This is a genomic window from Marinilabiliales bacterium (assembly GCA_007695015.1).
GTDB lineage: Bacteria > Bacteroidota > Bacteroidia > Bacteroidales > PUMT01 > PXAP01.
In genome coordinates this window covers 1-47,780 of record REEN01000112.1, presented here as the reverse complement: position 1 = coordinate 47,780, position 47,780 = coordinate 1, and the positions used below count along the sequence as shown (strand labels likewise).

The following is a 47,780-nucleotide window of genomic DNA, read 5'->3' as shown; positions in this document are numbered from 1 at the left end:
GACTGGATGACAGACCTGACAGCATGGAATGTCTACTCTTTCGAAGCTTCATACGAGGCTGATAATGTACTGGAAGACTGGATGACAGATCTGGCAACATGGAATGTTTACTCTTTCGAAGCTGCATACGAAGCTGATAATGTTCTGGAGGACTGGATGACAGATCTGGAAAGCTGGACCATAAACAGTTTCAATGACTGCAAGGAAGATCTGAAGCTATTCATGTCAGTAAAGAAAATCTGCTGAAAATAACAGCCGGGAGAGAGCCCGGCACCGGTAATCCGGCCTGGCAGGGATCCGGAAAGTAGGTGCTGAACTAATATCTATTATTTCTATATTTGCACTTTTTGGAACAGAAACAAAGATCCCTGCCAGTTTATGAGAATTGAAACGATAGTTGCCGGCGCTGTAAGCCGGTTCTTCAAAGAAAACGGTCTGCCGAAACCGGACCCGTCACTGGTCCAGATACAGAAAACCCGTAAGGAGTTCAGGGGAGACATCACTCTTGTGGTGTTTCCCCTTATTCGTTTAATGAAGAAATCCCCTGCCGAGGCCGGGGAGGAGCTTGGTAATTACCTTAGACAATTGCCACAGATACAGGATTTCAATGTGATCAAAGGGTTTCTGAACCTCGTGGTTGAGTATTCTTACTGGACAGGCTTTGTTTCAGAGGCAGCAGCTGATGAAAAATACGGGATCTCTGAGAAGACAGGTGAAAGTGAAACAGTCCTGGTGGAGTTCTCTTCTCCCAACACCAACAAGCCGCTGCATCTCGGACACATAAGGAACAACCTCCTGGGCTGCAGTATATCGCTTATACTTGAGGCCACCGGTAAGAATGTGAAAAAGGTTAACCTTGTCAATGACAGGGGAATTCATATCTGCAAAACCATGCTGGCATGGGTGAAGTGGGGTGAAAACCGGACTCCCGCTGAAGCTGGTAAAAAGGGCGACCATTTTGTGGGCGACATGTATGTTCTTTTTGAGACTGAATACCGCAAAGAGGTTGATGAGCTTGTTGCAGGTGGCATGAGCAGGGACCGTGCGATGATAGAGGCTCCGTTGATGGCCGAGGCAAGAGAAATGCTCAGGAAATGGGAAGCCGGTGATCCTGGGGTCTGCGGTCTCTGGGAAAAAATGAACGGCTGGGTTTATGAAGGTTTTGATGTGACCTACAAAAGGCTGGGAGTATCGTTCGATAAGATCTATTATGAATCAGACACCTATCATACTGGTAAGAAAATTGTGGAAGAGGGGCTTGATAAAGGAAAACTGAACAGAAGAGAGGATGGTTCCGTATGGGCCGATCTGAGGGAGCGCGGACTTGATGAGAAGCTTCTGCTCAGATCTGATGGCACATCTGTATATATGACCCAGGATCTTGGCACTGCTGTGATAAGGCAGAAGGAATTCAATGCCGGAACAATGTATTATGTCGTGGGCAATGAGCAGGACTACCATTTCAAGGTTCTTTCGCTTATACTTGATGAACTTGGCTATGAATGGGCCGGGTCGCTGCATCATATATCATACGGGATGGTCGAACTGCCATCCGGAAAAATGAAATCAAGGGAAGGCAAGGTGGTTGATGCCGATAACCTGATTGACCAGATGATCGAGACCGCCGGCAGGCTGTCTGCCGAACTGGGCAAGCTTGAAGGCCTGTCAGAAGATGAGAAGGAGGAGATCGTGAGGAAGATCGGGATGGGGGCCCTGAAGTATTTCATCCTCAAGGTGGACCCGAAGAAAAACATGATCTTCAACCCTGAGGAGTCTATCGATTTCAATGGTAACACAGGGCCGTTTATACAGTACACGCATGCGAGGATATGTTCGTTGCTGAAAAAGGCAGAGGAGCAGGGTATTAAACCGGCTCCGGGTAATGATTTGAATATAACGCTGACAGATAAGGAGGTGCGGGTGATCACACTGCTGCATGAGTTTCCTGGTATTCTGTCAGAGGCCGGTAGAAACTGCAGTCCCGCCCTGATAGCAAATCTGGTATATGACCTTGCCAAAGAATATAACCAGTTCTATCACGATCACCCGGTAATAAGGGAGGCTGACCCGGGGGTGAGAAAATTCAGACTCATGGTCTCCCTGCTCGCCGGAAACGTTATCAAAACGGGAATGGGCCTGCTGGGGATCGACGTGCCTGATAAGATGTAATCACCAGGTCAGGCGCAGGGGAATGGCGTTATATTCCCCGGAAGGGAAATCATAGTAATGATGCAGCCCCCTGGCGCCTGAATTGGAAGGCACAATAATAGCCGGAGGATCAAAGTTGGTGTTGGCTGTTCTATTGATTAATTTTGCATGACTAAAGGATAAATTTTTTAATAAAATGTTTGAAAACCTAACCGATAAACTTGAACGCTCATTCAAACTGCTAAAGGGCGAGGGCTACATCTCTGAGATCAATGTTGCCGAGACGCTGAAGGAGGTCAGGAGGGCGCTGCTTGATGCCGACGTTAACTACAAAATTGCCAAGAACTTTACCGATACGGTCAAGGAAAAGGCAATGGGTCAGAACGTGCTGACATCCTTAAAGCCCGGTGAGATGCTCGTTAAGATTGTGCATGACGAGCTTGCTGCTCTCATGGGCGGTAAGATGGAAGATCTGAATATCAAGGCCAACCCGGCAGTTGTTCTTGTTGCGGGCCTTCAGGGATCGGGAAAAACTACCTTTTCAGGAAAACTTGCCCGGTTCCTGAAGACGAAAAAGGGGAAGAACCCGCTCCTCGTTGCGGGTGACGTATACCGGCCTGCTGCAATTGAGCAGCTTAAGATCATCGGCGAACAGGCTGAGGTTCCTGTATATACTGAAGAAGGGAACATGCAGCCGGTTAAAATAGTAAGGGCGGCAATTAAGCATGCCCGTATGCAGGGCCACAATCTTGTAATAATAGATACCGCCGGGCGTCTTGCTGTTGATGAGCAGATGATGAACGAGATAGCCGATATAAAGAAGGCTGTTGATCCGCACGAAATTCTCTTTGTGGTTGATTCTATGACGGGACAGGATGCAGTGAACACTGCCAAAGCATTCAATGACCGGCTTGATTTCGACGGAGTGGTGCTGACCAAGCTTGATGGTGATACAAGAGGTGGTGCGGCCCTTTCGATAAGATCGGTTGTTGACAAGCCGATCAAGTTTATCGGTACGGGCGAGAAACTTGATGCCATTGATGTTTTCCATCCCGAGAGGATGGCTGACAGGATCCTGGGAATGGGCGATATTGTTACCCTGGTGGAGAGGGCGCAGGAGCAGTTTGACGAGGAGGAATCGCGTAAGCTGCATAAAAAGATTGCTAAAAACCAGTTCAACTTCGACGATTTTATAGCCCAGATACAGCAGATCAAGAAGATGGGAAACCTGAAGGAGCTGGCATCGATGATTCCCGGTGTGGGCAAGGCAATGAAGAATCTTGATATTGACGATGACGCCTTCAAGGGGATTGAGGCCATAATCAGGTCGATGACCCCCGAGGAGAGGAATGATCCGGTTATAATCAACGGAAGCCGCAGAAAAAGAATAGCTGACGGCAGCGGGACCACAATCCAGGAAGTGAACCGCCTGATCAAACAATTTGATGAAACCCGGAAGATGATGAAAATGATGACAAGCGGCAAGAAAGCCGGCAGGATGATGAAGGGGATGCCGGCAATGGGACGGTAGATCTGCAGGAATTGCAACCTGCTCATTTAAAAAACTATGTATCATGATATTACTTGACGGCAAGAAAGTTGGGGGGCAGATAAAGAAAGAGATTGCTGCAGAGGTTCAAAAGATCAGGAAATCGGGAGGGAAGATCCCGCATCTTGCTGCTGTTATTGTAGGAAACGACGGGGCCAGCGAAACTTATGTGGCGCATAAGGCCAGGGCGTGCGATGAAGTTGGTTTCAGAAGTACTGTCATAAGGCTTGAAGAACAGACAACGGAAGACATGCTCCTTGAAAAAATAGATGAGATAAACAGCAATACCGATATAGATGGAATGATTGTGCAGCTTCCGCTACCCGGTCATATTCCTGAGCAGAGGGTTATTGAAAGGATCAGTGCTGAAAAGGATGTTGACGGGTTCCATCCGGTTAATGTTGGTAAAATGTTTATTGGCCGTCCCGCATTTCTATCCGCTACACCATACGGCATACTGGAGCTTCTGAAAAGATATGAGATAGTGACATCAGGGAAACACTGTGTTATAATAGGCAGGAGCAATATAGTTGGCAAGCCCCTGGCTGCTCTGATGTCTCATAAAGGCTATCCGGGCGATGCAACGGTTACTATCTGCCACAGCAGAACCAGGAACCTTGAGGATATCTGCCGCCAGGCTGACATTCTTGTGGCAGCGCTCGGCAGGCCCCAATTCGTAACAGGTAACATGGTAAAGGAGGGAGCCGTTGTTATTGATGTAGGTATTTCAAGGGTGAAATCGGATAAAACCAAATCAGGCTGGAAACTGATTGGTGATGTAATGTTCGATGAGGTAGCTCCAAAATGCAGCCATATTACACCGGTACCAGGTGGAGTGGGACCGATGACAATAGTTGCACTGCTTACAAATACATTAAAAGCTGCCGTGGCAAATACCGGCAGCTAGGGAATGCATTTTCTTTTTATTTGACCTTAGGGTGATAATATCCCTTTATTCAAGGCTGAATTCCTTTCCACCTGACAACACCCCGTCAATATAAACCTCCATGAGGAATGTCCCTGAATCAAGCCTGTCCTCATGCACGATGGTGTAGTTAAGGGGCACCGATTGCCTGTTGTACTCGATGGTACTGAATTTGGTATACTGGCTCGTGTTGCCTGATCCGGAGATCATGAAAGTTTCCTGTGTGCCGTTAACCACATTGCCTGCCGGATCGGTCAGTATAAGATGTATCTCTTTCTGTCCGGGCTCTACAAGGATGTTTCCGTTTATCTCAAAACTGACGATTGTACGGTTTACCCTTCTTGCAAGCTCCATGGTTACCGGTCTTCCCAGCCACCTGTCCCTCAGGTTGAATACACACACATTATAGGCCTTCAGGTAGGTTGCCTCCTCAACCCTTGCCAGGAGTGCCTGGTGCCTGGTCTCCATTTCAGCAAGCTTTTCATTCAACTGCTGAAGATCTTCCATAAGCTGCTGCCTCTCCTCTTCAAGCCTGCTGAATTCTTCCCTGAGGGATTCAAGTTCGGCCACCTGCTGGCGCAACTGGTCTATTTCTGCTACCTGGTTTCGCAGCCTTGCTATACGGGAATCCCGTGTGTTGATCTCAGCCTCGAGAGCGGCCGCACTCTCTCTTACTACATTGATCTGATTGTTGAGGTCATTGATATCTGCCTTCAGCTGGGCATTGGCCTGTTCGACTGCCTCTTTTTCGGTTGTCATCGCCGTAAGCTGCCTGTCCAGCTCCTCATTCTGGTTGTTCATGGTGCTGTTGCGAACAAAAAGGAATACGTTGCCCAGTATTGAGAGCAGCAGGATCACTGCAATAACGATGCTCGTACTTTGCTGAGATTTGAGCTGGCGCTCAAGGCGTTTCTCCCTGTAATTTTCCATTGTGATATAATTTAATGATTGTTCCCGGCTCTTTTCAGATGCAAATTAATATAAATTAAAAGATAAAGCAAATATAGTCAGTTTTTTGACTCCATGTTCATTAGTTGTTAAAAAAAAATATTCCGGGGTTACAGGTTGTTTATGTTTTGAAAGTACATTTGATAATAAGACAATATTAAATTGCTACTTTTGCACTGCACAGAAATTAATTAAACATATCCTGTAATGAGTGATGACAGGGAGCATTATTACAGCGACAGCAGTATAAAGGAATTGGTCTCCAGGTATGAGGGAATGATATCGGGCAGGGAACGCTGCTACTTTGATGTTGATGAATTTGAGGAGATTATCGAGCATTATTTGAATGCCGGAAGACACAACAGGGCATTCAGTGCCGTGCAGCACTCACTCAGGCAGCATCCGTCATCGACTCCGCTTCAGCTTAAAAAGGCCATGGTTCTGAATGAGAAGTCGAGGCCCCATGAGGCACTGAACATATTAAAAGCACTGGAAAGAATTGAACTGAATAATCCTGAGGTTTTTTTTACCAAAGGTGTTTCGTTAAATCTTGCCGGTATGAAAGAGGAGTCTATCAGCCAGTTTGACAGGGCAATTGCGCTGACGGATGATGGCAAGGCAGGGCTTATTTATAATATATCCGTAGTTTTTGAACAGAAAAATGACTTTGAATCTGCACTCTCCTTTCTTCTGAGGGCGTATGAGCTGGAGCCTGACAACCTTTCAATTATTTACGATATCGCCTATTGCTTTGAAAGGACAGGCAGCCCTGCCACTGCCGCAGAGTACTATAACAAGTACCTTGATATGGATCCCTTCTCCGAAAATGTATGGTATAACCTTGGGGTGCTTTATAATGGCATTGATGAATATGACAAGGCCATTGAAGCTTATGATTTTGCAATTGCACTGGATGATGAATTTGCCTCGGCCTGGTTCAACAAGGCCAACACGCTTGCAAACAGCGGAAGGCACAGGGCAGCAATCGAAGTATACCTCAGACTCCTTCACATTGAGAACGACAACGAACAGGTCACCTGTTATATAGGGGAGTGTTATGAAAAACTTGAACAGTGGGATAATGCCCTGGATTATTATCATAAAACGATCGGGATCAACAATGGTTACCCGGATGCATGGTTCGGGATAGGCATGGTGATGTTTGCTACCGGGGATTTCGATGCAAGCCTGACCGGAATCAAAAAAGCCATAGAGCTATTTCCTGACAACTCCGAATACTGGTTTGCTTCTGGTAATGTGCATTTAAAGATGGGAAACAGGAAAGATGCAGTTGCCGCTTACCGGAAGGCTGTTGAAATTGACTCCGGCGATCTTGAATCATGGCTTCATCTATCGGAGGTTTTCAGGGAGATGAATGATTATGACGGTGCTGTTGAAATACTCAGGGAGGCAGTCATCCTCAATCCTGATTCGCCAGATATCAGCTACAGGCTGGCCGCATTATACCTGATGTTACGAAATAACAGCCTGGCCGGGCACTTCCTCCGTATCGCCCTTTCTCTGAATTATGAAATGCATAAGGACTTTTATGAATGGTATCCTCCGGCAGTCCGGCACAAGACAGTGATCAGGGTCATGGGGGAGTCTAAAGGGAACTCCGGCGAACAATTAGATAAATAGTTTATATGAACTATAACATACCCCATATACCCAGCAGGTTGTCAAAGCCAAGAGAGTACGGTATTACCATGATGATGGATAAGGGGCTGAGTGTTTTTCAGGCTTCTGAATTTGTTAAAACATCGGGTGAGTTTACCGATTTTGTGAAGCTTGGTTTTGGCACTGCACTCATTACCAGAAACCTTGAGGAGAAGCTGGATGTTTACCGCCAGGGAGGAATAAGGCCCTATTTCGGCGGCACCTTGTTCGAAATATTTTACATGCGGGGGATGTTTGATGAATTCAGGAAGTTTGTCAGCCGTTACAGGCTCGACCTGGTCGAGGTGTCAGATGGTACGGTGACTATTGAACATGATAAAAAGCTCGAATGTATCAGGATTCTGGCAAATGACTTCCAGGTGCTTTCTGAGGTGGGATCAAAAATATCAGGAGTGGTTATCCCGGTTGAAAGCTGGGTCTCAATGATGCAGACCGAGATCATGGCGGGCTCATGGAAGGTAATTGCCGAAGCCCGTGAAAGCGGTACTGTTGGTATATACAATGCCGATGGCTCTGCTAATACCGGACTTATAAATGATATAACCGGCAATATTGATCCGGCAAATGTAATCTGGGAAGCTCCGGTTAAGAATCAGCAGGTATATTTTATTAAGATGCTGGGCGCCAATGTTAACCTTGGTAATATTGCTCCAGACGAGGTATTTGCCATGGAGGCCCTGAGGCTTGGCCTCAGGGGCGATACCCTCACTGACTTCACAGGAGGAACTCCCGGAAGGTAAAATCAGTCGTTCATGATAAACAGCTTAAAGGAATACCTCATTCTGACCATGAAAGGTTTTGCGATGGGGGCTGCAAATGTTATTCCGGGTGTATCGGGGGGTACCATTGCACTTATAACGGGAGTGTTTGAAAGGCTTATTCATTCTGTCAGGTCAATAGATCATATTGCAATCGGACTTCTGCTGAAGGGTAAATTCATATCGTTTGCAGACAGGATAAACTTCTGGTTTCTTGTTGCAGTCTTTTCAGGCGCAGTACTCAGCGTTTTTACCCTGGCAAGGATTCTGGGCTATCTGTTTGCCAACTTCCCTGTTTACGTCTGGTCCTATTTTTTCGGATTGATCCTGGCATCTGTATATTTTGTGGGCAAAAGAACTGAAAAGTGGACGGTTTCCGTATTCGTGCTTTTTGTGGCGGGGACTTCAACGGCTGTCTGGATATCAGGTATGAGTCCGGCTGAAGGAAGTGAGAATATCTTCTATCTCATCTTATGCGGTATGGTAGCTGTGTGTTCCATGATCCTGCCCGGCTTGTCAGGTTCATTTATCCTGATACTTATGGGGAATTATGAACTTGTTGCTATAGAGGCTGTTAATGAACTAAGAGCAGATATCCTGCTGCCTGTACTGGCGGGAATTGTGACAGGACTTCTTGCATTTTCGCATTTCCTGTCCTGGATTTTCGGGAAATTCAGGGATCAGACCCTCGGGGCGCTTACGGGCTTTATTGCCGGATCACTCTTTATTTTATGGCCATGGAAAAATCCCATATACAGGACCGATGATATGGGGAACCTTGTGACGCGGACTGACGGGACTCCTGTGATTGAAAACTATAGCAGGTATATTCCGGAATCTGTCTCTGCAGAAGTATTGACTTCATTGTTATTGATCTTAGCAGGCCTTCTGACAATATGGATCATTGAAAGGATCGCTGAGAAAAGACTGTAGAGGGTGATTTGCAGGAAATATATAAAACCTTAGTGTTATGTTATTAAGTTTGTTAGGGTTTATTATATTGATTTTTAGTTTAAATATTGCTGTCACTTCCGGGAATAGTATCGGGGTGGATTGCCGGCCTCTGTCTGATGAGTACTATGCCGGGCATAATGAGCATGCAGGAGCTGATGATGCAGATATTCTTGATTATTACATAAGGCACGGCCTGGAAAACAATCTTGCCCTGCAGCAAAAAAGGGAGAACTATAAATTGAGCCTCGAGCTTCTGAATGAAGCAAGGGGACTTTTCTATCCTGCGCTGAGCTTCAATATGCGGTATACCCTGGCCAGGGGTGGACGGGTTATAGAGCTCCCGGTTGGAGACCTCCTGAATCCGGTTTATTCAACATTGAATATGCTTACCGGTACAGCGGATTTTCCGGACATCGATAACGAATATTTCTATTTTTACAGACCAAGAGAACAGGAGACCAAATTCAGGGTCGTTCAGCCGCTGGTTAATCCTGAAATATGGTATAACCGAAGGATCAGGGAGCATGAAACGGAAATCGGGCATATTGATGTCGAAATATACAGAAGAGCTCTTGTTGCCGAGATCAAAAAAGCCTATTTCAATTACCTGAAATCGGGCAAAGTTGAGAGGATAATTGAAGAAACCATTGAACTTCTTAATGAGAACCTGCGCGTTACCGGTCTGCTCGCTGCAAACGACATGGTGACTGATGATTACTTATACAGATCGCAGGCAGAGATATCTGCAGCCCTGCAGCAACGTGCCGATGCAGCAGGTAAGCGGAAAACTGCTGCTGCATGGTTCAATTTCCTTTTAAATCGTTCTGCTGACACCCCTATAGAGATGAGTGCGCTATATTACAGGGACTTAGTTATAAAACCTCAGGCAGAAAGGATGTCAGGTGCAGAAGACCGTGAGGAACTTGCACGAACGGGGCGGATGATAGATCTGGCCTCTGATTATGAAAGGCTTGTGCAATCGAACAGGTATCCGAGATTAACAGCTGTCGTCGAGTATGGCCTGCTGGGTACTACCTATTCATTTGGCAGGGATGATGATTTCATGCTGGCATCAATTGTTCTCAGCTGGCCTCTTTTTGAAGGATTCCAGAACCGTGCTTCAATCCAGCAGGCAAAGATACGGAGTAATATAGCCGGGTTGATCCACAGGGAGACAGAAGAGAAGCTAAACCTCCAGGTTATAAACGCATGGTATGATCTCGAGGCATCGGCGAAGGCTGTTGATGCTGCCGAAGCACGACTGAAATCTGCCACTTCAGCATTCCGGATAACTGAAAAAAGATATGCAGCCGGCGAGGCGCAGCTGATTGAGTATATTGATGCACGCACAGGTATGACAAATGCAGAAATAAACCTGGCTATCTGCAGGTACGAATTCTTCTCCGGTTACGCTGAATATGAAAGGGTCGCTGCCCTGTATGTTTTTGAATGAGGTCCTTACAAAGTTATGCCTTCCATTGATTTTTCCAGTTCTCTTGCGCTTTCAAGGAATTCACTGACGGTCATCTCTTTAAAATAGAGCATTCCATGTGTTGACCTGATGCGCGGACTCGGGCTCTGGTAAAACCAGTTCTTGCCCAGCAGCAGCTGTATTGTCTTCAGCTGGTCAACCCAGGTGTTTTTTGTCAGTTCACTGAACTTGCCATCGTGCTGATAGCTTGGAAATGATGCGTCAACCTGGCTGAGATAGCAGTTGGTGAATGAATCTTCCAGAACCGCCATTGCATTCAGCGATACAGGAACAATTACATTAGCCTCTGCCGGGTGGAATTTGTACCAGACATTCCTGTATCCCCATATTCTCAGGGCAGACAGGTCAGTTTCCTTTTCCCACAATCTTACGGCATCAGCAATCGCCTGGAGTACTTTATAGTGGGTGTCGGGGCCGCTTCCCTCGGGATCAAATGCCAGGCTGATAACCGAGGGATTGATCTTTTTGAGCTTTTCAAGAATCGGTTTAACATCCCTGTCTCTTTCTGGCTGGGCGGTAAACACATCTCCTGTATAGAAACCAAGCCTGAGATGATGAACATTTTTAACCTGTACTCCGAAATGGGCCCAAACCAGTTCTTCTTCAAACTCCCTGATCATGCCCTTAAGCGTCTGTATGTCAGGGTGATTCTTTTCTCCATCATAACTTCTGCGGAGGATTGAGAGGATGTCATCTATGCAATTACGCAACTCCTCTCTGTCCTTTAGCTTGTATATTACAACAAGCGACCTTACAATCCTGTGAGCCAGTCCCCTTCTCCTTTCAAATGGTTCACCCGAAGCTACCTTGTTCAGGAAGTGATATACATCCTTGTCCCATTTCAGGCCATACCCCATCTCGAAAAAGTCAGGATACTCAATCATCTGGATAAGGCCTTCGTTAAGGAATTGTTTGGTGTCTTCGAGGGCATCGCGAAGGAAACTGTTTGTAACAGCGGTAAATCCTGAGGTTAGTACTGAGAAATATGCTGTATTGTTTTCGTTTCTGAGAAGCCTGTGTATGTGGGGCAATATGCCGAGCATTATGTCATCATGGTGAGGTCCGGTATGATAATAAACCTGGTTGTTCTCGTTATCCATGCCTCTGCTTATCTTGTCGTTTATAGATCCGATAACGGTTTTGACAGTATTGTTGTTAAGGCCGGGGATCTGGCTGCAATACTTGTCTTTTTTAAGATCATCAACCGTTAAATGATGGCCGTAGCGTCCAAGCTTTTTGCACAGATCTATTACAGCTCTTTCGGTTTTCTCATGGGTCCAGCCGCCTGTCCTGTAAAAGAGCTCAACCTTATCTTCCAGCATAGAAGCTGCGCCAGTGGTAAGGTAGAAGCGGGAATTCCTGAGATCGTGAAGGGCTGTCGAGGGGTATATATTCGATTTATCCTTTTCAAGAGCATCCTTAACCACCGGGGCCTTGGCCTCTCCGGCAGCAAAGATGATTGCTACGGCATCGGGATTTTGCGTAATGGTTCGGAGTCCGACAGTTATTACCAGCCTGTTCCTTGACACCTCGATACCACCAAGGTCACCGGCGGCAACTGCCTGGGTCTCAAAATTAGTAGCTGTAAGCCTTGTGGTTGAATGGTGGTCGGAACCACGTGTGTTGAATGCTATATGTCCGTCCGGACCAATCCCTCCCAGGAAAAAGCCAATACCTCCTTTATCCTTTATAGCCTTTTCGTACCTGGTACACCAGTCATCAATAGCAAACACAGCCTTTTGCTGCATGGCTTCAAAGGCGGTCCTGGCCTCCTTGTATCTCAATGAAAGGTCCACAATATTATCGGGAAAGATCTCAGTGAAATGCTTGCCTCCGGGAAGCGGGATAGTGTCTGAGTTTATCAGGAGCGCCCTATCAGGGTTCAGTCCAAATCCCTTGATATAGTATTCATTAACATAATGGTAGAAGCTATTGTGCTGAGTTGATCTTATTGGATAGAACTCATCTATCTGTACAAAATGCAGTTTATCGAACCCAGGTTTTTTCTTTGCGGTAAGACCGTGCGATTTCCTTAGCTCTTTTATCTGGCTCTCCTCCCAGTTATCAATAATCCTTTTTGTCCACTTTATGAAATACTCCGGTGTTTTACCAGTGGGGAGGCTTATAACACCCTCCGGGTTTTCAGATATCCATTCGATGAAGCGCAGAGCCGTGAACAAACCAAGTTTAGGGAAATTATCAACAGTAATGTAAGGAATCTTTGTGGTGATATTCCTGATTCCGGCCTGCTTGGAAAATGTCTGTTCGACTGATGAGAGCTCATATTTTTGCATAACAGTACAAATTAAAACGTTAGAGAAGTTTTATGCGGATGAAATTACACATTTTTAGTCAGAATTATAAAAATTACAGGCACTTAATAAAATATTTTTTTAATAAGTCTTATTTCAGGGTAGTCGATAAGTCTGCGGGAATAATTAATTTTATATATTTAATAGCCGGATGTTTTGAATTAACTCTCACCCTTGTTGTGATTATGAAAATTAAACCATTGAAGATTAGTTTATTCGCGGTTGCCATGCTTTGTGCATGTGTCCCTAAGGACGACCATGATGCTGAAGAACTTACTGCAAATGTTACGATTTCTGTAGCCAGGGAGGTATTATATAACAAAAGAGTTAATTCCAGCGGTCGGCTGACTCCAATCTCCGAGGTGAAGTTAAGCTTTAAAACAGGAGGTATAATAAATTTAATTTCAGTAAGAGAAGGGCAGGTTGTAAATAGGGGTGATATTATGGCCTCATTGAATATGTCGGAGATAAGCTCTCATATGAGGCAGGCTGAGCTTGGCTATGAAAAAGCTCTACGCGATTTTGAGAGAGTGAAGAATCTGTATGAAGAAAATGCAGCAACCCTTGAAAATTATCAGAATGCCCGGACAGCTCTTGAAATTGCCGAGTCTGCAAAAGTTATTGCACAGTTCAATCTTGAACACTCGATAATAAAAGCTCCTTCAGACGGTAAGATCATGAAAGTTATGGCCGAAGAGGATGAGATCATTGCGCCGGGACATCCGGTTCTTCTTTTTGCATCATCGCAAGACCAATGGCTTTTAAGAGTTCCGGTAACTGACAGGGATATAGTGGATATTGACGAAGGTGATAATGCAGAGGTCACTTTTGATGCTTACCCGGGCGATATATTTCATGCACATATTTATGAAATTGCCGGGATGGCGAATCCTCATACCGGTACTTTCGAAGTAAGCCTGGCCGTCTCATCCGATGATAAAAGGCTGCTGACCGGCTTTATTGGCAAAGCCTCTTTAATTACCTCCCGTACATATGAATACACAGAAATTCCTGCGGAAGCCCTTCTTGAGGCCAGCGGCAGGGAAGGTACTGTATTCAGGTTTACACGCAATACTGCTGTAAGGGAAAGAGTCACGATAGAAGTTATAGCCGGGAATAAACTGCTTGTTAACGGCGGTGTTAGTCCGGGTGACACAATAATCAGGGAAGGAGCCGCCTTTGTATCCGACGGACAGCGGGTAGTCATATACGAATAAGAGGGAATTGCATAAATTTAATCAATTGTTAAGGTAAATGCGAATAACGCGTTTTTTCATAGATAATTATCAGCTTACAATTATCATTTTTGTCCTGATGCTGGCAGGTGGTGCCTATTCTTTTTTTACGATGCCGCGGATGGAAAATCCGGCAGTTTACATCTCCGGGGGTATGGCGGTCTTTATATACCCGGGTGCCGGCCCGGCCGACCTGGAAAACCTCATTGCTTTGCCGGTAGAAGAAGCTTTGAACGAATTAGATGATATCAGGAAGATAAATACTACTCTCCGGGACGGATTGGCCACAATAAGTGTTGAGTTTGAGCACGGCACAGATGCCCGTGAGAAGTACAATGAAATGGTTTCTGCCATAAATGCGATTGAGGGTGAGCTCCCCGATGATCTCCACCATTTTGAAGTGCTGGAATATACCAGCACGGATGTTGCAATAATGCAGCTTGCACTTATTTCTGAAACCGCTGAATTTTCTGAACTTGACAGGCTGGCTGTGGGACTGAAACGGCGAATTGAAACTATTCCGGGGATTAAGAGGGTCGAAATACATGCTGTTCCGTCGCTGCAGCTGAGAGTGTCAATTCATACTGAAAAGATGGCTGCAATGAATATTTCGATAGGCCAGGTTGTCGGTGCCATTCAGAGTAATAATGCCAATATTCCCGGGGGTACGGTTTCCCTGGGAGATCGTTCATTCGGGGTGAGAACTAGTGGTTCATACAGCGATCCGGAAGAGTTGAAACGTACGGTGGTTGGCTCTTATATGGGACAGCTCGTTTATCTTGAAAATATCGCAGATGTCGATTTCGAATATGAAGACAACAACTATCTTGCACGATACAAGGGGAGCAGGGCAATATTTCTTTCGGTACAGCAGAAGGAGAATATCAATATTTTCAGGATAACCGACGAGATAGACAGGCAGATTCTTGAATACGGCAGCAGGCTGGGACATAATGCCCAACTGATGAAGGTATTTGATCAGTCTGATACTGTAGAGAGGAGAATAAACGGATTTCTCATAAATTTATACCAGGGGATTTTACTGGTAGGCGTGCTGGTGTTTTTTGCCATAGGGATCAAGTCATCCCTCATAGTCATTCTTGCAATACCACTCTCGATAGTAATCGGGCTTGGAATAGTCGATCTGGCAGGTTTTACTCTCGAGCAGGTTTCCATTGCGGCCCTGGTTGTTGCACTAGGATTACTTGTTGATAATTCAATAGTTATGGTCGAGAACCTGAACCGTTACCTTAAGAACGGGTATGGAGCCAGGGATGCCGCTATTGCTGCCGTGGCTGAGATCGGGTGGCCGGTAGCCTCTGCTACCCTTACAACCATTCTGGCATTTATTCCGCTGATTATGCTTTCCGACAAGGCCGGTGATTTTATCAGGAGCCTGCCTGTAACTATTATAGCAACGCTTAGTGTCTCGCTGTTTATAACTCTTACTCTTTCACCGTTTCTGGCCAGCAGGATCTTCAAATCAGGTATATCCGGACAGAAGCAGACCTCATGGAGGCTATTTGAGCGGCTTATCAACCGTGTTGTCAGGGGACCATACCGGAAAACACTCCAATTTGTGCTGAAATGGGAGATCATGACCCTGCTTGTGGTTTTGTTAATACTCGGAGCTTCGGCATGGGCCTTCAGGTATGTTGGCATCAGTTTCTTTCCAAAAGCTGAAACCCCGCAGTTTATGATACGGGTTGAAATGCCGGAGGGAAGCAGCCTGGAGCGGACTGACCGGGCTGTGAAATGGGTTGAAGCCATACTTGATACAATGCCAGATATAAAACTGTATGCAAGCAATATAGGAAAAGGTAATCCACGAATCTACTACAACCATTTCCCACGGCAGCACGCAAGGAACTTTGCAGAGATCTACGCAGAGTTATACGAATATGATCCCAGGGAGTTTCCCCGGATGGTTGACTGGCTTAGAGATGTATTCGGGAGATATCCCGGAGCTGAAATAACCCTGCATGAATTTGAGCAGGGAGTGCCCATGCAGGCACCTGTTGTTATTTATATTACCGGGGAGCGGGTAGATGTGTTACGGAGTATTTCGAGGGAAGTGGAAAAGATGGTTGCATCAAAGAGAGGCGCGGTCAATGTGGAGAATCAACTTGATAAATCGCAGACGGACCTGAGGTTTATAATAAACAGGGAGAAAGCCGGGATTTTGGGAGTTCCGGTACACGACATTGACAGGGCAATCAGGATGGCAGTCAACGGTATTGAAGTGTCCAGGTTCAGGGACAAGGACGGAAAAGAGTATGAAATTGTTATGAGGCTGCCTGAGGGTGAAATGGTGCAAGTCGGCGATATCGAAAAGGTATTTGTCACCTCTCTAAATGGTAACCAGATACCGGTCCGGCAGCTTGCAGCGGTCGAGTTTTTAACTGAACCCAGCCTGATTTCAAGGTTCAACATGCTCAGGAATGCAACGGTAATTGCCGATGTACGTTCCGGCTACAACCTTGACGATATAATGGTGCCATTGCTGGATGAACTCGATAATTATTCTTTTCCGGAAGGATACGGTTACTATATAGCCGGAGAGCTGGAGAGCAGGGATGAAACTTTTGGTGGTATGGGCAGAGCTGTTCTGATTACAGTAATTTCAATTTTCGGTGTCCTTGTTTTCCAGTTCAGGTCATTTTATCAGCCCCTTATAATATTTTCGGCAATCCCGCTTGCAGTCATAGGGTCGGTCTGGATGCTCCTGCTTACAGGGTATACCTTCAGCTTTACCGCATTTATCGGGTTGATAAGCCTGATAGGCATCGTCATTAACAATTCAATTTTACTTGTTGATTTCACCAACAGGCTGAGGGAGGAGGGACTTGATATGGATACGGCTCTTATTGAAGCCGGAAAAACCAGGTTCCTGCCAATTATTCTGACATCTGTGACCACTGTCGGAGGCCTGTTGCCACTTACACTGATAGGAGGAACGTTATGGGCACCTATGGGGTGGACAATAATAGGTGGGCTGCTGGCTTCAACATTTCTGACGCTCCTGGTGGTTCCTGTGCTTTACAAATTATTCAGCCGGGATATTACTGAGATTGCCGGAAACATAAAAATCCCTGATCTGATTACCTGAATCATTCAGTTGAACTAACTTGTTTTATTTACGGCAATTTTCCGGGTATTTACAATGTTTTTTAGTAAATATTTGCAATCACAATTGTAATACTAGTATATTATATAGCACATAATGCCAGTGAATTAAAGTAATTATTTGAAAAATTGGTTCAATAAAAAACTAATAAACGATTACAAAAGTAAATAATAGAGCATTAATTCAATCACAAATAATTAAATACCAGCATATTAAAGTTTATATATAAAGTAATAAATTAAGTTATTTATATGAATGCCAAAAATAACTATTAATCAGCATATTACTAAACACCAACAAAAACACAACTAACTTATAGCATTGTTATATAGCATATTGAAGTATTATGACTTTAATATGGAACACTTAATATTAAATTACAAGTGTGAAGTTGTAAAGGTTATGAATGTAACTTTAATTATAATTACATTTGTATAAAAGTATACTGGAGTTCATCTAAATCTGTATGACATGAAGGACAGGTTATTAAAGTTCATGAACAGTGAGCAGCTTTCCTCTGCCAGGTTTGCTGAGGTCATTGGCGTCCAGCCCTCAAGTATATCACATATATTGAGTGGGAGGAACAAGCCTGGTTTTGATTTCATCCAGAAAATATTGAGTAATTACCCTTCTCTTAATGCTGAATGGCTTATTCTTGGGAGAGGACAGATGCATAAACAGTCCCTTGTTCAAGGTGAACTGTTCTCGGATATTAACCAGGAAACCACTAAAGCTGATAATGAAGATAAGTTAAAGGATATTGACAATGAGCTGCTTGAAGATAATAAAGCAAAAAATAATTACATCGAAGTTACAGATGTAACCTCATCTCAAGAAACCACAGATTACAAAAGTGAATTAGGTTCAGAAACGAACTTTACCGGTGCGAATGGAAAGAAACGAATAGAGAAGATCGTGGTACTCTACAGTGATAATACATTCAATTCATATTCACCTGAACAATCAAAATAATTATCTTTGGTGCAAAAATGCTATACCGGCTCCTTTTAAGACCTTTTCTCTTTCTATTCTACCCTGAGACGGTGCACAGCATTGCTGTGGGCCTGCTTAAGCTAGCTTTGATGCTTCCGGGTATTACGCCCCTGTTCCGGAAATTGTATTTTATCCAACGAAAGAGCCTTGAGCGTACAGTTTTCGGGATAAGGTTCAGAAATCCTGTAGGAATTGCTGCCGGTTTTGACAAAAACGCGCAATACTGTAACGAACTTGCTATGCTCGGTTTTTCATTTGTCGAGATAGGAACGGTTACCCCGCTTGCCCAGCCTGGAAATCCCAGGCCCCGTTCATTCAGGCTTCCTGAGGATCAGGCCCTCATTAACCGGATGGGGATTAATAACGAAGGAGCTGTAAGGATTGCGGAAAATTTACGCAAAACTTGTCCGGATGTAGTTATTGGAGGAAACATCGGGAAAAATACAAGTACTCCAAATGACAAGGCAATAGATGATTACATTGAGTGTTTTAAAGTATTGTATGAAGTTGTTGACTACTTTGTCGTTAATGTTAGTTGTCCCAATATAGGCGACATAAGAAAACTTCAGGATGCGGATACTCTCTTTCATATTCTAAGCTCTCTCAAGGAGATCTCAAAAAAAATGGATGTCATTAAGCCGATACTGCTCAAGATTTCGCCAGATCTGAATGATTCACAGCTTGATGAACTCGTTGATATTGCATTCAGGACCGGTATTGACGGATTCGTTGCTACCAATACAACAATAAGGCGGGATAACCTGCATACCGACCATGAAACTGTTGCAGCTATGGGACAGGGTGGTTTGAGCGGGAAGCCATTGCGGGACAGGTCAACTGAGATTATCAGGTATATTGTTAGAAAATCTGAAGCCAGGATACCGGTTATCGGTGTCGGTGGGATAATGGATGAGAAAGATGCGCTCGAAAAGCTTGATGCCGGTGCAAGCCTTATTCAGGTTTATACAGGTTTTATTTACGGAGGACCGGGTATTGCTAAAAGAATAAATAGAGCAATAGCCTCATGCGCAGATTAATAACACCAGGAAACAAACAGTTTTTGATAAATCAAAATAACTTTTTTAATTTGTGATACATAAAAAACATAGAAAATGAAGATACTGGAAGGAAAAAATGCCCTGGTTACAGGAGCAAGCCGTGGTATTGGCCGGGCAATCGCCATTAATCTTGCATCACACGGCGCTGGTATTGCATTTACCGATCTGGCATATGATGAACAGGCAAAATCACTTGAGGATGAACTGAGGGCCCTGGGGGTTAAAGCACAGGGATATGCCTCAAATGCAGCTGTTTATGATGAGACCGAAAAAACTGTTGAAGAGATTGCCAAAGAGTTTGGCACCATTGATATTCTGGTTAACAATGCCGGTATCACGCGCGACACGTTGCTTATGCGAATGACTGAAGAGCAGTGGGATACAGTAATAACAGTCAATCTTAAATCGGTTTTTAACTATACAAAGGCAGTGCAGAAATATATGCTGAAGCAACGTTCCGGGTCAATAATCAATATGAGCTCAGTCGTTGGTGTAAGTGGTAATGCCGGCCAGGCAAATTATTCAGCCTCAAAGGCGGGGATAATTGGTTTCACGAAATCTGTTGCCAGGGAGATGGGGTCAAGAAATGTAAGGTGCAATGCAATTGCACCGGGTTTTATAATGACCGATATGACCGCCAAACTTCCCGATGATGTAAGGGAGCAGTGGATAGCAGGTATTCCCCTCAAAAGGGGAGGAACTCCGGAAGATGTAGCCAATGTCACACTGTTTCTTGCCTCTGATCTCTCTTCATATGTGAGCGGACAGGTTATAAGCGTTTGCGGGGGAATGAAGACCTGAGCGATAAGAGCCAGCCCGTAATGACCGTTACGGATGCACCTATAAGCGTATACCAGGTCCATGCCACAGAGGTAGACAGAATAATATATACCATGATAGCTATGCCCGCAATAAAAGCGGGTATGGCATCATTTATGCCAGTCCTTTTAAATAGTACCCCCAGGAAAAATGTTCCCAGCAGCCCGCCGTAGGTAAAAGAAGCAATGGAGAGTGCAAGCTCAACGACAATTTCTGAGCTCTGCATGAAAAATATTGCCGATCCTACAAGCAGAATGCACCAGATGAGCGTTATTACCCTTGAAATGGCCATCTCGTTGGTTTTGCCCAGTTTTTTGTAATACGGAACAACATAGTCAAACATCGTGGCAGATCCAAGAGCTGTAATTGAGCTGGACAGTGTTGACATGGCAGCAGCAAAGAGCGCAGCAATAATCAGTCCGCTCAGTCCGGCAGGCATCTCTTCTATGATGAACATGGGAAAAACTTCATCAGAAACAATCTCAGCTCCACCGTAAAAGACAAACAGAAGGCTTCCAAGAAAAAGAAAGAGTGCAAACTGCAGAATGATTATACCTCCTGTCCAGACCAGCGCTTTGCGGCTTGCAGGCAATGATCCGGCAGCAAGCAGGCGCTGCACGATCAGCTGATCTATGCCATGCGAGGCCATTGAGAGGAATGCTCCACCCAGAATGCTTCCTATAAATGTATAGGGAGTTGAAAAGAAGCCCCTGATTCCCCCTTCAAAAGAGAAGTTGAAAACTTCAAATTTTCCTGCTTCTGCGGCCATGGCGATCCCCTCCTTAAGTCCACCGGTATCACCTCCGACAATAATAATGGCTGCAGTTGCTCCGGCGAAATAGATAAACAGCTGCACCACATCCATCCATACAACCGCCCTGAGTCCCCCGACATATGTATAGCTTAGTGAGACAATTGCGATTAGCAGAATAGATCCAATGTAGATCCATTCATCCGTTACATTGGCTGCAAGAAATGTCCCCTGGAGTATCAGCGCCAGCGGTATGGCTGTTGCGAACAACCTGACACCGTCGGCGGCAAGCCGGGTTAGCATAAAAACACCGGATGCGAGGTTTTTCATTGGCGTCCCGAAGCGGTTGGCCAGGAAAGTATATGCAGTGCCCAGTTCACCTTTGAAATAGGATGGCAGGATTATCCATGCAACGATCACCCTTCCTATGAAGTATCCAATTGTAAGTTGCAGGAAGTTCATGTTTGTTAGGTATGCCAGTCCGGGAATACTTATGAAAGTAAGGGTGCTGGTTTCGGTTGCTACAATGGCGAAGCAGACAGCCCACCAGGGAATCTTCCTGCCACCCAGGAAATAGTCCCCGGAAGAGACCTGCTTTCCGGCAATTCTGATACCAAACCATGTAATACCTGCAATATATGCAATGAGTATGATGGTGTCCAGCCACGTAAAATGCATAGGATTATGATTTTTTATTGATCATTGTCAGTAATTCTGCCTGCAATTATGGTTTTTTTGATTTCAAGAGAAGGAGTTACCAGCAGAATGTCAGCATCCTTACCCGGTTCCAGGGATCCTTTCCTGTTATCAACCCCTGCTATTCTGGCCGGGTTGATCGTTACTGTGTCGATGGCCTCATTCAGGGAGCAGCCCGTGAATTTCATGAAGTTGGAGGTTATTTCTTTGAGGCTCATGGTCGAGCCGATAAATGTACCGTCAGTGTACCTCGCCAGTCCACCTTCAGATATATACTCCTTGTTATTGTACATGTATTTTCCGTCAGGCAGCCCCGTGCTTCTTATACCGTCGGTTATACATACAAGTCCCCTTGATGTTTTGAGCCTGTATGCCATATTAATGAGGCTGGGGTGTACATGGTATGAATCTCCTATCAGTTCGGCAGTAATGCTGCTGTTTTCAAATATCGCTGCAAGCGGGCCCGGATTCCTGTGGTGAAGCGGTCTCATCGTGTTGAAAAGGTGGGTCACGTGGCTGATACCCATACCGAATCCCTTAACCGTCTCATCATATCCTGCATCAGAATGGCCGAATGAAACTTTTATTCCGCTATATATCAGGGTTTTGATAATTTCATCAATTCCTTCCAATTCCGGGGCCACGCACATGACCTTCATTGCATCGCCTGCAAGTTCAAGGATCTCATCCAGAATGGCGGGAGAGGGGGCGGTAATGCATCCGGGAAGAATACCACCTCTCTTTTCCATGCTGATAAATGGCCCTTCAATATATATGCCCAGAAGCTCAGCTCCTCCAAGATCAGAACCGGTACAATCAGCGGCTCTTTTAAGGTGCCGGTTACCTTCTCCCGGGGTGACAACCATCGTGGTGAGGAATGAGGTGGTGCCTGTTTTAGCAAGTGTCCGGGATATGGTTTCAAGGCTTTCTCTTGTTCCATCAAGGCTGTCTGAACCACCGGCGCCATGAATATGAATATCGATCATGCCCGGCATGGCAATGGATCCTCCGGCATCCAGGGAGCTGCAATCACAAGAAATCGTTCCTGCCGGATGGACAGATTGAATTAAGCCATCAGAGATCAGTATATCAATTGGCTTTCCGGCATTATTATTGTTGCAGGAAATAGCATTGCAGACCAGAAGTCGTTGCCCCATGTTTTAAAATTATGATTACTGTACCCGGAAAATCCGAAAAATAAACAATCTTTACATAATTACCGATATTGTAAAATAAGATTATGGTAGCATTTAAAGCACATCTTAATTTATGTTTACCAGGCTAGTCATTTTGCTTGCTGCGGTATCGGCATTTTCGTGCGTATCGGTTTCGAAAATTGAAATACAGGTTCTGGAGCCTGCATCTGATCCGCTTCCACCTGAAATAAACAGGGTGCTCCTGCTTAACAGAACAATCGCTGATACTGTTTTACCACCCTTACAGACAGTAAGACCCGAACCGGTTATTTCGGACCAGTTCCTGTCAGATTTACTCAACCAAACAACCACCGAGCTGATCTTTGCACTGGCCGATATACTCAATGAATCGCCTGGAACTGAATACATGGACAGTACAATGATACTTGAAACGGGCATGAGTGAAAGATATCAGATTCCATTGCCGCTTGATCCTTTGTTTGTTAGTGAATTATGTGGTCCCCTTGCTGCTGATGCATTGATATCCCTCGAATATTTAAGGGTTGTATACAGCGACTCGATCAGTGAAGAACGCTGGAACTCCATGGGTGGATGGAACCGGTATTACTGGGCTTTGATCGATGTTGACATTACTGCAGGCTGGCGTATCTATGAAGGAGGAGGGGGGGGCGTTATTGATGAGTATGTTTTTACTGATACCCTTGTATTGGATTTCACGGACTGGGATATAAATGAGGTGCTGTACAAAATGCCGGATATTGCAGAGGTTTTCATGGAGACAGCCTATCTAACGGCACTGGACTTTGCCAGAAGAATTTCCCCTCACTGGATGACTGGTGACAGGATGGTTTATTTTCGGGGGAACAGGAATATGCGCAAAGCTTACCGTCATTTCATATCCAATGAATTGGAAATTGCTGAGGCGATATACCTCGAACAACTTGACAGGATGAATAGAAATTTGGTGGCCGCTGCCATGCATAACCTGGCCCTGGTAAATGAAATGAGAGGAGATAGCAGACAGGCTCTGGTCTGGGCAAGAAGATCATACCAGGTTGCACGTAAACAGTTAACTGCAGAATATGTTGTTATTCTGGAAGAGAGGGCTGAGATAGCAGAACAGTTGGACAGGCAGCTTGGTGTTGAGTGAAAAAAACTATTTTTGTACTTTTTTAAAATATGGAGTATGCTTTTTGAACTGCTTGTGATTTTTGTTATTGCTTCGTTTATTGCAGAAGCGCTTTTTGAATACCTGAACTCAACCAGGAGGACCCCGCGGCTTCCGGATGAACTTAAAGAGATTTATGACGAGGATCGATACGCAAAGTCTATTGAATATGAGAAGGTTAAGCAGCGTTATTCTCTTCTTCGTTCTTTTGTGGGCATGACAATTATTCTGGCGATGCTTTTTTTGGGCGGTTTTGCACTGGTTGACCGGATATCGTGGACTCTGTCAGATACCCCGGTTGTAACTGCGCTTGTTTTTTTCGGAATAATCATGCTGGCATCAGATATAATAAGTTTACCATTTGACTGGTATGGCACATTTGTGATAGAGGAGAGATTCGGGTTTAACAGATCAACACCCAAATTATTTATAACCGACAGGATCAAGGGATGGCTTCTTGGTTTGCTTATCGGAGGCGGACTTCTGGCCCTGGTAACCTGGTTCTATTATCTTACCACTGAATGGTTCTGGGTATGGGCGCTCATCCTGATAACCCTGTTCATGATCTTTATGAACCTGTTTTATTCAACACTTATTGTTCCTCTTTTTAATAAACAGACGCCCCTTGAACCTGGTGAGCTTAAGGAAGAGATCTCTGCTATGAGCAATAACACCGGCTTCAGGCTTGATGATGTGTTTGTAATAGACGGTTCAAGGAGAAGTACAAAAGCCAATGCTTATTTTGCCGGACTTGGCAGAAAAAAAAGGATAGTTTTGTTTGACACACTGATCAGTGATCTAAAAGTTAAAGAGATAGTTGCGGTACTTGCACATGAGATCGGCCATTACAAAAAGAGACACATATTTGCGGGTATGGCGGTTTCTGCGGTTACCACTGCTGTAACTCTCTATATACTCTCAGTTATGCTTGCATCTCCCCGGTTATCAGTTGCCCTTGGAGCAGTTGAACCATCTTTCCACATGGGCCTGGTCGCGTTTGGAATATTGTATTCACCGGTATCAGCTGCGTTCAGTGTTGCTGGCAACTGGCTTTCGCGGCGCAATGAGTATGAAGCGGACAGGTTTGCTGCCAGGTACTCCTCGGCAAGGAATCTTGCAGACGCACTGAAAAAACTAACTGTCAAGAACCTAAGCAATCTGCGCCCCCACCCTCTGTATGTCTATGTTTATTATTCCCATCCTCCATTGCTGGAAAGACTTAAGGCTCTTGAAGAGTTTAGAGAATAAAGCTTTTCGGAAAACAACATTTTAAACTATCTTGTGTTACAATATGCAGAGTTCATTTATTAAATTTACAGCTAAAATAGTTTGCCGGATTTACTAAAACACTAATTATGAAAAAACTCATTATTACAGGTCTGCTGACCTTTATACTAATGGCAGGTGCAGAAGCACAATTTCGCATGGGACTCAGGGGCGGCATAAATACAGCCTACTTTAATGCAACAGAGTTAGTTACTGATGATTATTCATTTACAACTCTTAACGATGCCAGTGTTGGTTTTCACGGCGGAATTATGATGCAGCTCAATTTTTTTGGGATGTTCATTCAGCCCGAAATACTGTTCTCGAGTATTGGCAGTGAGGTAAGGGTAACCGAGCTTGGCCAGAACACCGCCGGAATTATTAAGGAACAGACCTACAATAAACTAGACATACCAGTTCTTGTAGGCCGCCGGTTCGGGCCGGCCAGGGTAGGGATTGGGCCTGTTGGGACCATAATGCTCAGTACTGCATCAGAGCTGAATGAATTCGGACTGGAGGAGAACTTCAATTCAGCTACCTTCGGATACCAGGCCGGAGTTGGTGTTGATCTTTTTGACAGGCTGGCCCTGGATCTCAAATACGAGGGGAACCTGAGCAAGCTCGGTAGCGGCGTTACTGTCGGGGGACAGGAAAGGGAATTTGATTCGCGGGCCCGCCAGTTCATTGTCAGTGTGGGCATATTCTTTTAATCATTAAAAAAACCGGATAGCTCAGCTACCGGTTTTGCCTGCATGTTTAAAGTAAGCATTTATTTTACAAATTCTTGCTAAAGCCCTTTTTGAAACTGGTGAGAAAATCGTAAATCATCCCAGATTTTGAAAGGGAGCGGAAAAATGCGTATGTAAAAAGCCTGTTGCGGACATAAAAACCAAAATCCCTGAGTGAATTCGTAAAACCCGCAAAAAGTCTGACACTGCTGTTTTTCATTCTCTCCTCACACAACAGGATTTCATATCTGAGCCTGTTCCTGGCCAACCTTATGTCCTGTAAAGATGTATATCTGGCCTCTTTATTCTTTTTCTTTTTCGGCATCTGTATCGGGTTCTTCATTGTACATTATTTTGGACAGGGTTTTGATAACAGGTCCTGTCACAAAAAAATTCCTGCTGATTACAAAAACGAGTCCGATTACCAGGTAGAAACCTGCTGTAATGAGGAACCCGGCAATCATATCGCCTGTTTTCTGTCCGTACCAGTATGCAAATGCCAGTGATATGAAAAGTAGGCAAAATGCAACTATCAGTACAACAATTACCGAGCTGAGGAAATGAGCCCCTGCCAGAGACGCTTTTTCCAGCAGGGACAGTTTCCACAGTTCTATTCTTGTATTCACGTATGAACGTGCAACCGAGATAATCTCGGCAATATTTCCCTTGAAAGAATTATCTGCCATTATCCTTTTATTTAGCGGCCTTTTCTTTCACATTCTGTATTTCCTGTTTGGTCTTTTTCTCAAGATCGGCAATCTTGCCTTTTGTTTCATCAACAAAGCCGGCAACATACTTGTTCAGTTCATCTATCTTAAGTGACAGACCCTCTTTCATCTCGTCACCAACTTTTTGTGCCTGTGTCTTGATCTTTTTTCTTGTGGTTGTTCCTTTGTCAGGAGCAAACAACACTCCAATAGCCGCACCTGCGGCTGCTCCTGCAATAAATCCCAGAATTGCGCTTACTGATGATTTGCTCATAATTATTTTATTTTAAAGTTTAACAAATTTTATTTAGTTTCAGACACATCACAATACAGGTGCCTGAAAAAACCCGGTTTCGATGTAATATATGAAAAAAAAATCAAATAACCAAATATTGAGGACATTATAATCCAGGGGCATGTAACCGGGTCACTCCGTCATTTAATAAAATACCAGTAATTTTGTGCTGCAAAGGTTTATTGTATGACTGGCAGGAAATTTCAGGACAAGACCCTGTTGCTTAGTCCGGGAAAATATTACAAGCTCGAAATAATCAAAACCATCGAATTCCTCCCTGGAGGATCATGGTATGTGGGAAGGGACTGCAACGGACTCAGGCATTTAATCCCGGTCTCCATATATGGTAATTACGGGATAGAACCCGGTAGTGTAATTTCTTGCAGGCTTGACCGGATCAACTGCCAGGGCAGGTTCTTCTTTGAGCCCAGGCATCCTTATTACTCCGAGGGAGAAACTTACAGTTTTGACCTGCTTGGGCTACAGAATTGCGAAGAGGGCAGCAAAACATGTTATGCTATGGTCAGGGACATATTCGGGCAGGAGCTGAAAACACGGCCTTTCAACTATCCAGGGACAATTTCAGGTGCGGTGAAGAGCCTTACATGCAGGGTTATACGAATAAAGAAAGCTGTTCCTTATCTGGAAGTTTCCGGAATTGATATTTCCTGATACCACCCGATGGTAATTCATGTTAGGTATTCCAATTCAGATGGAACTGCTATGCTTTAGCTAAACTATTTGTTTGCTATACATACGGGGGATCCTGCAATAATTGAAATTAACACTTTTTAAGACAGCATTATTAAAATTAATTTGTGGTCTTTAAACAATTTACCACTACTCCTGTTTCTTAAATTAAATAGTTTATGATCAATTCAGTAAAATATGCGGAAATTAATATTGCTTATTTCAGTAAATCTTTTCATTTCGGCCGCTATTGCACAGGTTCCGGCAATGAATTTTGATGACCTTAAACCAAGGCTTACTACCCGAAGTGATTCTGTTTATGTGGTTAATTTCTGGGCTACCTGGTGTGTTCCCTGTGTAAAGGAACTGCCTGAATTCGAAAAGATCAATGAGGTCTATTCTGACCGTAAGGTGAAGGTCATTCTTGTCAGCCTCGACAATCCAAGGCACATGGAATCAAGATTGTTACCATTCATTAGAGAGCATAACCTTAGATCGGAGATTATTCTGCTGGATGATCCGCGGAGCAACAGGTGGATACCTATGGTCGACGAAACCTGGAGTGGCGCGATACCTGCAACTATTATATTCAACAGGGAGACCAGATCTTTCTATGAGAAGGTTTTTACATATGAGGAGCTTGAAAATATAATCGAGGCAAAGCTCAACTGAACATGAGCAATTAATTCTATACAAATTAACAGGATTATCAGGAAAAAAAGATAATAGATGCTTAGTTCCTATTTTATAAACTAAAACTGGTTGTTATGAAAAAGATCGTGTTGTTATTTACGTTTTCAATTGTGGCATTAGCCATGGTCACTGCACAGGGTTACAGTGTAGGAGACAAGGCTGCCGATTTCAGGCTTAAGAATGTTGACGGAAATTATGTAAGCATGAGCGACTACCCCGATGCCAAAGGCTTTGTGGTGGTTTTTACATGCAATCACTGCCCGTATGCGGTTGCCTATGAGGACAGGTTGATCGAGCTGGACAAGAAGTACAGTCCGAAAGGCTTCCCGGTTATTGCTATAAATCCGAACGATCCTGCAGCAGAGCCTCGTGATTCCTATGAGCTCATGCAGGTTAGAGCCAGGGAAAAAGGGTTTACGTTTCCATACCTTTTTGATGATGGCCAGAAGGTTTATCCGGTTTACGGTGCAACAAGAACACCGCATATTTTTCTGCTGAACAGGGAGGGTAATGATCTTGTTGTTGCATATATCGGAGCGATCGACGACAACTACAGGGATGCTAATGCCGTAGAAGAGAGGTACCTGGCAAATGCGATTGACGCTCTCCTTGAGGGTCGCAGTCCTGACCCGGACTTTACCCGTGCAATCGGTTGCACTATAAAGGTTGCAAACTGATAAACAGATAAATGTGCTATAAACAACCGCTGCGGGAATACTACCGTTAGCGGTTTTGTTTTGTCATGTATTATCCCTGGTTTATTTAAGTCTATTGTAAGTTTATCAAACAATACCTCAAAATATTAGAGTACTGTCCGGGTTTTTCTACTTTTGCATCTTAAAATAGTCCGGCAAAATCATATCAGTTTAAATCGCTGAAATAGTCCGGCAGGATCATATCAGTTTAAATCGCTGAAAAACCTGAACCGGTAAATACAAAGTTTTTATGATGCATAATAAGAAGTAAGGATAATTGTTAATAAGTTTTTTATAATTATTCTAAATTAATGTGGACTTTTTGGCTTTTGCCTCATTAACTTTGTATTATATTAGTGTATAGTCGTTGCTTATGAGAAGATTATTTACGAGGGGAATCTTTTTAAAGATAATTCTGTTTACCTGTTTTTATTTATGGGATGTAGCCATGAGTTCATCGGGCGGAAGTACTACCGACAGGGTGCTTCGTTCAGAGCAGATACAGCCTATTTCATACAGTATTAATAATCAGTTATCAGACCTTGATGACTTCAGGGATGTGGAATACAACCTTGCTTTTCTGCTCGGAAAGTTTGATATGAAAGGGGCTTCAGTTGCAGTGGCTAAGGACGGCAGACTTGTATATGCCAGGGGGATTGGCTATGCCAACACCGAATCCAATGAACTTGTTGAACCAAGGCACATGTTCAGGGTGGCCAGTATTTCGAAGCTAATAACCGCTACTGCGATAATGTATATGGCCGAATCAGGAATGCTTTCCCTAAAGGATAATGTATTCGGGCATGATGGTATCCTGAACGATTCCATCTACCTCGATTATACCGACAACCGTGTGGAGAGAATTACGGTCCTGCAACTGCTAAATCATTCTGCCGGGTGGAACAGGCGTTTCGGCGATCATATGTTCATGCCGCATACTGTTGCAAGAAGCCTCGGTACTGATCCCCCTGTTGAGGTGCCGGATATAATCCGCTTCGCCCTGGGCAAAAGGCTGCATTACACACCGGGGACCCGGACCAGCTATTCAAACCTGGGGTATGCAATCCTGGGCGAGGTTATATCCAAAGTCTCGGGAATGGGGTATGAGGAATATGTCAGGCAGGCTGTTCTTTATCCTCTTGGCATACAGGATATGCGTATTGGCGGCAATCTCGAGGAGGAGCGTTTTGAAAATGAGGTAAGGTATTATGAGCAGGATAATGCAATAAGGGTTAACTCATTTTTCAGTGTAGACTCTATTGTACCTAAATCATATGGTGGCAATGATATAAGAACACTGGGTGCAGCAGGGGGGTGGATAGCATCTCCTGCCGAACTGCTCAGGCTTGTGGTTGCAATAGACGGGAATCCTCGTGTTCCCGATATCCTTTCGGCCGAGAGTATTAAGCTGATGACAGACTCAGGGTTGTCAGGAGGTCATACGATCGGATGGACAGGAACAGACGCGAGGGGCAACTGGTGGCGTACAGGAACCTTTGCCGGGACATCTGCCCTTGTGATGCGACAGAACAACGGGCTTACCTGGGCAGTATTTTTCAATTCAAGCACTTACAGGGGGACTACACTGGCACGGGAAATAACCCGTGAGGTTCAGACAGCACTTAACAGGATAAAAGAGTGGCCGGATCACGACCTGTTCTACCATCTTGAGACCATGCCTTTCCTTTACCCTGACATTGCCGAACTCAGGTAATTGTCACAATGGGATGTTCCCGTGCTTCCGGCGCGGACCTGATTCGCTCTTGTTCTGGCATATCTCCATGGCAGTGATAAGCTTTTTCCTTGTTTCCCGCGGATAGATCACCTCGTCAATATATCCGAGTTCTGCAGCCTTGTAAGGATTAGCAAAGGCCTCCCTGTAACCGGCGACTGCCGTTGCTTTTTCTTCATCTGAGATCTTGTGCCTGAATATAATGTTTACCGCCCCCTCAGGTCCCATTACCGCAATCTCGGCGGTAGGATAAGCAAGGTTGATATCTGCTCCTATATGTTTGCTTGCCATTACACAATATGCACCACCGTATGCCTTTCTGGTTATAAGTGTTATTTTGGGCACAGTAGCCTCGGAGTATGCATAAAGCAGCTTTGCCCCGTGTTTAATTATACCTCCGAACTCCTGCGTTGTACCGGGCAGGAATCCAGGCACATCCATCAAAGTAATTATTGGTATGTTGAATGCATCGCAGAACCTTACAAACCTGGCGGCCTTTACCGATGAGTTTATATCGAGAACGCCCGCCAGGAAAGCAGGCTGGTTTGCCACTATACCAACTGTTTTACCTGCCAGTCTGGCAAACCCGGTTATCATGTTCTTTGCGTAATGAGGCATTATCTCGAAAAAATTGTTGTCATCAACTACCGAGCTGATGATCTCCATCATATCATAAGGCTTGTTTGGGTCAGGGGGCACCAGTGTCTGCAGGTTCTCGTCCTCACGGTCTGTATCATCGGTAAATGGCCTGAAAGGCGGATCTTCCATATTGTTTGAGGGGAGGAAGCCTGTCAGTTCCCGGATCATCATCATGGCATTTTCATCATTCTCTCCAATCAGGTGAGCAACTCCGCTCTTCGAGTTATGTGTCATTGCCCCTCCCAGTTCTTCCTTGGTCACCTCTTCATGAGTCACAGCCTTTATAACATCAGGCCCGGTAACGAACATATAGCTGTTCTCCCTGGTCATAATGATAAAATCGGTAAGGGCCGGAGAGTATACTGCGCCGCCGGCACATGGTCCCAGTATTGCTGATATCTGAGGTATGACCCCTGATGCACGGACGTTACGGTGAAAGATATCTGCATAACCGGCGAGGCTCTGGACCCCTTCCTGTATCCTTGCGCCACCGGAATCATTAAGACCGATCAGGGGTGCACCCATTTTCATGGCCATATCCATTATCTTCACCATCTTGTCGGCGTTTGCACGGCTCAGTGTGCCGCCGAATACTGTAAAGTCCTGGGCAAATACGCACACAAGACGGCCGTCTATTTTGCCGTACCCGGAAACAACACCATCGCCGGCGATCTTGTTTTTGTCCATTTCAAAGTCCGTGCAACGATGTTTGACCATTTTGTCGATTTCGACAAAACTGCCCTTGTCAAGAAGCAGGTCAATACGTTCCCTGGCTGTGAGCTTGCCGCAAAGATGCTGCTTGTCTATTCTTTCTTTGCCGCCGCCAATGCAGGCTTCACTGTTTCTTTTGTCCAGCTCCCTGAACTTGTCTTCAAGTTTTGACATAACTATTCAAGTATTATAAGAGGCATGTTGGCCTCGATTACATCTCCTTCTTTTACAAGTATCTCTTTGATAACCCCGGTTTTTCCCGTTTTGTATTCACTTTCCATCTTCATGGCGGCGACAACAATTACGACTTCGCCGGCCGTTACACTATCGCCTGCATTCACAGGGATCCTGACTATCTTACCCGGCATGGGGCAGGAGACGATATTTTCTTCGCTTTCTCCAAGGGCATTTAGCCTGCTTCTCATATAGCGTGTTTCGGCGTCAAGCACCTCAATACTGTATGGATGGCATAAATATCTTGCCGAATACCTGTTTTTAATCTCAGTGGCAACCACTTCAACATCATAGGATTTGCCGTCAAGAAGGATGGAGTAAATATTATTTTCCACTTTTACCAGGTTCAGATGGTACTTTTTTTCGCCAAGACTTATATGAAGGTCATTGCCATCCTTCTTAATTATTTTGACCGGTACGGTTCTGTCGCCGCTCTTCAATTCTATTGCTGACATAAAAGTTCTGGTTAATTTTTAATATCCTGTTAACGCCTTGCCATGTTCTTACTCCTGTTCTGAATTTTCCAGTTTGATACAGGCTGGGTGGGTGTCCCGTTTGTCCTGATCTTTGCCTTTTCAAGATATTCCATATAAGCCACAATCATTGCCAGGTCTTCAAATACCGGAAGGCTTTCCGGACATTCGAACAGCTCGTCGTAATGTTTTTCAATAAAATGGGTATCGTATTCACCCCTGATAAATTCAGGTATTTCCATTATCCGTTTGAGGAAATCTATAGATGTCCGGATACCCATGATGTAGTATTCATCGAGTGATCTAGACATACGGGTGATTGCTTCATCTCTTGTTTTACCCCATGTAATCAGCTTGGAGATCATCGGGTCGTAATAAATGGGTATTTCATAACCTTCATAAACATAGCCGTCAGTCCTTACCCCAAAACCCATCGGCTCAGTTATCTTCCTTATCAGTCCGGGACTCGGCATAAAGTTATTTTCGGGATCCTCGGCATATATACGGCACTCGATGGCATGGCCATCCTGGAAAATATCATCCTGGCTGTATGCAAGTTTTTCACCTGATGCAATCCTTATCTGCTCCTTGACCAGGTCGACGCCTGTCACCCGCTCGGTGATCGGATGCTCAACCTGAAGCCTTGTATTCATTTCAAGGAAATAATAATTAAGGTTTTCATCAACAAGGAACTCAATAGTGCCGGCCCCTTCATAACTGACTGAATGTGCAGCGGCAATAGCTTTTTCTCCCATCTCACGCCTCAGTTCTGGTGTCATGATGGGAGAGGGGGTCTCTTCGACAATTTTCTGGTGCCTTCGCTGTATTGAACACTCGCGTTCACACAGATGGATCACGTTCCCGTGACTATCGGCCAGAACCTGGAATTCAATATGGTGTGGCGAGGTAATGTACTTTTCTATATAAACGGAATCATCTCCAAAAGATGCCATTGATTCGGAACGGGCAGCGCCAAGGGCGCCGAGGAAATCTTTTTCCTCATATACCAGCCTCATCCCTTTGCCTCCTCCTCCGGCACTCGCCTTGATCATTAAGGGGAACCCTATCCCGGCTATCATATCAAGTGCCTCCTTATCACTACTTACCCTTCCTTTCGTTCCTGGCACAACCGGAACCCCGGCTTGTGTCATTATGCTCCGGGCTGATATTTTGTCGCCCATAAGCCTTATGCTTTCAGCCTGGGGGCCGATAAATATAATGCCCTCGTTACGGACCATTTCGGCAAAACCGGCATTTTCAGACAAAAAGCCGTAACCGGGGTGAATGGCATCGGCTCCCGCACGTTTTGCAGCTTCAATTATTTTCTCTTTTACCAGGTAGCTTTCTGCTGACGGAGATGGCCCTATATGCACTGCTTCATCAGCATATCTGACATGTAATGCCTTCCTGTCGGCATCAGAAAACACAGCAACGGTTTTTATTCCCATTTCCCTGCAGGAGCGGATAATCCGGACTGCAATCTCGCCCCTGTTGGCAATCAAAATTTTCCGTATCATGAAGTTTTATTATGTTTTAAAACATGTAAACATATAAAAAAAATAATCATCCAAAGAAAACTCTCACCTGTTTAGAAACTATTTACACCCAACCCAATGGATTTAAGGAGATATTCTAAAGATGTAATTTCGCCATTCGGGTTTTAAATACTGAATAGTATTCCTATATTTGGCGAATTCATTAATGGATTTCCCTGCTTCTATTATGGAACTGATTTATGCGCACCAGGTTGGTTTTGATCAGTTGAAGAGCACACGGTTTGATTATCTCCTTTCAGCCTCAGGATATGAAAACAGGTGCACCTACCTTATAGATAACCTTGATATAAATGCAGGGAAAAAGATTGTACTTGCTTACGACGATAACAAAGACCTGCTTTACCGGAAAAAGAACGACAAAAGGTTTGCAGATGAAGGATTTGAATTCATTGAGGAATCCAGCGGCGACACCGCCAGTCTGACCCGGCTTTTGTCAGCTATATGCAGCCGCACCGGTAACAGATGCAAAGTGAAAATACTTGTTGATTATTCGTGCATGAGCAAGTTATGGTATGCCGCCATTATAAAATATTTCATTTCCAACGAGCTGCCGGTGGATAACGTGGATCTCTACTTTTCATACACATCAGCAGTTTTTTCAGAACCCCTGAAAGCAGATCCTAAAGCATTGCTATCTGCACCGAGGGGACTAATGAAGGCAAACAGGAATACCGGGAAGCCTGTTGCTTTGATAGTGGGCCTTGGTTATGAGAAATACCTGACGAAAAGTGTAATTGAGAAGATCAGGTATGATGAGCTGTACCTCTTTTATTCTGATCCTGCTTTTGACAGCAGGTATGCCGACAGGGTCATGAAAAACAACAGGAAGCTCATCAGAATGGTTCCCCCTGAGCAGTTGTTCAAATACCCTGTGGAGGATTTCCGGCAGACAGATGCCCTGCTTACCCAGACCACCCTGGAGTTAAGGCTTAAGTACCATGTTGCAATCCTGCCGGTAGGCCCGAAACCCTTTACCCTGTCATCGCTGACCCTGGCTGCCAGATATCCCGATATAGAGGTCTGGACAATCGAATCCGGCTATTCACCGGCCAGCTATAACCGCAACCCTTCCGGGGAACCTATGGTCTGCAAACTTCTGCTCAGCAGCGATGAGGATACTCACCTTTGATGGCAGTCCGCTACCGCTTCCATGGAAACTTTTGCAGCAGCGAAACATTGCAGAAAGCGTTTTTTTCCCCGAAAGGGAGTTGAAAAAGTGAAGGATAAAAGCTGCGAAACATATGCCTGCCCGAAACAATATATTGATTTCCGCCGTAAACACCGGAAAGAATAAACCGGTATGCAGAATAATATTTCAGGCCTGACTTGCGAGCGTTGCAGTAAGGCCGCAGCACGTGAGATTGTATGTGCTGACTGTATAAGCGAATTGCTTGAAATGCACGATCACAGAATCAGCTGGAAAATGGCGCTGGATATTGAAAGGGAGGAGAAAGAGGGAGAGTCACTTTCTATTCAAATTCAATAAGATTGAATTTTTTATTAAGGATTGATTCATAGTACTGGCCGCGCTCAAGCAGGTCGTCATCGCCGCTTTCGTAGTGCCAGTTGATTATTAGTTTTTTCCCCTCCAGATTGTCTGTCAGTATCCTTAGCACGTCAAGGATGAACCGCTGGGAGCTTGAATTGAAATATTCAAGCTTAATGTCAAATACAGTTGTTTCTTCAGGTTTCAGTACGTAGTTATTCATCCAGTCAATGACAGGCTCGAAAAATTTTGCAGGATTCTCATGAATGGACCTGCCGTGTATTTTGAATTTTCCGGCAGGTGATAAGCTGATTAATGGTGTCCGGTTGGTACTTTCAATAAGAAGGGGCTCCATTGCTGTCCTGATAGATTGAAATATAAGTAAAAATAAAACAATTAATCCAACATCGCAACCCGGGAGCAAAAAATCGTGTTTACAGGTTATCAGCCTCGGACTTTTCAGTTCCGGTCAATCGTCAATATCATCGAAGTCTTCAGGATCTTCAGAAAGTGATGCATCGCTGGCATCAATTTCAACATTATCGTCGTCGTCCTGCTCTTTATCATCAGTATCAGGTACGGTATCTATCTTTACCTTCACCTTGACAAGGTAGCTTGCATTTTCAGTATCCACTGTTATTGCGTGGAAAAAATCATCACTTCCCTTTGGGACCTTTATTACATAGTCACCATACCCGTTTGGGTATTTCTTCCGGATAGCTTCCATGACCCCTTCCGGAAGGTTATCGATGCTGACTATCAAGCGCTTCTTATCCATAAATCAAATTTCCGGATCATAAACATTATTCTCGCTCACCAGAACTCCCCCCTTTAAGGCATTAATTGCTGACGGCGGCTCCATTATTAGGCAAAATAAGTAAAAAAATCATCTCAAAATTTTAATGACCTGAAAATTTTTGGTATTTTTTTTAGGGATTGCAGGTTTACTGCTGCTGAAAATAAAATGTGATCATCCCGCTTTGTACGGGAGGAGCATCAGGATCCTGGTTGAAGCGGCTTGCCAGCGAGGCTTCAACAGCAGTCTCATGTATGCAGATCTCATTGAAACCTGAAGGATTTCCGTCAATGGTAGCCCTGACTACTCGACCCTGTCTGTCGACCGAAATGTTCACATTTACAACCCCGCCATCAGGACATCTGTAAACAGGTACCGGTATCCTGATATGATTGCGTCCGGTTAGCTCATAAGTAATTGTTGTAGGACCGCTGTAAGGTTCATAATCCTCTTCTTCAAGGTTTATTATTTCAGTGACAGGCTCAAATTCAATATCAGGCTGGTCGGGTACCGGCATTTGTCCGTTAGCCGCATTGTTCAGAATTTCATCAACTCTGCTGTCAAGCTCCGACATCTGTTCAGGTGACATATCCCTGAACTGGTCGGGTACCGGTCTTTCTTCGGAAATATTTACGGCTATATTCCTGGGCGACTGCATATTACTGGCATCATCCTGCAATCTTCCCTCATTTGCCATCAGCGATTCAGTAAGTGCCCGGAATTCCTCTTCGGTAATATCAGGTGCGAATTCGATAAGAAGGCTGATCTCATTACGGTTGTCCACACTTGTCAGCTTTGCTGCCATCACAATGACCGCCAGCAGCAGGTGGAATATCACCGTACCAAGAATTCCGTTAATGTTTTCTTTTATTATCCTGAGCATCTTTTCTGAATGCCATTTGTCCCAAAATAGCAGCAAAGATAAAACGCATGGGTGAGAACTAAAATTTTACTGAAGGAGATTCGTACGTTTTGTCTTAAAAATCGGGTCCATTTTATAGCTTTACAGCGAAAAATCATTCTTATGCAATCAGAGATCATTATCACACAGATCATAATGCTCGGCATTGTTGTGATCATAGGTGCAGCAGCAGCTAAAACAGGCATTATTACCGAAAATCTTAAGGAAGGCATCGCCTCTCTCGTATTTAATATAACACTGCCGCTGTTGATACTCAGCTCGTTTACCGCGCTTGATATAACCTGGGATCTGCTGAGAAACGGGATAATGGTTATAATTCTTGCCTATTTGGCTATATTCTTTATGCTTATGACGGGCAGGTTCTCTGCCCGGCTGCAAAAGATGAGACCTGAGACCTCATCCATACATGTAATGCACACTGCCTTCGGTAACATTGTATTCCTCGGGTTTCCCCTGATGGATGCACTATTTCCGGGAGGACAGGGCCTTTTTTATGCCACCCTGTTCTACCTGGTATCAAATTCGGTGATGTGGACCGCCGGTGTCAATATTCTAAGCAATAAGCATAAACCGGATACGACAAGTACGGTAAAGAACCTGCTGAATCCTAACACTCTGGCATTTGTGATTGGAATAGCGCTTATGATGGGAAGAGTTAACCTGCCGGCTGTGATTGATGTTCCACTACGCGGACTGGGTCAGACAACACACTACCTGTCAATGCTCTACATAGGGGGAATGCTTGCACAAACCAACATTCGCGGCGTGTTTGCAATGAAGCGCGTCTATCTCCTGTCACTTAACAAGATGATTGTTTCCCCTGCCATACTTATTATATTGTTCAGCCTGCTTTTAAGAGTTTTTTCTCTGGAAATGGACACGGTGGCATTCTCTGTTGTAGTCCTGCAGGCAGGCACCCCCTGTATGGCAATAATTGTTGTTCTTGCAAGAAGGTTCAATGCCGATGATATTCATGCAACAGAGAATGTATTTGTTACAACACTTTTCAGTATCTTAACGCTTCCATTTCTTTACTGGATGGTGCAAGCAATTGCATTTTAGACTTTGACAGGACAGTTTGCAGATATTGTTATATGGATCCGGTAATAAATATATACCTTGGTTTACTACTGGCGTTCACCGCAGGAGCCACATCCCTGCCGGGTAACAATGATCTGCTGGCCACCGGGGGAATTGATCCTGTAATAACAGGAAAAGCACATGACAGCAGGAGCGACACCCTTCTAATGTTTCTTGAATGCCGGGATAGTATAGATGGCTGGGCTATTAACGAAATACGAGAGGTTGCTCCGGGCGATCTGAATGCCCACTATCCCGGAATAGTCCCGCTATTTGAAGAATACGGCCTGGCCGGGATGTATGTTGTCACGCTTGCCGATGACACCGGCAGGCTGATAATGATAGAGGTCTGCCGGATGGGAGATGCCGGAGGTGCATATGGTCTTTATTCGGTCACCAGGGATCCTGGCAGCGAATTCACAGCAGCCGGTGACGAATCGGCATTGTCGGGCAAAACCCTCCATATCTGGCGTGATATTTACTACATAAAACTTCTTTCCGAAGAGGCAGATAAGGATGAACTGATGAAAGTCGGATACCGGCTTGACAGCTCAATTGAAAGCAGCGGCGACAGGCCCCGAATAATTGAACTGATCCCCGACGAAGAATTCGTTTCAGACAGGACAGGATACTTCAGGGGCGGATACTCCCTGAGTTACTTTCAGCCCTTCGGACCAGATGACATTACCGGTTTCGGCGAGGGAGCTGTGGGGGACTTCGGATCATACAGGCTTATGATATTTGATTACAGCTCTTATGATAAGGCGGTTAAGGGATTGTCGGAGGCTTGCGGATCGCTGCTGAACAGCAAAAGGTACACTGCCGGCGATGACCAGTGTCCGGATATCATTTTTGAAGATAAGGATGGCCAAAGGATGATAATCCAGGCATACGGGAGATACCTGTTGTTATATACCGGCATGGATATAACAATACAACCTGAGCTTTTTGAGCAGATTGAGGATATTATTTACAGAGATATCTCAAATGGAAGGTAAGCGTTTTATTTATACTTTTGAAGTCTAGTATGCGAGGCAATAAAATAATATCCCCAGCTATGAATATCAGATCGGGCCTGGTACCGGGAGCTATATTTGTTTTATTTTTATTGGTTTCATATAACTCTTTTGCACAGTTAGATATATGGCCTTATCTGAAGGAATTAAGTCATGACATGAATGATGACGGCCCTGAATTTATAAGGCAGGCTGACCAGCAGAGGCAGTATGCCGAAAACCTGATATCTGTTTCAGCTGAAGCAGGAAGGAGGGAAGGTATAGAAGACGGATTCGGCGAATTGTTCAAGGCGTCTGAAATCCTGTTCGATCTGCTTGACACCCATATGGAAGTTGCCAAAGGGGGTGTTCCTTATCCGCTTCCCTCTGAAATGGGAAGAGCTTCTGAAATGGAGCGGAAGTCCGCCAGCTACATCGAAAAAGCCGGGCAGCTGAAGAAGGAGGCGGCGGATATCCGTGATGGTAATAAAGCCGTATCTGTTCTCTATATGGCCTGGGATCTGAAAATGATTGCCATACTTCACAAAGTCAGGGCACTGTATATCTACCAGGACTTTCCCATGATCTATGAATACCCCTGGAGTTATGATTATACTGTTCTTGAGGACTCCCCGAGAGAGGCAAAGGGAACAATAGAGGCTGGCCACCAGGAGGAACCCGGAAACAATGCAGAAGGCCAGGATATTGAGAATACTCCATTTGAGGAAGCATTTGATACGGGCATTCATTACATAATACAGATTGCCGCTCATACCGGGGAGATAGGCGAACGTCAGCTCAATGCAATATACCAGGGTGAAGAAAGGGTTAGTGTAATGTTTGAGGACGGGTGGTACAAGTATTTTATAGGTCCTTACGAAACTTATGAGGAGGCTGACAGCGCCATGAAAACCTCAGGACTCAGAAATGTATTCATTGCAGCTTATTACGAGGGACAAAGGATAAGCGTGGGAGAAGCAAGAAGGAGGGAGGCCGGAGGGAACTGATATGTGTTACCATTACTCCATAGCCAGAACAGCTACAGAAATAGCAGCCAGGTACGGGATTGAGCCTGCTCCTGTCCCCATCAATCCGGAGCCTGTATATTATCATGTAAACGGATTTAATCATAATCCCCTGCCGGTTGTCTATAAGGATGTTGATGGCGGTCATTTAAAGCTGGAGTTTATGAGATGGGGACTGGTACCCGGGTGGGTGAAAGGGGAGGATCAGGCAATGAAGATGAGGAGCGCCACCCTTAATGCAAGGGCAGAGACGGTTGCCGACAAGCCCAGCTTCAGGGCGGCTTTCCGCTACAGACCATGCCTGGTACCTGCGACCGGTTATTTTGAATGGATGCATCACAAGGGTAAAAAATACCCGTTTTTTATCCATTTGCCGGGCAGAGAGCTGTTTTCATTTGCCGGAGTATGGGAAGAGTGGATCAATGAGCAGTCCGGCGAAATATTGCGCTCCTATTCAATTATAACCTGTGATGCAAATCCACTTGCAGCCAGGATACACAATACCAAAAAACGGATGCCGGCAATTCTTAGTGAGAATTCTGCCGGAGTGTGGCTGGAAACAGATGAAAACAGAGATTCGCGGCTGGCACTGCTTAAACCATATGAAGATTCTGAGATGGATGCATACAGCATAAGCAGGCTTATAACCTCGAGGAACAAGGATTCTAATTCACCTGAAGTAACTGAACCATACAGGTATCCGGAGCTTAACTAAATCAAGGCTTCAACTTATTGGTACGCCAGGGTGCAAGCGGATGCTGATATGACCTTAAAGGTTTAACTGGGCGCATATAACGCCTGCCGGTATCAACATATTGGTGCGCCAGAGCGCAGGTAACGCCTGCCGGTATCAGTTTATCGGTGCACCAGGGCGCAGATAGCATCTGCCGGTATCACTGTTCAAATGATGCCTCAAGCCACGAAAATGAGGGTACAAGTCCTATATTATCGGCAAATGCGGTACCCGGCCCTGTTTTCTGAATTACGATAGTAACCTCCTTGACATCAGGCCCCGTAGTAAATTCCAGCACACTGTGTTCCCAGAGATTCCCAGAAACAGAACCATAAAGATCTTCGCCTCCGTAGCCCCTTACACCGATCCTGATCTCAGCAGCATCACCTGTCTTCAGCCACCCGGCAAGTATATAGGTTGTGTTTGGCTCCAGGCCTTCGACAACCTGCATTATCCCGTCTGTATCTGTGCCGGATAGCTTCACGCCATTGCCGTTATAGGTGTCGCGGGTATCAGGGTCGGTCATTATGGTGCCGGGGCCTGATAACGACAGGATCTGCGCGTTTTTGGCATCAGTACGTTCCCAACCGATAAGCGGATCTCCACCGGGCGGATCAATATAGCTGCTCAACTCAAAACCGGCATTATAGATCCGGTTTTTCAGGGGTGTATCGGAGAGCCTGTAGACAGGAGAGGGCGGTTTTGCAAAATCGTGCCCTGCCTTCCAGGGTGGCAGTCCGTTTTCAAATGCACCTATATCGGGAGCGGTACCGGAATATATCCCTGTAATTCCCGGGATGAAGATCCCCTCATTAATACCCGGACGTGAATCGGAAACAGCGGCTTCGAGGGGTGATCCCGTGTCAATCCCGGCCTCTGTCAGGTTTGCAGCAAGCCTGTAATCAGGATGGGGCTCGATCTCACCGGTCATCAGGTTATTGATCACGATATTGCCGTACATGCCATCAGTTTCCCAGCGCCCCCAGTTTCGCAGGGTTCCGAATGCAGTGTTATTGGCCATTATATTGAACCCGGAGGGCCTGTTGAAATTGAGGGTGCCCAGCTCTACACCCCAGACTACATTATGATGGCATACGTAATTGGTGGTGAAATTGTCTAGATAGAGTCCGAATTGTATACCCTCCGAAAGGTTGTCATGAAAGATGTTGTGCCTGATCTCGGTACCGCCGCCATCATTGCCGACAGTATAGTACATTCCAAGGTCATGTGCGATTAGCCCTACATGATAAACATGATTGTACTTAATCAGGTGGGCGAGGCCGGCGGACTGTATCCCGTCCCTCCCTGCATCATGTATTGTACTGTGGCTTAGCATATTTTTGTAGCCCGTTATCCTCACAGGGGTGCCGTAACAACCGAAATAGCTGATATTGTGAATATGGCAGTTTATCACCGAATTTCCTGTACCCCCCAGGTGAATTCCATGCTCGACTGAAAAGGCTATCTCGCTGTCGCGGATGGTATTGCCTGAACCCGATACATATATACCCGATCTCTCTCCCAGGTAATAGCTTGTTTCGCCACCCCTTGAATGGGATATATAGCGCGCCCTTACATCCCTTACCATGCAGTTGCGGGCATTTTCCATATTTATCGTTGCTGCATGTATGTCAATGCCTGTAATATGTATATGGGACTTACCGCTAAGGTCGAACGCCGTCATCAGCCTCTTTGCTGTGACCCGGTGCCTGTTCGGATCAACACCGGAAGGAGGGATGATGTACAACATCTGCTCATCTTCATTATAGAACCATTCTCCGGGCTGGTCAAGGAATGCAAAATTGTTTACAAGGTAAAACTCATCTTTGTGTTCACCGAGCCAGGATCCACGGGGCTCGGGATTGGCAGGGTTCATATGCCCCTCTGAGAAGTCGGGAACACTGAGCAGCACCTTTTTCTTTTCAGCATCATAGCCATGCACCGGCCTGGTCCAGCTCGTCCATTTGCTGCGGGCCATCACCCATATCACGGTACCCGTCCAGTCGTCAATATCTTCGAATGCCGCGGGAAAACCATCAAAGATTATCCCGTCATCTTCAGCACCTGTCATATATGCTCCTGCAGGGTCCATGATATCTGACCCTGCCGGTTTTGAAGGCCACCTGGCCTCATGCATCATCTCCCCGTCGAAAAAGAGCTGGTTGTTCTTTCCCAGCGACCATTCCATCGGTGCTTTCCAGATGTTACCACTGTGCCTGATCCATTCCGTTACCGGGGAAGCGCCCGTAACAGTCACCCGTTCGCCGGGCGCAGCCATGAATTTTACCGGGGCAGTTTCAGTCCCTGACCTCCCCGGCACAACAGTTTCATGGTATATACCTTCTCCAATGATGCACCTGTCGCCTGGTTTCATTATATCTGCTGCATACTGGATCGTTTCGAACGGCTCTTCTTTTGCGCCCGAATTGCAGTCGCAGCCTGAAGGAGAAACATAATACACCTTTCCTGCTGCCTGCATATTTTCCGTAGCGGCAATGGCAGGGCAGGAGAGGATCAGAAAAATAATCAGACAGCAAGTGCGTGAAATTATTGGCATTAACAAAGAATACTGAAAGTATTTATTCATGGTTGTGGGTTTTTGACCGGTGCTACCTGGCCCGGTCGTTGGTTTTCAAAGGCCTGATATTATCGTAATCATCAAAAACAAAAAAATTCGAATACAAAATGCTCATTATGAGTATCATCGTGCAGCCCGCAAATACGGCTAGCATAATCATAATCTGGTACTTGATCGCAGTAGCCGGTGATGCGCCCCCCAGTATCTGTCCCGTCATCATCCCCGGAAGGGAGATTAACCCCATAACCGACATTGTTGCGAGCAACGGGTTCAGCCCTTTTATGAGTGCCTCCTGAATGTAGGGGCGGATTGCCTTTTTACGGCTTCCGTTGTTCGTCAGTATGAAATAATAGAGTTCCCTTCGCTTTGAGAGACCGTCAAAATAGGCAGATAACCCCACAATATTATGATTTATTGAATTCCCGAGCACCATTCCTGAAATCGGGATGAAGTACCTTGCATCAAAAAAATATTCAAGCCTGATTACCAGTCCGATAAAAAACCCGTCAATAATTGCCATGGCTACCAGTCCGGCCAGCACCAGCGGCACAAGGAAGACCCTCCATCTGAGCTTGACCCTGTAAACAGTTGTGCCTGCACCTACCAGCACCATTGCAAAGACCCACAGGGAGTTGATCCAGGGATTGTTCATCTCGAAGATCCATTCAAGGTAAACGGCCACCAGTGCAAGCTGGATTATCATTCTTGCTGTGCTTATGAACAGGTCAGCCACAAGCCTGATACGGTAATAGAGGAATACAAGCAACGGCACAGCCAGTATCACAAATCCAAGCAGCAGGTCAAATATTCCGATGTCAGCCATATAGCTTGTTTATTTGAATTTGGTGGTACAATCTCATTTTCTGCTCATTGTCATAATGCGATTACTTTTGCGGCCGACTGCATCCACATATGATTGTGGGAAGCAGAAACGACAGTTGTATTTTCCAGGTTTCCGACCACCCGGACAAGCCTCCCGACAGATTCATCATCGAGCGACGATGTCGGCTCGTCAAGGAGAACTATATCCCTTTCAAGCGACAGGCATATCGCTATTACGATACGCTGTTTCTGTCCCCCGCTCATTTCGTCAAAATCGCGGTACAGCATGTTGGCAGGCATGCCCAGTTTCTCAATGAACCCGCCTGTCAGCAAGGCATTGTTCTCCCTTCCCATTAACTTCAGCAGCTCTTTTCCGTTGCCGACCGGGAGGTTTATGTTCTGGGGGACGTATGACATCTTCTGTCTTATCTGCCTGATATTGACCGCGTCCAGCTTTTTACCTGCAATCCTTATGGTGCCGCTGGCAGGCAGCACATATCCCTGCAGCATCATGAGCAGGGTGGACTTGCCTGTGCCGGAAGGGCCGGAGAAACATACATTATCACCCTGATCAATATTGAATGACAACTTGCTGAAAACAGGTGTGCCGTTGAAAGAAAGGGAAATATCGAGAGCCTTGATCATCACTATGAAATTTCGAACCGGTTTAAAGCCGGGATGCAGTCAAAAATAGCAAAAGAATAAATGCAAATTGGCAAAAATCTTCAGGACAGTAACCCCAATATTGTATTTATTTTCACCATCCCATATAAGCAGTCCCACAAGGGCCGGCCGGCGGGCAAGGGGAGGGGTAAAGCAGAATTTATCAGGTTATGCCGAACACTCTTTTTGTGAAGCGAAGCGAGCAAAATGGGTGTATACCTAATAATGCCACGATCAACAATACACAAATCAACCAATTTATTTTATCTTTGAGTTAAGATATCTTAATACCTTCAATGGACGACAAAGTAAATTACTGGAAGGATCTTTCGGATTATGATCTTGAAACAGCAGAAGCAATGTTGAAAAGTAAAAGATTTTTATATGTGGGATTCATGTGTCATCAGACCATTGAGAAGATTTTTAAAGCTTATTATTCCAGATTGACATCTGAAGTAGCTCCGTTTTCTCACAGTTTATCCTATATAGCCAGAAAGGGTGAGTTTTACGATATTTTTTCAGAAGATCAGCAAGATTTTATAGACCAATTAGAACCCCTGAATATAGAAGCGAGGTACCCATCACACAAGGAAAGACTACTGAAGAGCCTTACTTACGAAAAATGTACTGAGCTAATTGAAAAGACCCAACAATTGCAGCAATGGATAAAATCGAAGCTATAGATAAGGTGAAAAAGTACAAACTTTTACTTGAAGACCATTTTCAGCTTGATAATGTGTACCTTTTTGGTTCTTATGCCAACAACACGAACAGGGAAGATAGTGATATTGATGTTGCCATTGTTATGAGCAATATTCCGGAAGATTTCTTCGCCGTTAATCCACTTTTGTGGAAAATTCGAAGACAAGTTGACGATAGAATTGAACCTATCCTTATTGATAAGGATAACGAAAAATCAGGCTTCCTTGAAGAAATTAAACGAAGTGGAATCGAGATTTAGGCAAGTCCAGATATTTTTAACACCCCAATTATTATTATAATCCGGATAGTTGTTATACTTCTTAACTGGCTCGGCGAAAATGGACCTCATCCGATTTACCCCGGCCCCCTTTGACAGATTAGCCGGTTAACACATTGATCGTATGGCCAGTGGGCAAGGAGAGGGGAAAGCAGAATTGATCAGGTTATATTAACGGGCGGGAAAAAAGTTTTACTACTTTGACAAATACTGCATTGCCGAACACTCTTTTTGTGAAGCGAAGCAAGCAAAATGTGTGTGAACTAAGTGTTAAGGGCATAAACTTTTCAAATAATAAGTTTTTTATTTCGTTAAAATAATAAAGAAAGATTTGTATTTTTATGAGTATAAAGGATCACAGCAGATTTCAATCAGTTTACTTTCAACCATAAAATAATGTGTAATGGAATATATAGCAGAACGTATTACCATTGATGACAATATTTGTAATGGTCGCCCCACAATCAGAGGCACGAGAATTACCGTTCAAACTATACTCGAGTTTTTGTCAGCAGGAGATTCTGCCGAGGATATTCTTGCTCAATATCCGTCTCTTGAACCTGGTGATATTAATGCCTGTATCAAATTTGCAGCTGATTTAATGAAAAGTAATTTTTCTATTAAGCTTGTAACATAATGGTTCGTTTTTTAATAGATGAGAACCTGCCTTATTACTTTAACCTTTGGAATAGCAAAGAATTCATCCATGTTATTGATCTGGTAAACATTAAAACTGACAGTGATATCTGGGAGTACGCTAAAAAGAATAATTTGATTATTGTCACCAAAGACAGCGATTTCTCAAATAAAATATTGTATAAATCACCTCCACCTAAAGTCATTCATATAAGATTCGGAAATCTAAGAATTCAGGAGTTCTATAAGGTATTAGATAAAATGTGGACTGACATTGAGGAAAATATTAAAACTCACAAATTAGTTAACGTGTATAAAGACAGAATCGAATCTGTTAGCTGAATATTTCTTTTACTATCAAATCTGGCACTTTTTAATAAGACATTAAAGACAATATTTTAAAGTCATTGCACTAACACATTTCGAAGCATTGAAGGAAAGAGGAATTATTGAAAGAGTTTGTGGTACAAGAGGCCATTGGAAGATAATAATAGACACCTGACCATGCTGTTACCGGACTTCGTCGCGATAACTGATTCTATGTTAACCATGCCTTTCAGGCCTGGCCGTAATTTCCCTTTGTTTGTCCTATAATGGATTGCATTATGTTAATATAGCTTTGGTATAAATTCTGCGTTCTCCTCAGAGGGTATGGCCGGGATGGCCTGGGCAGTATAAACCGGTATTGCCATATAGTTTTTTTACGGATAACTACCGGCACGTAGCTCCTCCATGTGTAAATGGGGAGAAATATCCCCCGTTCAAACTTTTCATGTGTAACAGTAAAGGCCAAATGCCATGCTGTGGGGTCTGTCATAGACGTAAAAAATCTCTACCTTCCCAAAAGGCATCAGTGATGATAAAAACAAAAAAGCC

46 protein-coding genes are annotated in these 47,780 nt (G+C 44.7%); 30 read left to right on the top strand and 16 right to left on the bottom strand.

Annotation, left to right across the window (positions count from 1 at the left end):
* Window positions 1-6 precede the first annotated feature (6 nt).
* From EA408_13525 to EA408_13510, 4 genes are all read left to right on the top strand, one after another.
* Window positions 7-246, top strand: coding sequence for a hypothetical protein (locus EA408_13525; protein ID TVR68542.1), 240 nt, complete (start codon window positions 7-9; stop codon window positions 244-246).
* 132 nt (window positions 247-378) lie between these two features.
* Window positions 379-2,169, top strand: coding sequence for an arginine--tRNA ligase (locus EA408_13520; GenBank protein ID TVR68541.1), 1,791 nt, complete (start codon window positions 379-381; stop codon window positions 2,167-2,169).
* A gap of 175 nt (window positions 2,170-2,344) precedes the next feature.
* On the top strand, window positions 2,345-3,679 hold the full coding sequence (locus EA408_13515) for a signal recognition particle protein (GenBank protein ID TVR68540.1): 1,335 nt from the start codon (window positions 2,345-2,347) through the stop codon (window positions 3,677-3,679).
* 43 nt (window positions 3,680-3,722) lie between these two features.
* A complete protein-coding gene (locus EA408_13510; GenBank protein ID TVR68539.1) occupies window positions 3,723-4,604 on the top strand; it encodes a bifunctional 5,10-methylene-tetrahydrofolate dehydrogenase/5,10-methylene-tetrahydrofolate cyclohydrolase in 882 nt (293 codons plus the stop codon).
* A 45-nt stretch (window positions 4,605-4,649) separates the two neighbouring features.
* Here EA408_13510 and EA408_13505 read toward each other — a convergent pair whose 3' ends face one another.
* On the bottom strand, window positions 4,650-5,552 hold the full coding sequence (locus tag EA408_13505) for a hypothetical protein (GenBank protein TVR68538.1): 903 nt from the start codon (window positions 5,550-5,552) through the stop codon (window positions 4,650-4,652).
* 225 nt (window positions 5,553-5,777) lie between these two features.
* Between EA408_13505 and EA408_13500 the strand changes: the two genes are divergently transcribed.
* The 4 genes from EA408_13500 to EA408_13485 are packed head-to-tail and all read left to right on the top strand — an operon-like array spanning window position 5,778 to window position 10,415.
* On the top strand, window positions 5,778-7,211 hold the full coding sequence (locus EA408_13500) for a tetratricopeptide repeat protein (GenBank protein ID TVR68537.1): 1,434 nt from the start codon (window positions 5,778-5,780) through the stop codon (window positions 7,209-7,211).
* A 5-nt stretch (window positions 7,212-7,216) separates the two neighbouring features.
* On the top strand, window positions 7,217-7,990 hold the full coding sequence (locus EA408_13495) for a phosphosulfolactate synthase (GenBank protein ID TVR68536.1): 774 nt from the start codon (window positions 7,217-7,219) through the stop codon (window positions 7,988-7,990).
* Window positions 7,991-8,002: 12 nt separating this feature from the next.
* Window positions 8,003-8,941, top strand: coding sequence for a DUF368 domain-containing protein (locus EA408_13490; GenBank protein TVR68535.1), 939 nt, complete (start codon window positions 8,003-8,005; stop codon window positions 8,939-8,941).
* Window positions 8,942-8,978: 37 nt separating this feature from the next.
* Window positions 8,979-10,415 (top strand): TolC family protein, encoded by a 1,437-nt coding sequence (locus EA408_13485; protein TVR68534.1) that lies wholly within the window; start codon window positions 8,979-8,981, stop codon window positions 10,413-10,415.
* 5 nt (window positions 10,416-10,420) lie between these two features.
* Here EA408_13485 and EA408_13480 read toward each other — a convergent pair whose 3' ends face one another.
* A complete protein-coding gene (locus tag EA408_13480) occupies window positions 10,421-12,748 on the bottom strand; it encodes a glucosamine-6-phosphate isomerase (GenBank protein ID TVR68533.1) in 2,328 nt (775 codons plus the stop codon).
* Window positions 12,749-12,780: 32 nt separating this feature from the next.
* Between EA408_13480 and EA408_13475 the strand changes: the two genes are divergently transcribed.
* The 5 genes from EA408_13475 to fabG all read left to right on the top strand — a co-directional run bounded on the left by EA408_13475 (window position 12,781) and on the right by fabG (window position 19,980).
* Window positions 12,781-13,983 (top strand): efflux RND transporter periplasmic adaptor subunit, encoded by a 1,203-nt coding sequence (locus EA408_13475; GenBank protein TVR68532.1) that lies wholly within the window; start codon window positions 12,781-12,783, stop codon window positions 13,981-13,983.
* Window positions 13,984-14,020: 37 nt separating this feature from the next.
* A complete protein-coding gene (locus tag EA408_13470; GenBank protein ID TVR68531.1) occupies window positions 14,021-17,110 on the top strand; it encodes an efflux RND transporter permease subunit in 3,090 nt (1,029 codons plus the stop codon).
* A gap of 489 nt (window positions 17,111-17,599) precedes the next feature.
* Window positions 17,600-18,100 (top strand): XRE family transcriptional regulator, encoded by a 501-nt coding sequence (locus EA408_13465; GenBank protein TVR68530.1) that lies wholly within the window; start codon window positions 17,600-17,602, stop codon window positions 18,098-18,100.
* Between the two features lie 17 nt (window positions 18,101-18,117).
* Window positions 18,118-19,158 (top strand): quinone-dependent dihydroorotate dehydrogenase, encoded by a 1,041-nt coding sequence (locus tag EA408_13460; protein TVR68529.1) that lies wholly within the window; start codon window positions 18,118-18,120, stop codon window positions 19,156-19,158.
* 75 nt (window positions 19,159-19,233) lie between these two features.
* Window positions 19,234-19,980 (top strand): 3-oxoacyl-[acyl-carrier-protein] reductase, encoded by a 747-nt coding sequence (gene fabG, locus EA408_13455; GenBank protein ID TVR68528.1) that lies wholly within the window; start codon window positions 19,234-19,236, stop codon window positions 19,978-19,980.
* Here the strand turns inward: fabG and EA408_13450 are convergent.
* Window positions 19,949-21,427: a sodium:solute symporter gene (locus EA408_13450; protein ID TVR68527.1), complete on the bottom strand. Its 1,479-nt coding sequence runs from the start codon at window positions 21,425-21,427 to the stop codon at window positions 19,949-19,951. The two genes, fabG and EA408_13450, sit on opposite strands and share 32 nt — an antisense overlap.
* A 14-nt stretch (window positions 21,428-21,441) precedes the next feature.
* Window positions 21,442-22,602 (bottom strand): N-acetylglucosamine-6-phosphate deacetylase, encoded by a 1,161-nt coding sequence (gene nagA / locus EA408_13445; protein TVR68526.1) that lies wholly within the window; start codon window positions 22,600-22,602, stop codon window positions 21,442-21,444.
* A gap of 133 nt (window positions 22,603-22,735) precedes the next feature.
* Here nagA and EA408_13440 point away from each other — a divergent pair, with 133 nt between their 5' ends.
* The 3 genes from EA408_13440 (at window position 22,736) to EA408_13430 (ending at window position 25,746) form a co-directional block, all read left to right on the top strand.
* Entirely contained in the window at window positions 22,736-23,752 is a 1,017-nt protein-coding gene (locus EA408_13440) for a tetratricopeptide repeat protein (protein TVR68525.1), read from the top strand.
* 36 nt (window positions 23,753-23,788) lie between these two features.
* Complete coding sequence (locus EA408_13435) at window positions 23,789-25,018, top strand: M48 family peptidase (protein TVR68543.1); 1,230 nt, start codon at window positions 23,789-23,791, stop codon at window positions 25,016-25,018.
* 107 nt (window positions 25,019-25,125) lie between these two features.
* Entirely contained in the window at window positions 25,126-25,746 is a 621-nt protein-coding gene (locus EA408_13430) for a PorT family protein (GenBank protein TVR68524.1), read from the top strand.
* Window positions 25,747-25,810: 64 nt separating this feature from the next.
* Here the strand turns inward: EA408_13430 and EA408_13425 are convergent, their stop codons facing one another.
* Genes EA408_13425 through EA408_13415 form a run of 3 tightly spaced genes read right to left on the bottom strand, consistent with a single transcriptional unit; the run spans window position 25,811 to window position 26,745 of the window.
* Window positions 25,811-26,089 carry a hypothetical protein gene (locus EA408_13425; GenBank protein ID TVR68523.1) on the bottom strand — a complete coding sequence of 93 codons (279 nt, stop codon included), beginning with the start codon at window positions 26,087-26,089 and terminating at the stop codon, window positions 25,811-25,813.
* Window positions 26,067-26,450 carry a phage holin family protein gene (locus EA408_13420; GenBank protein ID TVR68522.1) on the bottom strand — a complete coding sequence of 128 codons (384 nt, stop codon included), beginning with the start codon at window positions 26,448-26,450 and terminating at the stop codon, window positions 26,067-26,069. The genes EA408_13425 and EA408_13420 overlap by 23 nt, the downstream gene beginning before the upstream one ends.
* A gap of 7 nt (window positions 26,451-26,457) precedes the next feature.
* Complete coding sequence (locus EA408_13415) at window positions 26,458-26,745, bottom strand: YtxH domain-containing protein (GenBank protein ID TVR68521.1); 288 nt, start codon at window positions 26,743-26,745, stop codon at window positions 26,458-26,460.
* Window positions 26,746-26,952: 207 nt separating this feature from the next.
* Here EA408_13415 and EA408_13410 point away from each other — a divergent pair, with 207 nt between their 5' ends.
* The 4 genes from EA408_13410 to EA408_13395 all read left to right on the top strand — a co-directional run bounded on the left by EA408_13410 (window position 26,953) and on the right by EA408_13395 (window position 30,558).
* Entirely contained in the window at window positions 26,953-27,438 is a 486-nt protein-coding gene (locus EA408_13410) for a hypothetical protein (protein TVR68520.1), read from the top strand.
* Window positions 27,439-27,654: 216 nt separating this feature from the next.
* The gene (locus EA408_13405) at window positions 27,655-28,128 is read left to right on the top strand and encodes a TlpA family protein disulfide reductase (protein ID TVR68519.1); all 474 of its coding nucleotides are present in this window, start codon (window positions 27,655-27,657) and stop codon (window positions 28,126-28,128) included.
* 95 nt (window positions 28,129-28,223) lie between these two features.
* Complete coding sequence (locus EA408_13400; protein TVR68518.1) at window positions 28,224-28,826, top strand: thioredoxin family protein; 603 nt, start codon at window positions 28,224-28,226, stop codon at window positions 28,824-28,826.
* Window positions 28,827-29,217: 391 nt separating this feature from the next.
* Entirely contained in the window at window positions 29,218-30,558 is a 1,341-nt protein-coding gene (locus EA408_13395) for a class A beta-lactamase-related serine hydrolase (protein TVR68517.1), read from the top strand.
* A gap of 3 nt (window positions 30,559-30,561) precedes the next feature.
* On the opposite strand, the gene EA408_13390 is transcribed toward EA408_13395, so the two are convergent.
* From EA408_13390 to accC, 3 genes are read right to left on the bottom strand one after another with little or no spacing between them, the layout of a single operon-like run.
* Window positions 30,562-32,100: an acyl-CoA carboxylase subunit beta gene (locus EA408_13390; protein ID TVR68516.1), complete on the bottom strand. Its 1,539-nt coding sequence runs from the start codon at window positions 32,098-32,100 to the stop codon at window positions 30,562-30,564.
* Window positions 32,101-32,102: 2 nt separating this feature from the next.
* On the bottom strand, window positions 32,103-32,615 hold the full coding sequence (locus EA408_13385; GenBank protein ID TVR68515.1) for a hypothetical protein: 513 nt from the start codon (window positions 32,613-32,615) through the stop codon (window positions 32,103-32,105).
* Between the two features lie 29 nt (window positions 32,616-32,644).
* Window positions 32,645-34,150, bottom strand: coding sequence for an acetyl-CoA carboxylase biotin carboxylase subunit (gene accC, locus EA408_13380; protein TVR68514.1), 1,506 nt, complete (start codon window positions 34,148-34,150; stop codon window positions 32,645-32,647).
* 205 nt (window positions 34,151-34,355) lie between these two features.
* Here accC and EA408_13375 point away from each other — a divergent pair, with 205 nt between their 5' ends.
* Both EA408_13375 and EA408_13370 read left to right on the top strand, forming a co-directional pair.
* Window positions 34,356-35,318, top strand: coding sequence for a hypothetical protein (locus EA408_13375; GenBank protein TVR68513.1), 963 nt, complete (start codon window positions 34,356-34,358; stop codon window positions 35,316-35,318).
* A gap of 171 nt (window positions 35,319-35,489) precedes the next feature.
* Window positions 35,490-35,675 (top strand): hypothetical protein, encoded by a 186-nt coding sequence (locus tag EA408_13370; GenBank protein TVR68512.1) that lies wholly within the window; start codon window positions 35,490-35,492, stop codon window positions 35,673-35,675.
* On the opposite strand, the gene EA408_13365 is transcribed toward EA408_13370, so the two are convergent.
* From EA408_13365 to EA408_13355, 3 genes are all read right to left on the bottom strand, one after another.
* The gene (locus tag EA408_13365; protein TVR68511.1) at window positions 35,659-36,030 is read right to left on the bottom strand and encodes a DUF1987 domain-containing protein; all 372 of its coding nucleotides are present in this window, start codon (window positions 36,028-36,030) and stop codon (window positions 35,659-35,661) included. The genes EA408_13370 and EA408_13365 overlap by 17 nt on opposite strands.
* Window positions 36,031-36,144: 114 nt before the next feature.
* Window positions 36,145-36,453, bottom strand: a complete 309-nt coding sequence (locus EA408_13360) for a hypothetical protein (GenBank protein ID TVR68510.1) — start codon at window positions 36,451-36,453, stop codon at window positions 36,145-36,147.
* Window positions 36,454-36,619: 166 nt separating this feature from the next.
* Window positions 36,620-37,354 (bottom strand): hypothetical protein, encoded by a 735-nt coding sequence (locus tag EA408_13355; protein ID TVR68509.1) that lies wholly within the window; start codon window positions 37,352-37,354, stop codon window positions 36,620-36,622.
* Between the two features lie 141 nt (window positions 37,355-37,495).
* On the opposite strand from EA408_13355, the gene EA408_13350 reads away from it, so the two are divergent.
* The 4 genes from EA408_13350 to EA408_13335 are packed head-to-tail and all read left to right on the top strand — an operon-like array spanning window position 37,496 to window position 41,208.
* Window positions 37,496-38,455 (top strand): AEC family transporter, encoded by a 960-nt coding sequence (locus EA408_13350; GenBank protein TVR68508.1) that lies wholly within the window; start codon window positions 37,496-37,498, stop codon window positions 38,453-38,455.
* 32 nt (window positions 38,456-38,487) lie between these two features.
* The gene (locus tag EA408_13345; GenBank protein TVR68507.1) at window positions 38,488-39,471 is read left to right on the top strand and encodes a hypothetical protein; all 984 of its coding nucleotides are present in this window, start codon (window positions 38,488-38,490) and stop codon (window positions 39,469-39,471) included.
* Window positions 39,472-39,530: 59 nt separating this feature from the next.
* On the top strand, window positions 39,531-40,475 hold the full coding sequence (locus EA408_13340) for an SPOR domain-containing protein (protein ID TVR68506.1): 945 nt from the start codon (window positions 39,531-39,533) through the stop codon (window positions 40,473-40,475).
* A gap of 1 nt (window position 40,476) precedes the next feature.
* Window positions 40,477-41,208, top strand: coding sequence for an SOS response-associated peptidase (locus EA408_13335; GenBank protein ID TVR68505.1), 732 nt, complete (start codon window positions 40,477-40,479; stop codon window positions 41,206-41,208).
* A gap of 178 nt (window positions 41,209-41,386) precedes the next feature.
* Here the strand turns inward: EA408_13335 and EA408_13330 are convergent, their stop codons facing one another.
* Genes EA408_13330 through EA408_13320 form a run of 3 tightly spaced genes read right to left on the bottom strand, consistent with a single transcriptional unit; the run spans window position 41,387 to window position 45,271 of the window.
* Window positions 41,387-43,813, bottom strand: coding sequence for a hypothetical protein (locus EA408_13330; protein ID TVR68504.1), 2,427 nt, complete (start codon window positions 43,811-43,813; stop codon window positions 41,387-41,389).
* 22 nt (window positions 43,814-43,835) lie between these two features.
* The gene (locus EA408_13325) at window positions 43,836-44,627 is read right to left on the bottom strand and encodes an ABC transporter permease (protein TVR68503.1); all 792 of its coding nucleotides are present in this window, start codon (window positions 44,625-44,627) and stop codon (window positions 43,836-43,838) included.
* 50 nt (window positions 44,628-44,677) lie between these two features.
* Entirely contained in the window at window positions 44,678-45,271 is a 594-nt protein-coding gene (locus tag EA408_13320; protein TVR68502.1) for an ATP-binding cassette domain-containing protein, read from the bottom strand.
* A gap of 314 nt (window positions 45,272-45,585) precedes the next feature.
* Here EA408_13320 and EA408_13315 point away from each other — a divergent pair, with 314 nt between their 5' ends.
* From EA408_13315 to EA408_13300, 4 genes are all read left to right on the top strand, one after another.
* Window positions 45,586-45,972 carry a HEPN domain-containing protein gene (locus tag EA408_13315; GenBank protein ID TVR68501.1) on the top strand — a complete coding sequence of 129 codons (387 nt, stop codon included), beginning with the start codon at window positions 45,586-45,588 and terminating at the stop codon, window positions 45,970-45,972.
* Window positions 45,951-46,250 carry a nucleotidyltransferase domain-containing protein gene (locus EA408_13310; protein TVR68500.1) on the top strand — a complete coding sequence of 100 codons (300 nt, stop codon included), beginning with the start codon at window positions 45,951-45,953 and terminating at the stop codon, window positions 46,248-46,250. Before EA408_13315 ends, EA408_13310 begins: the two co-directional genes overlap by 22 nt.
* A gap of 421 nt (window positions 46,251-46,671) precedes the next feature.
* Entirely contained in the window at window positions 46,672-46,905 is a 234-nt protein-coding gene (locus EA408_13305) for a DUF433 domain-containing protein (protein TVR68499.1), read from the top strand.
* Entirely contained in the window at window positions 46,905-47,246 is a 342-nt protein-coding gene (locus EA408_13300) for a hypothetical protein (protein TVR68498.1), read from the top strand. Before EA408_13305 ends, EA408_13300 begins: the two co-directional genes overlap by 1 nt.
* Window positions 47,247-47,780 lie beyond the last annotated feature (534 nt).

Bases quoted from the DNA above. Each gene is read 5' to 3' on its own strand.
- EA408_13525 (TVR68542.1), top strand. From the start codon at position 7: ATGACAGACCTGACAGCATGGAATGTCTACTCTTTCGAAGCTTCATAC.
- EA408_13520 (TVR68541.1), top strand. From the start codon at position 379: ATGAGAATTGAAACGATAGTTGCCGGCGCTGTAAGCCGGTTCTTCAAA.
- EA408_13515 (TVR68540.1), top strand. From the start codon at position 2,345: ATGTTTGAAAACCTAACCGATAAACTTGAACGCTCATTCAAACTGCTA.
- EA408_13510 (TVR68539.1), top strand. From the start codon at position 3,723: ATGATATTACTTGACGGCAAGAAAGTTGGGGGGCAGATAAAGAAAGAG.
- EA408_13505 (TVR68538.1), bottom strand. From the start codon at position 5,552: ATGGAAAATTACAGGGAGAAACGCCTTGAGCGCCAGCTCAAATCTCAG.
- EA408_13500 (TVR68537.1), top strand. From the start codon at position 5,778: ATGAGTGATGACAGGGAGCATTATTACAGCGACAGCAGTATAAAGGAA.
- EA408_13495 (TVR68536.1), top strand. From the start codon at position 7,217: ATGAACTATAACATACCCCATATACCCAGCAGGTTGTCAAAGCCAAGA.
- EA408_13490 (TVR68535.1), top strand. From the start codon at position 8,003: ATGATAAACAGCTTAAAGGAATACCTCATTCTGACCATGAAAGGTTTT.
- EA408_13485 (TVR68534.1), top strand. From the start codon at position 8,979: ATGTTATTAAGTTTGTTAGGGTTTATTATATTGATTTTTAGTTTAAAT.
- EA408_13480 (TVR68533.1), bottom strand. From the start codon at position 12,748: ATGCAAAAATATGAGCTCTCATCAGTCGAACAGACATTTTCCAAGCAG.
- EA408_13475 (TVR68532.1), top strand. From the start codon at position 12,781: ATGCGGATGAAATTACACATTTTTAGTCAGAATTATAAAAATTACAGG.
- EA408_13470 (TVR68531.1), top strand. From the start codon at position 14,021: ATGCGAATAACGCGTTTTTTCATAGATAATTATCAGCTTACAATTATC.
- EA408_13465 (TVR68530.1), top strand. From the start codon at position 17,600: ATGAAGGACAGGTTATTAAAGTTCATGAACAGTGAGCAGCTTTCCTCT.
- EA408_13460 (TVR68529.1), top strand. From the start codon at position 18,118: ATGCTATACCGGCTCCTTTTAAGACCTTTTCTCTTTCTATTCTACCCT.
- fabG (TVR68528.1), top strand. From the start codon at position 19,234: ATGAAGATACTGGAAGGAAAAAATGCCCTGGTTACAGGAGCAAGCCGT.
- EA408_13450 (TVR68527.1), bottom strand. From the start codon at position 21,427: ATGCATTTTACGTGGCTGGACACCATCATACTCATTGCATATATTGCA.
- nagA (TVR68526.1), bottom strand. From the start codon at position 22,602: ATGGGGCAACGACTTCTGGTCTGCAATGCTATTTCCTGCAACAATAAT.
- EA408_13435 (TVR68543.1), top strand. From the start codon at position 23,789: ATGCTTTTTGAACTGCTTGTGATTTTTGTTATTGCTTCGTTTATTGCA.
- EA408_13430 (TVR68524.1), top strand. From the start codon at position 25,126: ATGAAAAAACTCATTATTACAGGTCTGCTGACCTTTATACTAATGGCA.
- EA408_13425 (TVR68523.1), bottom strand. From the start codon at position 26,089: ATGCCGAAAAAGAAAAAGAATAAAGAGGCCAGATATACATCTTTACAG.
- EA408_13420 (TVR68522.1), bottom strand. From the start codon at position 26,450: ATGGCAGATAATTCTTTCAAGGGAAATATTGCCGAGATTATCTCGGTT.
- EA408_13415 (TVR68521.1), bottom strand. From the start codon at position 26,745: ATGAGCAAATCATCAGTAAGCGCAATTCTGGGATTTATTGCAGGAGCA.
- EA408_13410 (TVR68520.1), top strand. From the start codon at position 26,953: ATGACTGGCAGGAAATTTCAGGACAAGACCCTGTTGCTTAGTCCGGGA.
- EA408_13405 (TVR68519.1), top strand. From the start codon at position 27,655: ATGCGGAAATTAATATTGCTTATTTCAGTAAATCTTTTCATTTCGGCC.
- EA408_13400 (TVR68518.1), top strand. From the start codon at position 28,224: ATGAAAAAGATCGTGTTGTTATTTACGTTTTCAATTGTGGCATTAGCC.
- EA408_13395 (TVR68517.1), top strand. From the start codon at position 29,218: ATGAGAAGATTATTTACGAGGGGAATCTTTTTAAAGATAATTCTGTTT.
- EA408_13390 (TVR68516.1), bottom strand. From the start codon at position 32,100: ATGTCAAAACTTGAAGACAAGTTCAGGGAGCTGGACAAAAGAAACAGT.
- EA408_13385 (TVR68515.1), bottom strand. From the start codon at position 32,615: ATGTCAGCAATAGAATTGAAGAGCGGCGACAGAACCGTACCGGTCAAA.
- accC (TVR68514.1), bottom strand. From the start codon at position 34,150: ATGATACGGAAAATTTTGATTGCCAACAGGGGCGAGATTGCAGTCCGG.
- EA408_13375 (TVR68513.1), top strand. From the start codon at position 34,356: ATGGAACTGATTTATGCGCACCAGGTTGGTTTTGATCAGTTGAAGAGC.
- EA408_13370 (TVR68512.1), top strand. From the start codon at position 35,490: ATGCAGAATAATATTTCAGGCCTGACTTGCGAGCGTTGCAGTAAGGCC.
- EA408_13365 (TVR68511.1), bottom strand. From the start codon at position 36,030: ATGGAGCCCCTTCTTATTGAAAGTACCAACCGGACACCATTAATCAGC.
- EA408_13360 (TVR68510.1), bottom strand. From the start codon at position 36,453: ATGGATAAGAAGCGCTTGATAGTCAGCATCGATAACCTTCCGGAAGGG.
- EA408_13355 (TVR68509.1), bottom strand. From the start codon at position 37,354: ATGCTCAGGATAATAAAAGAAAACATTAACGGAATTCTTGGTACGGTG.
- EA408_13350 (TVR68508.1), top strand. From the start codon at position 37,496: ATGCAATCAGAGATCATTATCACACAGATCATAATGCTCGGCATTGTT.
- EA408_13345 (TVR68507.1), top strand. From the start codon at position 38,488: ATGGATCCGGTAATAAATATATACCTTGGTTTACTACTGGCGTTCACC.
- EA408_13340 (TVR68506.1), top strand. From the start codon at position 39,531: ATGAATATCAGATCGGGCCTGGTACCGGGAGCTATATTTGTTTTATTT.
- EA408_13335 (TVR68505.1), top strand. From the start codon at position 40,477: ATGTGTTACCATTACTCCATAGCCAGAACAGCTACAGAAATAGCAGCC.
- EA408_13330 (TVR68504.1), bottom strand. From the start codon at position 43,813: ATGAATAAATACTTTCAGTATTCTTTGTTAATGCCAATAATTTCACGC.
- EA408_13325 (TVR68503.1), bottom strand. From the start codon at position 44,627: ATGGCTGACATCGGAATATTTGACCTGCTGCTTGGATTTGTGATACTG.
- EA408_13320 (TVR68502.1), bottom strand. From the start codon at position 45,271: ATGATCAAGGCTCTCGATATTTCCCTTTCTTTCAACGGCACACCTGTT.
- EA408_13315 (TVR68501.1), top strand. From the start codon at position 45,586: ATGGACGACAAAGTAAATTACTGGAAGGATCTTTCGGATTATGATCTT.
- EA408_13310 (TVR68500.1), top strand. From the start codon at position 45,951: ATGGATAAAATCGAAGCTATAGATAAGGTGAAAAAGTACAAACTTTTA.
- EA408_13305 (TVR68499.1), top strand. From the start codon at position 46,672: ATGGAATATATAGCAGAACGTATTACCATTGATGACAATATTTGTAAT.
- EA408_13300 (TVR68498.1), top strand. From the start codon at position 46,905: ATGGTTCGTTTTTTAATAGATGAGAACCTGCCTTATTACTTTAACCTT.